General features: G+C 42.3%; 43 protein-coding genes (2 of these 43 running past the window's edge). 20 read left to right on the forward strand and 23 right to left on the reverse strand.

All coding sequences use genetic code 11. From position 1 onward, the window contains the following. The 4 genes from BM176_RS10325 to BM176_RS10340 all read left to right on the forward strand — a co-directional run. A protein-coding gene (locus tag BM176_RS10325; RefSeq protein WP_090103353.1) for a TIM-barrel domain-containing protein crosses the window boundary here: on the forward strand, nucleotides 1-452 show its 3' portion. 2389 nt of this gene lie to the left of the window's left edge; 452 of the gene's 2841 nt are visible here — the last part of the coding sequence; its start codon lies beyond the left edge, outside the window; it ends in the stop codon at nucleotides 450-452. 72 nt (nucleotides 453-524) lie between these two features. Beyond that, a complete protein-coding gene (locus tag BM176_RS10330; RefSeq protein WP_090102506.1) occupies nucleotides 525-3617 on the forward strand; it encodes a SusC/RagA family TonB-linked outer membrane protein in 3093 nt (1030 codons plus the stop codon). A gap of 17 nt (nucleotides 3618-3634) precedes the next feature. Continuing rightward, nucleotides 3635-5200, forward strand: a complete 1566-nt coding sequence (locus BM176_RS10335) for a RagB/SusD family nutrient uptake outer membrane protein (RefSeq protein WP_090102508.1) — start codon at nucleotides 3635-3637, stop codon at nucleotides 5198-5200. Between the two features lie 29 nt (nucleotides 5201-5229). Next, the gene (locus BM176_RS10340; protein ID WP_143097779.1) at nucleotides 5230-5997 is read left to right on the forward strand and encodes a hypothetical protein; all 768 of its coding nucleotides are present in this window, start codon (nucleotides 5230-5232) and stop codon (nucleotides 5995-5997) included. A 178-nt stretch (nucleotides 5998-6175) separates the two neighbouring features. Here the strand turns inward: BM176_RS10340 and BM176_RS10345 are convergent, their stop codons facing one another. The 12 genes from BM176_RS10345 to BM176_RS10400 form a co-directional block, all read right to left on the reverse strand. Beyond that, nucleotides 6176-6382, reverse strand: coding sequence for a hypothetical protein (locus BM176_RS10345; RefSeq protein ID WP_090102512.1), 207 nt, complete (start codon nucleotides 6380-6382; stop codon nucleotides 6176-6178). Nucleotides 6383-6408: 26 nt separating this feature from the next. Next, nucleotides 6409-6774: a DUF4890 domain-containing protein gene (locus BM176_RS10350; protein ID WP_090102514.1), complete on the reverse strand. Its 366-nt coding sequence runs from the start codon at nucleotides 6772-6774 to the stop codon at nucleotides 6409-6411. A gap of 166 nt (nucleotides 6775-6940) precedes the next feature. Beyond that, the gene (locus tag BM176_RS10355; RefSeq protein WP_177230361.1) at nucleotides 6941-7633 is read right to left on the reverse strand and encodes a hypothetical protein; all 693 of its coding nucleotides are present in this window, start codon (nucleotides 7631-7633) and stop codon (nucleotides 6941-6943) included. 11 nt (nucleotides 7634-7644) lie between these two features. Beyond that, the gene (locus BM176_RS10360) at nucleotides 7645-7830 is read right to left on the reverse strand and encodes a hypothetical protein (protein ID WP_090102516.1); all 186 of its coding nucleotides are present in this window, start codon (nucleotides 7828-7830) and stop codon (nucleotides 7645-7647) included. A gap of 40 nt (nucleotides 7831-7870) precedes the next feature. Further along, on the reverse strand, nucleotides 7871-8056 hold the full coding sequence (locus tag BM176_RS10365) for a hypothetical protein (protein WP_090102518.1): 186 nt from the start codon (nucleotides 8054-8056) through the stop codon (nucleotides 7871-7873). Nucleotides 8057-8097: 41 nt separating this feature from the next. Continuing rightward, the gene (locus BM176_RS10370) at nucleotides 8098-8283 is read right to left on the reverse strand and encodes a hypothetical protein (RefSeq protein ID WP_090102520.1); all 186 of its coding nucleotides are present in this window, start codon (nucleotides 8281-8283) and stop codon (nucleotides 8098-8100) included. 292 nt (nucleotides 8284-8575) lie between these two features. Beyond that, nucleotides 8576-8956 (reverse strand): chorismate mutase, encoded by a 381-nt coding sequence (locus tag BM176_RS10375; RefSeq protein WP_090102522.1) that lies wholly within the window; start codon nucleotides 8954-8956, stop codon nucleotides 8576-8578. A gap of 56 nt (nucleotides 8957-9012) precedes the next feature. Next, entirely contained in the window at nucleotides 9013-10500 is a 1488-nt protein-coding gene (locus BM176_RS10380) for a RagB/SusD family nutrient uptake outer membrane protein (protein ID WP_090102524.1), read from the reverse strand. An 11-nt stretch (nucleotides 10501-10511) separates the two neighbouring features. Continuing rightward, nucleotides 10512-13733 carry a SusC/RagA family TonB-linked outer membrane protein gene (locus tag BM176_RS10385; RefSeq protein ID WP_090102526.1) on the reverse strand — a complete coding sequence of 1074 codons (3222 nt, stop codon included), beginning with the start codon at nucleotides 13731-13733 and terminating at the stop codon, nucleotides 10512-10514. A gap of 338 nt (nucleotides 13734-14071) precedes the next feature. Next, a complete protein-coding gene (locus tag BM176_RS10390) occupies nucleotides 14072-15610 on the reverse strand; it encodes a sialate O-acetylesterase (RefSeq protein ID WP_090102528.1) in 1539 nt (512 codons plus the stop codon). Between the two features lie 6 nt (nucleotides 15611-15616). Continuing rightward, nucleotides 15617-18493 (reverse strand): exo-beta-1,4-galactosidase, encoded by a 2877-nt coding sequence (locus BM176_RS10395; RefSeq protein ID WP_090102529.1) that lies wholly within the window; start codon nucleotides 18491-18493, stop codon nucleotides 15617-15619. A gap of 1 nt (nucleotide 18494) precedes the next feature. Next, nucleotides 18495-20831, reverse strand: coding sequence for a glycoside hydrolase family 31 protein (locus BM176_RS10400; RefSeq protein ID WP_090102531.1), 2337 nt, complete (start codon nucleotides 20829-20831; stop codon nucleotides 18495-18497). 254 nt (nucleotides 20832-21085) lie between these two features. On the opposite strand from BM176_RS10400, the gene BM176_RS10405 reads away from it, so the two are divergent. From BM176_RS10405 to BM176_RS10430, 6 genes are all read left to right on the forward strand, one after another. Continuing rightward, nucleotides 21086-25267, forward strand: coding sequence for a hybrid sensor histidine kinase/response regulator transcription factor (locus BM176_RS10405; RefSeq protein WP_090102533.1), 4182 nt, complete (start codon nucleotides 21086-21088; stop codon nucleotides 25265-25267). Between the two features lie 121 nt (nucleotides 25268-25388). After that, on the forward strand, nucleotides 25389-27443 hold the full coding sequence (locus BM176_RS10410; RefSeq protein ID WP_090102535.1) for a PAS domain-containing protein: 2055 nt from the start codon (nucleotides 25389-25391) through the stop codon (nucleotides 27441-27443). Nucleotides 27444-27457: 14 nt separating this feature from the next. After that, nucleotides 27458-27850: a response regulator gene (locus BM176_RS10415; protein WP_090102537.1), complete on the forward strand. Its 393-nt coding sequence runs from the start codon at nucleotides 27458-27460 to the stop codon at nucleotides 27848-27850. Nucleotides 27851-28145: 295 nt separating this feature from the next. Beyond that, a complete protein-coding gene (locus BM176_RS10420; protein ID WP_090102540.1) occupies nucleotides 28146-28604 on the forward strand; it encodes a DUF6934 family protein in 459 nt (152 codons plus the stop codon). A 15-nt stretch (nucleotides 28605-28619) separates the two neighbouring features. Continuing rightward, nucleotides 28620-28805, forward strand: coding sequence for a hypothetical protein (locus BM176_RS10425; RefSeq protein ID WP_090102542.1), 186 nt, complete (start codon nucleotides 28620-28622; stop codon nucleotides 28803-28805). Between the two features lie 104 nt (nucleotides 28806-28909). Next, entirely contained in the window at nucleotides 28910-29107 is a 198-nt protein-coding gene (locus BM176_RS10430; protein WP_090102544.1) for a hypothetical protein, read from the forward strand. A gap of 17 nt (nucleotides 29108-29124) precedes the next feature. On the opposite strand, the gene BM176_RS10435 is transcribed toward BM176_RS10430, so the two are convergent. Both BM176_RS10435 and BM176_RS10440 read right to left on the reverse strand, forming a co-directional pair. Further along, nucleotides 29125-29493 (reverse strand): hypothetical protein, encoded by a 369-nt coding sequence (locus BM176_RS10435; protein WP_090102547.1) that lies wholly within the window; start codon nucleotides 29491-29493, stop codon nucleotides 29125-29127. A 116-nt stretch (nucleotides 29494-29609) separates the two neighbouring features. Then, entirely contained in the window at nucleotides 29610-31622 is a 2013-nt protein-coding gene (locus BM176_RS10440; protein ID WP_090102549.1) for a glycoside hydrolase family 19 protein, read from the reverse strand. Nucleotides 31623-32153: 531 nt separating this feature from the next. Between BM176_RS10440 and BM176_RS10445 the strand changes: the two genes are divergently transcribed. The 9 genes from BM176_RS10445 (at nucleotide 32154) to BM176_RS10485 (ending at nucleotide 42790) form a co-directional block, all read left to right on the forward strand. After that, nucleotides 32154-35336, forward strand: coding sequence for a SusC/RagA family TonB-linked outer membrane protein (locus BM176_RS10445; protein WP_090102552.1), 3183 nt, complete (start codon nucleotides 32154-32156; stop codon nucleotides 35334-35336). A 17-nt stretch (nucleotides 35337-35353) separates the two neighbouring features. Next, complete coding sequence (locus BM176_RS10450) at nucleotides 35354-36910, forward strand: SusD/RagB family nutrient-binding outer membrane lipoprotein (protein WP_090102554.1); 1557 nt, start codon at nucleotides 35354-35356, stop codon at nucleotides 36908-36910. A gap of 133 nt (nucleotides 36911-37043) precedes the next feature. Then, nucleotides 37044-37892 carry an alpha/beta hydrolase gene (locus BM176_RS10455; RefSeq protein ID WP_090102556.1) on the forward strand — a complete coding sequence of 283 codons (849 nt, stop codon included), beginning with the start codon at nucleotides 37044-37046 and terminating at the stop codon, nucleotides 37890-37892. 112 nt (nucleotides 37893-38004) lie between these two features. Next, a complete protein-coding gene (locus tag BM176_RS10460; RefSeq protein ID WP_090102558.1) occupies nucleotides 38005-39276 on the forward strand; it encodes a PAS domain-containing sensor histidine kinase in 1272 nt (423 codons plus the stop codon). 15 nt (nucleotides 39277-39291) lie between these two features. Continuing rightward, entirely contained in the window at nucleotides 39292-40350 is a 1059-nt protein-coding gene (locus BM176_RS10465) for a response regulator (protein ID WP_090102560.1), read from the forward strand. An 84-nt stretch (nucleotides 40351-40434) separates the two neighbouring features. Then, nucleotides 40435-40836 carry a hypothetical protein gene (locus BM176_RS10470; protein ID WP_090102562.1) on the forward strand — a complete coding sequence of 134 codons (402 nt, stop codon included), beginning with the start codon at nucleotides 40435-40437 and terminating at the stop codon, nucleotides 40834-40836. A gap of 65 nt (nucleotides 40837-40901) precedes the next feature. After that, nucleotides 40902-41309, forward strand: coding sequence for a MauE/DoxX family redox-associated membrane protein (locus BM176_RS10475; RefSeq protein WP_090102564.1), 408 nt, complete (start codon nucleotides 40902-40904; stop codon nucleotides 41307-41309). Nucleotides 41310-41408: 99 nt separating this feature from the next. Beyond that, nucleotides 41409-41627 carry a hypothetical protein gene (locus BM176_RS10480; RefSeq protein ID WP_090102566.1) on the forward strand — a complete coding sequence of 73 codons (219 nt, stop codon included), beginning with the start codon at nucleotides 41409-41411 and terminating at the stop codon, nucleotides 41625-41627. 95 nt (nucleotides 41628-41722) lie between these two features. Then, nucleotides 41723-42790, forward strand: coding sequence for a hypothetical protein (locus BM176_RS10485; RefSeq protein ID WP_090102568.1), 1068 nt, complete (start codon nucleotides 41723-41725; stop codon nucleotides 42788-42790). Here BM176_RS10485 and BM176_RS10490 read toward each other — a convergent pair. From BM176_RS10490 to BM176_RS10520, 7 genes are all read right to left on the reverse strand, one after another. Beyond that, nucleotides 42762-44090, reverse strand: coding sequence for a RagB/SusD family nutrient uptake outer membrane protein (locus tag BM176_RS10490; protein ID WP_177230362.1), 1329 nt, complete (start codon nucleotides 44088-44090; stop codon nucleotides 42762-42764). The two genes, BM176_RS10485 and BM176_RS10490, sit on opposite strands and share 29 nt — an antisense overlap. A 30-nt stretch (nucleotides 44091-44120) precedes the next feature. Next, nucleotides 44121-47351 carry a SusC/RagA family TonB-linked outer membrane protein gene (locus BM176_RS10495; RefSeq protein WP_090102572.1) on the reverse strand — a complete coding sequence of 1077 codons (3231 nt, stop codon included), beginning with the start codon at nucleotides 47349-47351 and terminating at the stop codon, nucleotides 44121-44123. Between the two features lie 142 nt (nucleotides 47352-47493). After that, entirely contained in the window at nucleotides 47494-48693 is a 1200-nt protein-coding gene (locus BM176_RS10500) for a FecR family protein (protein WP_090102574.1), read from the reverse strand. 54 nt (nucleotides 48694-48747) lie between these two features. Then, nucleotides 48748-49227 carry an RNA polymerase sigma factor gene (locus BM176_RS10505; protein WP_177230363.1) on the reverse strand — a complete coding sequence of 160 codons (480 nt, stop codon included), beginning with the start codon at nucleotides 49225-49227 and terminating at the stop codon, nucleotides 48748-48750. Between the two features lie 112 nt (nucleotides 49228-49339). Further along, nucleotides 49340-49723 carry a response regulator gene (locus BM176_RS10510; RefSeq protein ID WP_090102577.1) on the reverse strand — a complete coding sequence of 128 codons (384 nt, stop codon included), beginning with the start codon at nucleotides 49721-49723 and terminating at the stop codon, nucleotides 49340-49342. Nucleotides 49724-49735: 12 nt separating this feature from the next. Beyond that, nucleotides 49736-53341, reverse strand: coding sequence for a response regulator (locus BM176_RS10515; RefSeq protein ID WP_090102579.1), 3606 nt, complete (start codon nucleotides 53339-53341; stop codon nucleotides 49736-49738). A gap of 169 nt (nucleotides 53342-53510) precedes the next feature. Next, nucleotides 53511-55712, reverse strand: coding sequence for a transferrin receptor-like dimerization domain-containing protein (locus BM176_RS10520; RefSeq protein ID WP_090102581.1), 2202 nt, complete (start codon nucleotides 55710-55712; stop codon nucleotides 53511-53513). A 614-nt stretch (nucleotides 55713-56326) separates the two neighbouring features. On the opposite strand from BM176_RS10520, the gene BM176_RS10525 reads away from it, so the two are divergent. Continuing rightward, complete coding sequence (locus tag BM176_RS10525) at nucleotides 56327-56923, forward strand: porin family protein (protein WP_090102583.1); 597 nt, start codon at nucleotides 56327-56329, stop codon at nucleotides 56921-56923. Here the strand turns inward: BM176_RS10525 and BM176_RS10530 are convergent, their stop codons facing one another. Next, complete coding sequence (locus BM176_RS10530; RefSeq protein ID WP_090102585.1) at nucleotides 56924-57142, reverse strand: hypothetical protein; 219 nt, start codon at nucleotides 57140-57142, stop codon at nucleotides 56924-56926. 125 nt (nucleotides 57143-57267) lie between these two features. Beyond that, on the reverse strand, nucleotides 57268-57671 hold the final stretch of the coding sequence (locus tag BM176_RS10535; protein WP_090102588.1) for a DUF885 family protein. The gene runs 1282 nt beyond the window's last position; only the last 404 of its 1686 coding nucleotides appear in the window; its start codon lies off the right edge, out of view — the gene reads right to left on this strand; its stop codon occupies nucleotides 57268-57270.

Consider the following 57671-nt stretch of genomic DNA (forward strand, 5'->3'; position numbering starts at 1 on the left):
TTCCGGCAAATACCGGCTGGTACAATATTTATAACGGACAATACACTGAAGGAGGCAAATACATCACTGCTGATGCACCACTCGACAGAATGCCGCTTTATGTAAAAGCAGGTAGTATTATCCCTATTGGCCCGGCGCTGCAATATACTTCACAGCTGCCTGCCGATACCATTACCTTATTCGTATATACCGGTAGCAATGGAAAATTCAGTCTTTATGAAGACGAAGGGGTGAACTATAATTATGAAAAGGGCCAATTCAGTACTATTTCCTTTAATTATAACGAAGCCAGCAAAACGCTTACAATAGGCAAAAGGGAAGGCAGCTTCCCCGGCATGTTGAAGCAGCGGAGCTTCCGTGTGGTAAAAGCAAATGGAGCAGGACTAAATTTCGATACTAAAAACGGAAAATTAATCAGCTATACCGGAGAAGAACAAAATATTCCACTTTAAGGGTACATCTAACATTACAAAACACACTATTGAACATTGGAAATTCCATCGTCTAACAAACACGCTAACATTATGAAAACTGCTTACAAAATCAGAGATTTTGTGACTGCCGGCATGATGCCAGGATTGCTGATCACATTGTTGCTTTCAGGCAACATGGTATCTGCACAATCTGCCAAACATGCGCTGACAGGCAAGATAACAGAAGCTGGTACAAACACTCCTTTACCCGGTGCCAGCGTACGTGTAAAAGGGACTAACACCGGAGCTGCCACAGATGCTGCCGGAGCTTTTAAACTCGAAGTGAGCGATACAGATTCACTGGAAATAACATTGGTAGGATTTACAAAACAGGTAATATCTGTAAAAGGTAAAACCACCCTTTCCGTTTCAATGTCTGAAGGATCTACCGGTTTGAATGAATTGATCGTAGTAGGTTATGGTGCGGAAAAGAAGAAACTGGTTACGGGCGCAATAGACCACGTAAATACAAAACAACTTGAACAGAATCATACACTGCAGGTAGATCAGGCATTACAGGGACAAACACCTGGTGTACAGATCACCTCCAATTCCGCACAACCAGGCGAAGCTATGAAAGTGAGGATTCGTGGTGCTGGTACGGTTGCGAATGCAAATCCTCTTTACATTGTAGATGGCGTGCCGGTAAATGATGTTGGCTACCTCAACGCTACAGATATTGCTTCCATTGATGTACTGAAGGATGCAGCTTCTGCTGCTATCTACGGTTCCAGAGCCGGCAATGGTGCTATATTAATTACTACCAAAAGAGGCCATCCAGGTACCACCCAGTTATCTTATGATGCTTATTATGGCATACAAAATCCTGCACATAAAGTATCCCTCTTGAATGCGCATGATTACGGTGTAATCATGAATGAAATGGCTATCAACTCAGGAACCCCTACTTATTTTTCTGTGGATTCAATAAACAAGCTGGGTAAGGGTACCGACTGGCAGGAAGAAATGTATAACAAAAGAGCGCCAATACAGAATCATACACTGAGCATGTCTGGTGGCAATGATATATCCATCTACTCTGCGTCTATAGCATATACCAAACAGGAAGGTATTCTTGGATTCAAGAACCAGTCGATGTATGACCGTATTTCCTTCCGTATGAACTCCGAGCATAAAATGTATAAGGATATCATCACGTTTGGAGAAAACCTGACCTTTGCACAGTCTAATAAAAGAGGTGTAGCAGTTGGTAATATTTACAGTAACGCATTCCACTCTGCATTCATCGTAAGTCCACTCTTCCCTGCATATAATGCGGATGGCACCTATGGCAAATCGTCTTTCAATCCGGAAGAAGCCAACCCGGTAGCTGCTATGTACTACCAGAATCAGAATAAAGTGAAAACAAACCGGCTGGTGAGTGATGCTTATTTACAGGCAGAACCCATTAAAGGATTAAAACTGCGCAGTGATTTTGGTGTGGACCTTAGTTATACAGACGACCGGAGTTACCTTCCGCTGTACGACCTTGCGCTGGCTGTATATAATAAACATTCCCAGGCGAACCAGGGTATCTACCAGTCATTTACATGGAACTGGGATAATACTATCAGCTACCAGCGCTCTTTTGGCAAACATAATTTTACTGCGCTGGCAGGTATGAACTCAAACAAACAAAAAGCCAGTTTCCTGCGTGGTTACAAACAGGATCTTACTAAAGAAGGGCTGGATAATGCTGTTATTAACAATGGTACTACCGACTCTACCCAACGGATCTATGGTTCTGACAGTACTGCTACATTGGTTTCTTACTTTGGACGTATCAGTTACAACTATGCAGAAAAGTATTTATTCACTGCTATTATCCGGTCTGATGCATCTTCCAGATTCGGTCCAAATAACCGGACAGGATATTTCCCATCTTTTTCACTTGGATGGGTACCTACCAATGAGAAATTTTTCCATGTTTCCTGGTTGCCTTATCTGAAGGTACGTGCCGGTTGGGGACAAAACGGTAATCTGCCAATACCTTACAGCCAATACCTTTCCACTATCTCCACACAATTCCTCGGTTATTACTTCGGAGCTGGAGAAAATGCAACCGTGGGAGCAGCACCTATACGTATATCAAATCCTGATCTGAAATGGGAAACATCAGAACAGGCAAACGTTGGTATTGATGCCCAATTATTTAGGGATTTCAGTTTAACCGTGGACATATATCGTAAAACAACCAAAGACTGGCTGGTGGCAGTAAATACGCCTGCTATCTCCGGTTCCAGTTCTACACTGATCAATGGTGGAGATGTACGTAACCAGGGTGTGGAAGTTGCATTAGGATATGATCATAATTTTAATGGTCTCACAGTAGGTGTGAACGCGAATATGGGAATGAACCGTAATGAGATAACAGATATTCCAAATCCTGAAAAGATCATTAACGGAGATGGAGGAGTAACATTCGCAAGTATGCCGGAGTTTTACCGCGCACAGAAAGGTTACCCTATGGGATACTTTTATGGATATAAAACAGCTGGCATTTTCCAGAATGACAATGAAATAGCTACCTATGTTGGTAAAGACGGATCTAAGATCCAGCCGAATGCCCAACCGGGAGATGTACGTTTCAAAGATCTGAATGGCGACGGCGTAATTGACAGTAAAGATGAAACACAGATCGGTAATCCTTATCCTAAATTCACTTATGGATTAAGCGTAAATCTGGGTTATAAAGGATTTGACTTCTCTATGGCACTGTATGGTAACTATGGCAACCAGGTATGGGATGGTACACATGATTTTTCCAGACCTCTCAGCAATTACACAACGGAAATACTGGGCCGCTGGACAGGAGAAGGAACTTCTAACCGTATTCCCCGTGTAACTGATGGTGCTGAACTGAATCAAAACTGGATCCGTTCATCCGATCTATATGTACACAATGCTTCTTTCTTACGTGTAAAGAGTCTTAACCTGGGTTACGATTTCAAAAAAGTATTTCACAATTTACCATTACAGCAGTTGAGGTTATATGTTTCCGGCACCAATCTGTTCACATTTACAAAGTATAAAGGAATAGATCCGGAAGTGGGTTATGGTCCATCCGGCTGGGCTTCAGGGATAGACCTGGGTTCTTATCCGCAACCTAAAACAGTGCTGGTAGGCGTGAACGTTAAACTCTAACACGGTAAATCATCCACATGAAAAAGATCATCATTTCAGCTATAGTCATAACATTTTTTGCTGCCTGCAGCAAAAGCTTCCTTGATCAATCTCCGGTAGATCAACAAACAGAGGCTTCTTTTTACAAAACACCTGCCCAGGCATTACAGGCACTGGTAGCAGTATATAATCAACTGGAAATAGGAGATTACGATAATATTCAACTGGTTTCAGAACTGGCCAGTGATGATTGTTTTGGCGGCGGAGGAACATCCGATCTCGTTTGGAAACAATGGGACCGTTTCCAGGAAGCAGCCAATATGAACAGAGGGATCTGGCAAAAATATTACTCTGGTATTTACAGAGCCAATGTACTATTATCAAAATTAGATGGTGTGAACTGGGGTACTGATACTACACTTAAAACCCAGTATGCGGCTGAAGCCCATTTCCTGAGAGCATATTTCTATTTTGACCTGGTGCGCATGTTTGGCAATATCCCACTAGCCACCTCTCCCCTCACTCCTGCGGAATACAATACACCACAGGCAGCCCCTGCTGATGTTTATAAACTGATAGCGGAAGATCTGCAATTTGCAGCAGCCAAACTACCCGCTACTGCTTATGGAGGCATTTCAAGCGCCGATTACGGCAGGGTAAACAAATGGGCGGCAGAATCATTGATTGGCAGGGTATTCCTTTATTATACGGGTTATTACAACCAGCCAGACCTGGCAGGAGTGGTCTCCAAAACAGATGCTATCAGCTACCTGGAGAATGTAATCACCGCAGGTGGTTATGGCCTGGTAGACAGCTTCCCGCGCCTCTGGCAATCATCACTCTCCCGCTTTGTTGGAGAAGACAACAAAGAGACTGTATGGTCTATCAAGTTTACATATAAAGGGCTGGGCAACTGGGATCAGCATAATGGTAACCGCATGCAGGTAGATATTGGAATCCGTGGTCAGATCCTGACTCCTTATTACCAGGGCTGGGGAGCCGGTACTGTAACCAGTAACCTGTACGATGCATACGATGGTGCAGATACCCGTAAATCAAGTACAATCGTCTCTATTGCAGATGAAAACCTGACAGCATATTCGTTAGGTGATCAGTCACAGTATACCGGTTACTTCTGGAAAAAATATACACCAATGAAAGATGGTAATGCGGTAGATAAAGGAGGAAATTTACAGATAGACAACTATTATGATAATGTGGTGATCCGCTATGCAGATGTACTTCTGATGGCAGCTGAACTGAACCTGGATGTAAACCTTACCAAAGCACAGGATTATTATAACCTGGTACGCGACAGGGCATTTTTAGGTACAACTCACCGTAAAACATTAACAGGAGATGCAACCGGTAAAAGCCTGATCATGGAAGAACGCCGGCTGGAACTGGCACTGGAAGGACAACGCTACTGGGATCTGTTACGCCAGGGCCTAAATGTTGCAAAAACAGCGATAGATAACAGCAATGGAAACAGTCAGTTTGATGTTAATTTCCGTACAGAAACACAAGGACTTTTCAAGATACCGGAACAGGAAATCAGCCTGTCCAATGGCGCTTACAAACAAAATCCAGGCTGGACTAATTAATGTTGAATCATTCCACAAAAAACAGCAACATGAAAAATTATATCATCTTATCCCTGCTTGTATTAGCGAGTGCGCTGGTATCCTGCACCAAAGAAGATGCTGAAAGTCTTCCGGGATCATCAATAGCAAAATCAAATCTGAAGTTTTCTGTTACCCAGGAACAGGGACACGATAATATTGTAATGGTTAGCAGTCTTACACAAGGTAGTTACACTCCTTACTGGCAGGTTGCTGGTATATCTACAAAAAAACAGATCGATACCCTCACTGTGCCATTTGGAGGCACTTATATGCTTAACTATTCCATCTATACCAGTGGCGGCCCACTGGCAGATTCTATGCAGATCACTGTATCAGAAAATGATCCATTTTATTTCAGCAATAAATCATGGAATTTACTGACAAACGGACAGCAAGGTAAAACATGGGTGTGGGCAGTAGACCGCCCTACAGGTATCTGTTATGGAAATGGTTCCGGCGCAGCAGTAGCCCCCGAATGGTGGCAGAACGGAATAGCATATCTTACAACTGAGGGTGTGGCAGACGATGAAATGACCTTCAACCTGAATGGTGCTAAAAACTTCACTTTCACACATGCAGGTGCAACCAAAGCCGCTTCATTCGATCTGGATACACTGAAACAAACAGTGAAGATCACAGGTAGTGATATCAGCCTGGGTAACAAGGTAACTTATGTGATCGTGAAACTGACAGAAGATGAACTCACCCTTGCACAACAAGGCGATGGCTGGAGGAATTTATGGTTATTCAAACGTAAAGGATATACCTATCCGTGATAAAAGGATTCTAGAGTATATAAAGGGCTTGAGGATCGCTTCTCTCTATCAAGGGATCCAAATTAGAAAGAGGGTGAATTCATATTTTTGATCACCCTCTTATTAAGAAGTTAGACGGATGGTTTTAGTGTTAAAAGGCTGTTTCTACGGAAGCAGCCTTTCTTGTTTTTTCCCGGTTCTACCGCAACACAACTACACGGCGTGGATGGATTACCCGTCTTGGCGCGACCACTACTACAGGAGCAGGTCTTACTACCGCAATTGGCCGTGGTGCAACTATTACCCTGGCAGGAGCTACTACCCTGGCCCTGTGTACAACAACAACATGTTGTGCCATACTTTGTGCAGATATAAATAACAAACCTGCAATCATTATCTTTTTCATAAAAATCAATTTTAAAATGAAGGAGATTATTGTTTCTTTTCTTTATACCGGGCTTTCATTTCTTCCCGTGTTTCCTGTTTGTGTATTTTGAAATCTTTGAACTGCTGTTCTGTGAGTACGCTCTTCAAGGCTGCATCACGATCTTTATCCAGCGATTTCAACTTTTTGAATTTTGCCATCTTGCCACCGGTATCTTCTTTTACAGAACCCATCTTTGTTACAAAATCCAGGTTGATATTATAGACTTGCCCGAACTGATCGTCATTTAAGGTCAATTGCGTTTTCATTCTTTCCGTCAGTGCTTTTGCCTTTTGTTCAGGAGTACCATCCTGAGCAAATGCAGCTCCGGAAATGAACAGAAATAGTGTTAATAGAAGTGTGCTTGTTTTCATGCCCGCTATTTTATACAATAAATGATGTTTACTGTATATAAGACGTTGCAGGGGGAAGAATGTTGTAGGGGAATCGATGAAACGGTCAAATGGAAGGGTTAAACTGATAAACTGAGGGGTAATTTATAATGTTAACGACAGGGGTTATAAAAGGGAGGAAAAATTATCAGGCAACTTGTGTAACTGATGCTGATCCGGTTTTAGTACTAAAATTCTCTAAATACCATTGCATATAATCCACTTTTTGGCGTGGGCGGAAAAACCCTTTTATGCAATTGGGATTACGGATACAGATCTGGATATGGTTCTTTTCGAAAATTCCAGATCCTTCAAATGCTGGCCCGCCTTCCATAAATACACCACGAACAGAATCAAAAGGCTGTTCCGTAGCATATCCTTTTGAATCAATATCGGCTTGTACATTATGATAGATTCCACGATGCATAAATTCAATTACGGAACAGTCCAGTTCTCTTAATACTTTATCTTTATATAAGTCATGAGATGAATCTTTATTCCGTGGCAAAGCTGTACCTGAATTTTTATTAAGGTTTACCATACTGGAATAATGTGGCTCCAATATCCGGATATGTTTGGAATCCAGAAAATCACAACAATAACCAAGATTTATTACGGCACCAATTACGGCCGGTTTATCAATCTGACTACGTTTCTTTTTGTCATTAGCCCAGCTTAATGCCCGTTCATAATTGTTTTCCCAAAAATACATACCATTTCCAAGCCAGTCATATGGCTGCTTACTTATTTTGACTTTATCCGGATCATTTAACAAAGCATTACTTACAGTCTCATCACAGCCATGGAAACCTATGATAAGGTTAGGACGAACATCATACATAATATATAGATTTATTGATAACGATTTGGATACTTTTCCATTGCCCAAAAAACATTTTCTCCATGAGGAGTCATTTCGCCATTTTCATCTAGTAGTCCCAAATCCTGAAAAGTACTTATTGCTTCCTCTTTAGTAAACCCTTGGGCCCGTCTTGCTTCGACCCGGTCTATCATTCTTTGTATTTCTTCTTCGCTCATAATAATTAATTTTAATAATAAAAGTAATAAAAGATACTATTTATGAATAACGATTTGGATACTTTTCCATTGCCCAAAAAACATTCTCTCCATGAGGAGTCATTTCTCCATTTCCATCTAGTAAACCCAGTCGTTGAAAAGTACTTATTGCTTCTTCTTTAGTAACGCCTTTGGCCCGCCTTGCTTCGGCCCGGTCTACCATTCTTTGTATTTCTTCTTCGCTCATAATAATTGATTTTATATAATGAAAGTAATAAATGACACTATTTATGAATAACGATTTGGATACTTTCTCAATGCCCCAATAACATTTTCCCCATGAGGAGTCATTTCGCCATTTTCATCCAGCAAACCTATTTCCTGAAAAGAACGTATAGCTTCTTCTTTAGTAACACCCCTGGCAATTTTTGCTTCAGTCCGGTCTACAAGTCTTTGTATTTCTTCTTCGCTCATAAATAATTGATTTTGTATAATGAAGTTAAGAAAAAATACTATTTACAAAACTCTTTATTCAATAAATAAAAAATGTAAACATTTAGTTATCAGTAAGATACAACTGTAATCATTTTCATTAACAGTATTCTTCCTACAACAATTTCAGACCACTAAAAAGGAGGTTGTAAAAAATAATTTAAGAGCTTGAGAGTCTTTTAAATGCAGTATCTGCCAAATCAATGACCTAAATAAAAAAAGGTCATCCCAATATATTGAGATGACCTCCTGACAATATTGTCTTATTATTAAATTACTGCTTCTTCGCAATATCTTCCTGTTCAATCCGCAGGCTTTCTTTATGAATAGCGTTCATAATCTCCTCAATACATGTAGCTGATAAGCCTTCTTTTTTACCTGCTTCAATACTTCTTTCAAGTACTTGTTTGAAACGGTCTTTTTGCAAAGCAGGAATATGATTCTCTGCTTTGTAGATACCAATCTCTTTAACCACCTTTTCCCGCTGTCCAAGGGTACTTATTAATAAGGCATCCAGGGAATCTATCTTTGTACGGTAAGAACCCAGCTGTTGCTTTATTTCTGCTTCCGATGCCGCGGGCTTTGTCTGACTATAAGAAAGAGTGCCATAGGATAGCAATATAACCAGAAGCGCAGAAAACTGTGTTTTTTTCATGGAAATGGTTTTAATTTAAGATCCCGCAAAGATAAGGAGGAATGCCGGATACTATATTAAAAATACCCCGGATTCTGAGAATATAACCCAGGCTTAATTTGCATTTCAGATTGCGGTATCGGATAGATAAAATTATTCTCATCCATCGAGACTCCGTAATTCTGCTGTAACCAGGGTTTCATCACATCCAGGCATCGCCCTGTCCGCACCAGATCTCCCCAGTATACACCTTCCCATGCCAGTTCATGTCTCCTCTCCTTTTCTATTGCAAGGCGAAAATCAATTTGCGAAAGACCATCAAGGATACCTAACCCGGCTCTTGCCCTGATACGGTTCACAATAGCTACTGCTTCGGCCGTAGGACCAGCAGTTTCATTGACAGCTTCTGCATACATCAGCATTACATCTTCAGGACGAAGCAAAGGGAAATTGATCCCCCAGTCGGAACTACTCAGGATGGCAGAAGCTGCTGTTGAGTCCAGGTACTTCTTAAAATAATTGCGTTTAGTCTTCACGCCTGACTTATTCCTGTAAACAGTGTCCAGGATAACAAACTCTCTCTTATCTCCTGCTTCGAAACTGGCAATCAGATCGTCCGAAGGAAAGCCCTGCATATAGTATGATCCATAAGGCGTGATCTTTGTATCCATATCCAGCGGGATCACTTCACCGGGTATCGGGTTTCCTAATCCTTTGCCACCAGAGAGATACTGTACCTCAAACAGGTGATATTTATTATCGCTGGCGGTTTTGAAGATCTCTGCATAAGTGGGTGCAAACTTCCAGCCATCCGCCAGGTTCTCTGCATTCAGTACCTGCTTCAATACCGTTTGTGCATTATTGTAATTCTCTGTTTTATGCAGCGGATAACCTGCTGTAAACAAATACGCTTTTCCTAACAACCCTAATGCTGCTAATTTGGTAGCACGGCCTTTATCAACACCGGTATAACCATTAGGCAACATTGTAGCTGCTTCGATCAGTTCCTTTATAATAAAAGTATAAATGGTATCTACTGATACACGGGGATAGTTCAGCGATTCCGTGGAAGAAACATTATGATCAATTAATGGTACTGCTCCAAAAACTTTCACCAATTCAAAGTAAGAAAGTGCCCGCAGGAATTTACACTCTCCCTTCAACCGGCTTCTTTTTGTGGTATCAGTGAACGGGATATTATCGATACGGTCCAGTACCTGGTTCGCACGTTCTATCAGTTCATAATCGTTTGTCCATGCCGTTTGTAAAGTGCCTAATGCAGGAGTAATTTCAAATGCGGAGATGCTGAAATAATCTCTTGCTGCATCCTGTCTGTCTACATAATAATTACTGGATCTGCACTCTGACAAATAGATATTATTGATATCCGGAAAAGTAAGGAGCTTATTGTAAACACCACTTACGGCCTGAACGATATCATTCTCAGTTTTATAGAAACCACTTTCAGACTGATTAGAGATAGGAACAGTATCCAGGAAGTCCTTATTACAGGCAGCAAATATTGTAACAATTAAAATGGCGGCAAATATATTGATCGTTTTCATTGTTGTACTTTTTATAAACCGATGTTAATACCAATACTATAAGTGCGGGCAGTAGGGTAACTGGACCAGTCACTCAGGTAATCATACTGAAATGCTTCCGGGGAATATCCACCAGTATATTTATCACTCATCCATAAATTATCCACGCTGAAATAAATACGCGCCTGGTTAATTCCTTTTACCAGATTGGGTTTTATTGTATAACCAAGAGTGAGGTTTTTGATCTTATAAAAAGCCCCGTTATACAACCAGCGTGTATCATATACACTGGCGGTAGTGGCATCTATACGGGGTGTTTTACCATCACCGGGTTCTGCGAGTGAACGGAAGCGGTTCACCCATACTTTTTTGGCATTGTAGTTACCCAATCCTGTAGTAGGACGGTCTATATTACGACCAAACATACTGAAGATCTGGTTGCCCCATTGTCCCTGGAACAGCAATGAGAGATCGAATCTTTTATAACTGAAGCGGTTTGTCATTCCCCAGGTATAATTAGGATCAGGATGCCCTACTTCTGTCATGTCGTTTGCATCAATTACACCATCCTTTTTTACGTCGCGGTAAATGGGATCTCCCACAATTGAGTTGGCTCTTTTAGGGGTATTTTTCAGTTGCTCTTCAGAGGTATATACACCTATTGCATCGTACAGTACATAGGTATATAACGGCCTGCCAACAGCTATCTTCACGGTACTTTCCCAACCGGTATAGATAGGGGTATTATCATTATTCAGTTTAACAACTTTGTTCTTGTTATAAGATACATTGAGGGAAGTTTCCCAGGAAAAGTTCTTACTGCTGATGTTGCGGGAGTTAAGGTTCACTTCATATCCCCAGTTTTTCACAGAACCAATATTTGCATTTTGTTTTGTAAAACCGGTAGCACGGGCTACGGGCACACTTAACAGCAGATCATTTGTCAGCTTGTTATAGTAATCAAAAGAGAGTAAAAAACGTTCCTTAAGGATTACTGCATCAAAACCGATATCGTTTGATGTTGTCTTTTCCCAATGCAGATTATTATTGGTAATATTTGTGACTGAGAAGCCGGTTGACTGTGCCTGTGATTCTCCAAATACATAGTTGGTAGTAGATACCAACCCGATAGAGGGGTAATCCCCTCCTATCCTGTCATTACCAGCTATACCCCAGCTATATCTTATTTTGAAATCATTGATTACATGCTTAATTGGTTGCATGAACACCTCATCACTGATTCTCCATCCCACTGAGGCAGCAGGGAAATATCCCCATTTCGAATCTGCACCAAAGCGGGAGGATCCATCACCCCGGAAGCTGACAGACAACAAATACCGGCTGTTATAATTATAATTTACACGACCAAAAAAAGAAACCAAAGTACGTTTTGATTCTGTTACACTACTTGCCGTTGGTGTAGAAGAACCCAGATCAAACGTATATAGGTTATCGTTAGCAAACTGTTTATTTGTTTGTGTACTATTAACTATATTATTGGATTCGGTGGAAGCGCCAAGCACCGTATTCAGTTCATGTTTTTTTATCACCCGGTCATAGTTCAGCAGGGACTGGAACAGGTAATACTGTGAACGGGCGGTTTTCCTGGTAGCTGTACTCTGCGATCCTTCCACAGCAGTACGGCGGGCAGAAGTAACTGATGTGGGCTGATAATATTTATTATCGCTGCTACTGCTGTTCCATGCACCTGTCACATTTAAGCGTAGTCCTTTTGCCAGTTCCCCATTTAAATAGATCTGTGATAACAGTTTTACCAGTTCGGTATTATTCAATGTATTTTCCATGACGGTAACAGGGCTGATCTGATCGGCCACCCAGCGGTAAGCAGGCGTGCCTAAAGACCCTGAATGTGTACCCACTCCTTTTTCCTGAATAGGTGCGGTACCTGCTACTGAAGGACCAATTCCATTTCTGCCATCAATACCGGCTCCCTTGGTCCACGAAATAGAAGGTGATAGTTGCAATCCTACTTTCACCTTATCACTCAATTTCACTTCCATATTTGAACGGAAAGTATACCGCTTATAACCGGTATTTACAGCCAGCCCATCCTGGTTAAGGTATTCGCCGGCCAACAGGTAACTGACATTTTCATTACCGCCGGAAGCTGCCAGATTATATTTCTGCATGTAGGCAGGTTTGAAGAATTCCTGTTGCCAGTTAATATAGTCCAGGCTGTCCGTTCCGTGTTCCCAGTAAGGATCGTACATATAGGTTGTATTAGCCAGCGCATGTGTATTTGCAGTGGTACCGCCCAGCTCTGTTGCACGGAAGTTCATATTATCAGATGCCTGATAGTTTTTACCCAGCGTGCGGCCCCTTGCAACCCAGGATGAATCAATCAGATCCTTTTTAAAACGGATCCATTCATCAGCATTCATCATTGGTACAAAACGTTCAGCCTCCTGCCTGGCGAAAGTAGCAGAGAAACTGATACGGGCTTTACCAGTCTTTCCTCTTTTGGTAGTGATCAGTACCACTCCGTTTGAACCCCTGGCACCATAAATGGCAGCAGCTGAAGCATCCTTCAATACATCTACCGACTGGATAGTAGCGGGATCAATATCTCCCAGATCTTCTACGGGAACACCATCTACAATATATAAAGGATCATTGCTACCTGAAACTGATGCAGCTCCCCGCACCCTGATCTGTAAAGCAGCACCCGGAGAACCGGTAACTGACTGTACCTGTACTCCCGGCATCTGCGCAGCCAGTGCCTGATCTATCCGCGTAATAGGCCGGTCCCTGATCTGGCTTTCTCCTATGGAAGATACAGCTCCCACCAGGTTCTTTTTCTGAGTACTGCCGTAACCGATAACTACTACTTCATTTAATCCTTTATTACTTTTGGTTAGTTTTATCAATAATGGTGCTGATCCGGCTTTTAATTCCCTGGTGTCGTACCCCATGTACGTCACTATCAATATAGCATTCTCAGGAGCAGACAGACTGAACTTTCCGTCCTGATCTGTTATTACGCCCTTTTTACCATCAGCCAGGCGAATGCTTACACCTATCAATGGCGTATTATCCTGGTCATCGAATACCTGTCCCTGTACTTGAATGATATCTTTTTTACCATCGTTTGATTGTAGTTGCTGATCCTGATAACCGGACAGTTGTCCGCTTACCTGGGTCTTTGAAAGTAATGGGACAGTTCCTGTGGCAAAGGTTGCCTGTTGCAGCAGCACAAAAATGCTGCAACTCAGAATCGTTAAAGATTTTTTCATAACGCTGGGTATTTATATAGAATTAGTTCAGTAAAAACAAATAAGTCAATAATGCACAAATAAAAATCACAAGGATGACTAATAGTTTTTCTATTTTTTTAAGCCTTGTAATACGTTGGTGGTGGTCATAATGCTGCGCCATTGCTATTGTCCCTGTTTTATAACAGCTAAGTTAATTTTGTAAGGATCTTCAGACAATGGAGGATCATACTATTGCATGGAAAAATGTACAATAAAAGATTATCCGTTAGGGTTGGCTCTATAAAATAGAAACAGCTTGCTACAATCCAGAGAACCCTGGTGATGTTGCAAGCTGTTTGTAATTAAAAAAGGAATCTTTATTTATCTGTTCTGAATGGAGATGCGGGTAAATCTGCCTTATTATACAAGTTAGCAGGAGGATTAGATGCCCAGGCATAACGTACCGCCACCGGATGAGGCACCTGTTCGCTCGACAACAATACCGTATTGCCTTCTATCGTTGCATTTGCCCATACAAATTGCTTATCTGCACCTGCAATAGCGAATCCTTTTAAGACATTATCCCTGCATTTTAAACCTCCATCTGTATGCTCAAAATACAGTCTTACTTTATTGCCTTCTACCTGCATCCGCTGATACATCGGCCCACTATAAGAGATCTTTTCTCCATATACGGTTGCACGTGCCAGCAGAGAGAAACGCTGTCCGATAGCCTGTTTATTTTTAGGATGAATATCCTCCGGTTTATCGGGATTAGCATTATCAATGGCAACCACCATACCGGTATGTGGGATACTTAAATTCTCTAACTGCGCTTCCCTGATCAGCACTGTACCTTTTTCATTTACAGGTAATGAATCCAGCTTACCATAGTTAGCCAGCTGTACATATAGAAAAGGGAAAGCACCTTGTTGCCAGTCTTTGCGCCAATTAGCTATGAGGGCTTCCATGAGTGCACGATAGAGTGCTGGTTTGCTGGTATTGGATTCTCCCTGGTACCAGAGAGCGCCTTTAATAGTATAAGGGATTAGTGGTGCAACCATGCCATTGTATAATACTGCCGGACTATGCTGATCTTTCTCCGGGTTAGGATTCTTCGGTTCACGCGGCAGATCTTTTCCCTCAGCTTTAGCTGCTATCACAGCTACACTCCACTTATTGAGGTCTGCCTCATATTTCTTTTGTGCGGTGATACTGGTATCGTATGCCGCTTTACGCCGGGCATAATCTTCCAGTAACTCCGGAAATGATTTTAATTCCTGGCGACTGATCCACGCTTCGGCAGTACTGGCACCATAAGCGGTAGTGATCAATCCCACAGGCACTTTTAATTGCTGTTGCAGATCGCGGGCAAAGAAATAGGCCGCTGCAGAAAAGTGTTTCACTGTAGTGGGAGTACATATTTCCCATTGCCCGCTCACATCTTTCTTCACCGTATCTGTAGGAGTAAATGCCGCATCAAATACGCGGATCTGCGGATAGTTTGCTGTAGCTACTTCCTCCGCTTCATTGTATACACCACACCAGTAACGGTCTTCTCTGGCCACAGTCATATCCATGTTGGACTGACCGGAACAAAGCCATACTTCACCCAACCATACATCCGCAATGTGAATACTGTTCTTACCCTGTAATATTATTTCATAAGGACCGCCAGCTTTAATAGTTGATAACGTTGAGGACCAGCGGCCATCTTTACCCGTGATGATAGTAAGCGGTTGTTTCAACCATCCGGTTTTTATACTAACACGTTCGCCTGCATCCGCCCATCCCCAGATCTTTACTTTTGTGTTTTGTTGTAATACCATATGATCACCAATCACTGAAGGCAACTTAATGTTGGCCGAAGCAATAACAGCATTTAACAGTAAGAAAAGTAAAATGAAATTTTTCATACTTCTTTATTTTTTAGGCTTTAATTCATCCGGACTATCTTTTGTATACATATTAATTTGCTTTACAGGCTGCGCTGTAAACAATGCCTGTATAGTCGCCAATGATACTACTCCCGAAGGTTTGAATGCATCGGACTGCATGTAATGCAACAAACTATACCGTAACTGTTTTGCCACGAAACGATGTTCCGGATCGCGGCTCAGATCTAAACTGGTGATCATCAATCGCCCCTTACCTACCCGTGCTTCAATGAGCATAGCCAGTCTGCGATTCAGGAACCAGGTATCGATATTTTGCAATAACGGTTTGAATGATGATGAAAAAGCTGTGAGGTCCATTACCTGCGCATTATTTACCAGCTCCCACCACTGGTAATTACTATGATATTCCGTAGGGAAAGCATTGAAAACAGGATGTGAAGGATCACATAAAAATCCCAGTGTATGCGGAGGACGCATTTTAAACCAGGAAGTATTCCAGAATACAGGAGTAAAGGACTGGATCACCTCTTTTCCCTGTTGTACTTTTCCTGCTGCAAGTAATAACACCTTTCCTCCTGCCTGTAATTTTTGCTGAGCCAGTGCGTCCAATGTATCACACACATAAATACCTGTAGTATCGGCAGCAGGTAACGTTGAAGGGTATACCCATAGTGGCCAGCTATTGATGATGTCACTTTTATCCAGGCTTACTTCCAGTTGTAAAGCCGTTGCTTTACTGACAGCTGATAAAGGGAAGCGGATATTACCCAGTTCAATATTATCTCCCAGTGGGATATCTTTCACAGGTAATTCACCCTCTGCTATAATTACACCGTGGTTATCTTTAATACGCCATACCGGCTTTGCGTGTTGTAAAGGAGCATTTCCAAAATGAGTAACTACTAATGGCACGTTTAATATCTCACTATTCTGGTATACCATTCTGTCCAATTTTGCCAGCAATACTGTAGGGCTGCAAAAACGTCTGAATTCCGGGGCCGTTACATATCCCTTTTCCTCCCAGAAGGGATTGAGAATACCTACCAGCGCTGTACCTTGACCAGGATAGTCGTTCAATGATAACAATTGAAAACCTGCCAGTCCTGGTGTACGTAAAGTCGCTTCTATTTCCGCTTTGTAACAGAGCACCTGCAGTTTACCGGAAGCCATCAGAAAATCATTTGCCTGGTCACCCATATGATGATCTGTAAGATTCTCTTTAAACAGTTCAAAGTTGCGTGCGCGGAAAACGCCTGTGTATTCCTTTATCTCTTTAAAATCAGGGAATACACAATATTGCCCCATTTCATGCGTGATATACGGTACTTTCTGTTCCCTGATCTTATCATAATAATCAAAAGCAGTGCCTGGTAACTGCGACCAGCGTAAGCCACGTGGGCCCGACTTTACAATGAATTCACTTTCCGGCACCCAGGGCCAGCTCATGCCCACAGAAGCACCGGTGTACAAACGACGGGAATCTTTCGCTTTCCAGTAGTTCACGAATTTACCCAGGTATGCAGCCTGTTTACCGCCACGTGGTTCATTCCCGTAGGCCAGCATACAAAAGGATGCATGATTACCATAGGATGTTGTCATCCGGTTTGTTTCATCATAGATATATTGATCTACCGGTAATCCATCGCCCAGTGAAGTACCATGATTTGCCCAGCTGGGACCTTCCGGCTGTAAGTAAAAGCCTGCTTTATCAGCAGCACTGAAAGCCGCTTCCGGCGGGCACCAGGAATGGAAACGCATGTGGTTCAGTCCGAACGACTTTGCAATCCTGAAAATCCGCAGCCACTCCTTTTCATCCATAGGAGGATAACCTGTTAAAGGGAATACACAATTTTCAACTGTACCTCTCAAAAAAACAGGACGACCATTGATCGTAAATCGTTTACCATCTGCTTTGAATTCGCGCATCCCGAATTGCACCTGTATTTCATCCTTCATTCCCTCATCCGGTACTACCGTTACAGTTAGTTGATAAAGGGCCGGATCGAATTCATCCCACAACTGTATATGCGGCCCCATCGGGTAGCTGATTTCAATGCGGCTGCTATCATCCAGACCGGATATTTTAAACGTGGTTTGCAAAGGAACTACCTCTTGTGTAATTGCACTATTAAAGCTATGCGCCTTCAATATAATCTTACCGGAAAGCATTTGTTGAGAAGGTTTCCTGACCCTGATACTTACCCGCGCCAGCTGATGTGCCACATCAGGATATACCTGTACATCTTCCAGCCACACCGGTGCACCTGCAGTAAGTTGTAGCCGGCCGGTCATTCCATTCCAGTTACCCTGTGTATGATCTGTAATACTATGAGAATCCTGCCCTACATTGATCTTTTTGATCCGGTTATCTATTCTCACGGAGATAGTATGTTTTCCTGGCGTTAACAATGCTGACAGGTCATATACATGTGCAGTAGAAAGACTGTTCTGCAAGCCCGCAGGTTTATCATCTATCCATACAGTTGTTTCCCAGTGCGGTCTTTCCAGGGTAAGGGAAATATGACGTTTCTGCCAGGAGGCCGGAATCGTTACATCCTGCTGATACCATGCCGCCCCCACGTAATATTTTAAAGGCGTTAACCAGAAAGGGAATTTCAGATTTCCCGGCTGACGATATTTTGCCATCTCCGGATTAAAATACCATGAGCTGTCATAAATACTACCGGTCCAATGCATATTCAGTGTCACGTCCTCTCCTTTCCCGTTTTCCGTCATAGAACCTGGTAACCTGATGCTACCTGTTAATTTCTGTACATACCATTTTTCAGTGATTCCAACATCTGCGGGATCTTCTTTAAAACGCCAGATACCCTTTAAGGATAAAGTATCACCAGCATAACATTTTACAGATAAAAGTATTAAGAGCAGGATCTTTTTCATCTTAATTTATTTCAATAGTGTTTTCTTTATCAGCACTGAGATCATCAATATAAATACATTTAGTATTATCCTCATAACGCCATTTAGCAACATTTACTCTGACTGGTTTTGCTGTTACATGGATCTTTAATGTGTATGTTTTCAGTGATGAATGATAACTCCCTACCGGCCCGGTTATATGTACTTTTACATGGTTACTGTCTGCCTCATTAGTAATCTGAGTAAGTGTATATTCTCCCTCCTGATAACGCAGGCTCTTACCATCATCATTATAAAGCGTAGCACTACTATTGCCAAAAGGATAGATCTCCAGTGTAATATTTTCGATTGTATGCTCACCAACATATTGCTGTACCGCTTGGGTTGGAATAATACTACCCGCTTTTATAAACAGGGGAAGTTTGTCCAACGGCGCGAGTGCATTGATATAACGATGTCCATCATATACATTGCCTGTCCAGTAATCGATCCACTTGCCTTCAGGCAGGTATACCACTCTTGTCTGCGCCCCTTTCTGAGTAACCGGGCATACCATGATGCTATTGCCCAGCAGGTACTGATCTGTGATGTTGTATACATTTTCATCGTCCTGGTATTCCAGTACCAGCGCCCGCATCAAAGGTTTGCCAGTCTTATACATTTCATAGGCATTTGAATACATGTATGGCAACAGGCTATACCGCAGTTCATCGTATTGTTTAAAATTCGTTTGTGCGTCCTTCCCATATTGCCAGGGCTCTTTATATCCCGGATGATCCATTCCGAACACCAGAGCAATGGGACTTAACATCCCAAACTGGCACCAGCGGATATAGAGTTCAGGATCGGCCGGGTGTTCAAATCCACCCATACAATGTGCCCAGTAGCCCACGCCAGACAAACCTATGTTCAATCCAGCCTTGATGACCGGTTCAAAGTACTGCCATTCACTGGGCCAGTCGCCCGCAAAGATGAAAGGAAACCGTTGAATGCCCGCATACCCTTCGCGTGTCTGGTTCATTCCCCGAAGGTGATTGAATGCAGCAAATTTCCCGTAAGCAGCGCTTGCATATGCCAGTGGAAAGATATTATGCAGGCGTTGTGCCTCCGGACCTGAAGGGCCTGTTTTATTGCTTTCATTTGCCAGCGCACCAAAGGCACTTCCTTCATCTGTTTTAAAGAAGCGTGCGCCGATACTTGCTACTTTAGTGGCAGCATGTTCCCACCACCAGTTTACAGCAGTGGTGTCAAAGAAATTGACAAATTCTCCCGGTTTATTTCCTTCCGGGTAGGTGTAACCAAGAGCAGCTGCACTATCAAGTAAGTGAAAGCGGTTGCCATTATCCAGCCGGGGGCGGATATGCAAACCGACCATATTATAATGCAAAGCATACAGGCTGTCGAACATATTTTCGGGCAGATGAAAGGTTTCCCTCCATTCGAAGGAGGTAGCTCCTTTTCCACCGTTTTTGCCAAACAACCTCCAGGTAGAATCCAGAAACAGGATATCTATGGGAATGCCCTGTTCGCGGAAGCGGCGGGCCAGGGCTATAACATACGCAGCAGATGTCTGTTCTTCATATCCCCAGGTCCCGCCGCTGTAAGTCCCAGCATGCAGTCCTAGTGCATACTGTGGTAACAATGGAGAGCGGCCGGTCAGTAACGTATATTGTTCCAGGATTCCACCAAAGCGGGGACCATAGATAAAGTAATAATCCAGGGGACCTTTTGCTGCACTGAAGCTATAATTATCTGCCTTCGAATTGCCCATATCCCAATCTGAAGCATAGGAAGTATGCAGGAAGATCCCGTATCCTTTTGTACTCATGAAAAAAGGAACCGGGCTGTAATTCGCTTCGAGAACATTATAGGCACCCGTCAAATGAGGCATGCCCTTTCCGCGTCCAACATTCAGTGCTACTTTTTTGCCTCGCTGGTCCAGGAAATCCATGCGTTCCCCAAACCCAAAGAAATGTTCATCAGGTTGCAGGAGTTTATGGCAACTAATGCTGTCGCTGGCAATTTCAGCAGATAACAGGCGACCATCAGCAGCGTATACATCTATATTAAAAGCAGGCTTGCGGATCACCACCCGTAAAGCGCTTGTTTGCAGGGTAATCTGACCGGAGGTGGTTGTAACCCGGATATTCACTGTATCCCAGTTATAACGGTTCACCATCCATGGTTCATTAGCAACATTTCCTTTGCTTACACGGAACATAAAGGGTGTACAAAATTCCAGGCGGATAGAGGACTTCGCCAATTGAAAGGTATTTCCCATACGGGTGAATTCCTGTGCATTGGCAGTGAAGGTGAGGATTAAACATAAAAACAGTAACGTGGACGTAGACCTGATCATAAACGCGGTTATCAGTTAAGATCCCAAAAGTATCATTCCAACAGAGTTATTACAATGGAGGATTGTAAAAATGCCTGTAAAAATGTAACGGAAAGATGGAAAAATTGACAAACCACTGGAAAAATGTGCGGGCTGGTGTACATAAGACACCATAGGAAAGACATTTCATCCTAATGATTTATATTGAGGATAGATAAGAATGAATACTTTATAAATTCCATCCGGTATACCACAGGCCGGCAAAGAGAAACGTTATGCGACTGCAACAATGGATCCTTCTTTTCCTGCTGTTAATAGCAGGGCATTCCTATGCACAGGCTATTTCTGATCCTGATAGCAATATCCGTCTGGAACAACTAACCACTCGCGACGGGCTTTCCCAAAATACTATCCGCTGTCTTTTACAGGATAAAAAAGGGTTTATATGGATAGGCACCCTTAATGGACTAAACCGTTATGATGGTCGCAAATTCATTGTATACAGGCCGGAATATGGTAATCCCAACTCTATCAGTGATAACAGGATAAGAGAACTACATGAAGATAAACAAGGGTTGATATGGGTAAAAACAATAGAAGGCCGGTTTCACTGCTTTGACCCCAGGAAGGAAAGTTTCGTTGAATACCTTCCTGATTCTGTTGTAAAAAGCTATGATCATTTCTTTGAAGCGTCCAACGGGGAGATCTGGTTATATGGCAAAGCAAATGGCAGTCTGCGGATCAGAAAACAAAAAAAACACTTCATCACCCAATGTTACAATAAACAACAGCCGGTTAATTTTGTATCTGAAGATTCCCGGCAGGGCATCTGGATAGGTACTACCGGAGGGTTATTCCGTTTGAAAAATGATGAACAGGAAATTGTGTTCAGGGGTAATTTCATACAGGCGATCACGGACCAGCAGCAGGTATATTTCATTACCCGGCAAAGCGGCATCTTTACACTGGCAGGACAGCAATTTAATATCCCGGAAGGAATCCAGCTGACCAATGCAGCCTTATTGGCAGGGTCACGTTTATTACTGGGCACACAGCAATCAGGTGTATTTGTAGCAGATCTTCTATCCGGACAAATAACGCCCGGCAACCAGCTATTGGGAGAATCCATCACCGGGCATATAGATGTTATTACAGACCCGCAACACAGGATCTGGATCAATAATCATTCAGGCATCGTATGGTATTATGATATCATCAAACAGAAAACCACAAGGATGGAACTGATTCCTCCGGCAGTGATGCGTTTAATTGATGACTGTCGTTATTCCTTCTTTTCTGACAATAAACACCATACCTGGATCACCACTTATGGAGGTGGTTTGTATTGTTATAACCATGTAACAGATAAGTTGCAACACTTCTCTTCCACTCCTGACAATCCAAACGGGCTAAGCTCAAATTACCTGCTGAGCATACTGGAAGACCGTGCGGGCCTCATATGGGTAGGCGCAGAACATACCGGGCTTAATAAACTTGTACCTCAATCGCTGAACGTAGCACATATTTTCCCGGAAGAAACCTCTTCAGGACGTTATACCGCCAATAGTATTAAAACTATATATGAAGATAGTCATGACCGTTTATGGGTAAGCACCCGGAACGGAGCCTTGTATCTTTACAATAGCAAGCTGGAAAAAATCCGCTCACTGGAGCACCTGTTACCCGGGCAATGCGCCAATATCTATTGTATCACAGAAGATACCAGAGGTTATCTATGGATAGGCACAAAAGGGAATGGTCTGTATATTGTTCACCGGGATTCACTGCAACAACGTGCCAGGCACTTTGAACTACCCGCAGGTGATACCAGCAGCAATGCCTACAAACTGGTATACACAATTATGCAGGATCAGCAACAACGAATGTGGATAGGAACTTTTGGCAGCGGCTTACATCTTGCTGTTTATAAAGGAGGAAACAATATTTCATTCCGGCAGTTCTTTAAGAATAACGAAGCCCCGGTATACATACGTTGCCTGTTACAGGATAAGCACAATCGCATATGGGCAGGCACTAATAATGGGTTGCTGGTATTTGATCCGGAAGCACTAATGCATGATGAAAAGGCTTTCACTACTTACCAGTCGAACCTCAAAAGTAAAAATGGTCTGGCCAGCAATGAAATTAAAACAATCTGCGAAGATCATAAGGGACGCATCTGGATAGGGACTACCGGAGGAGGCTTTAGCCAGTTTATGCCCCGCAAGAGAAATTTTATCACATACACAACCCGACAGGGACTCTCCCACGATATTGTGAATGGAATGCTGGAAGATTTGCAGGGCAATCTGTGGATCAGCACAGAAAATGGTGTGACCCGTTTCAATCCGGAGAAACGCACTTTTGAAATCTTTTACTTCGCCAATAACACATTAGGGAATCTCTTTTCTGAAGCAGCCTGTTCCCGTACACATAAGGGACAGTTGCTGCTGGGCAGTTTAAATGGGTTTTACAGTTTTTATCCCGAGCAACTGAAAACTATCAGTGCAGATGCTGCGGTGATTCTTACAGGCTTAAATATAGCAGGTAATCAGCGCGTAAATGTTACAAAAGAGATTACCCTTGAACCCGGACAGAAAATCATCAGTATAGAATTTGCCTCACTGGCATTTAAAAATCCGCTACAAAACAAATACACTTACATCCTTGATAAATATGAAGACGAATGGAATACACCTTCCAGCTATAATATTGCCACCTACCGTAACCTTCCACCGGGGAAATACAAATTTCGCGTAAGAGGCACCAATGACGACGGCACCTGGAGCAAACAGGAAGCTACCATACAAATTAATGTACTTCCTCCACTCTGGCGTTCTAATCCCGCCATTGTGCTATATCTCTTTATCCTGCTGGCACTCATCCTGGGCATTCGTTATGTGACAAAACGTATTTCCCGTTTGCAACATGCAGTGGAACTGGAAAAACAGCTAACAGAATACAAACTCAATTTCTTTACCAATATCTCCCATGAATTCCGTACTCCCCTTTCGCTGATCATGAGCGCGATGGAAAGTATGTCGCCGGGCAAACATCTGCATATGATGCAGAAACATGTTACTTATCTTATGCGGCTTGCAGATCAACTGCTCGACTTCCGGAAGATCCAGCATAAAAAGATGCAGTTGCAGGTACAGCAAACAGATGTGATTTCTTTTCTCCGGGACATTTGTGATGGGTTCAACGACCAGGCAGCACAGAAGCAGATCTCCCTGGACTTCCATAGTAACGTCTCCACTTACAGCATGTGGATAGATACCAACAAGCTGGATAAAATGTTATACAATCTGCTCTCCAATGCGTTTAAGTTTACGCCTGCCGGTGGTCATGTTGTAGTGCAGGTGAGGGTAGCCGACAAATTACATATCCTGGTATCTGATTCAGGCATTTCTATTCCTGCAGCTAACCAACATCTGGTATTCCAGAAATTTACCCAACTGAATTTCTCACCTACTGGTACGGGCATAGGGTTATCCCTGACCAAGGAACTGGCAGAACTGCATAAAGGCAATATCTCGTTCCATAACAACCCGGATGCCGGTGTTACATTCACCATTACACTGCCATTGGGGAATATTTATTCGCCGGAAGAAACCGTTCCTCCGGAAATGACGAAGGCGATGATGCCTGCTGCCAGTATAGCCGAAACTGAAGATATACCTATCCCAAGTTCCAGGTATAAAGTGCTCATTATAGAAGACAATCCTGATATCTGCGAATATCTTACCACTTCTCTTGGCCGTTACTTCCATATCCATACAGCCAATAATGGCCGTGAAGGTCTCGCACAAGCTATTGCGCAGGCACCGGACCTGGTAGTATGTGATGTGATGCTACCTGAAATGAATGGCCTGGAAATTGTGCAGCGCATCCGTAATGAATTCCAGACCTGTCATATTCCTGTAATATTGCTCACTGCATTATCTTCCGGGGAGCACCAGTTAAAGGGTATCGATGCCGGTGCTGATGCCTATATTACCAAACCATTCAGTATCCGTTTCCTACTCACCAATATCATCCGCATCATTGAGCAACGCGAGAAGATTCGTAAACGTTTTGCAAACGATCCCGGATTTTTTGCGGTACACATCTCAGAGAATGAAGCTGATCAGCAATTCCTCGACAAACTGAACAGCATCATTGACAAGAATATTGACAATCCACAGTTTTCAGTAGATGAATTTGCGACGGCAATGAAACTGGGGCGTACGTTATTTTATAAAAAGATCAAGGGGCTGACAGGATATTCCCCCAATGAATATATCCGGCTGGTAAGGGTTAAAAAAGCGTCTGAGTTGCTGAATACAGGAGAATATACCATTGCGGAAGTAGCATACAAGATAGGGATGAATGATCCCTTCTATTTCAGCAAGTGTTTCAAAGCGCAGTTCGGAGTACCCCCAAGTGTACATTTGAAGAAGTTGAAAACAGGATAAAATTAAACAGATATGTTTTTATTTAAATAAAAGAATTAAACCAGTATTTACTGGAGTGAACCCTTTTTAAATCAAAGTGTTATAACTGTTAAAGTGATGCAATCACTGCTTTGACAGACACATGCATATACTAAACAGTCTTTTACAGGAACAGATCAATAAATACCAGGGCGAAACACCCATTCCCGAATATCTCTCCAACTTTCTCAGCATTGTAAGTGAAACTTATGAGCACTATGAGAAGGATCAGAAGTTGTTGGGAGATGTCCTTAATTCAGAAGGAAACGGCAAGGAAGAGGCCGTAGCGCACCAGGAACATCTTGAAATATCGCAACAGATTGCTCATATAGGTAGTTGGGAACTTGATATTGAAAATCTGGAAGATACCAGTAGAAACCGGCTTGCCTGGTCGGACGAAACCTATCGCATACTCGGATTTGAGCCGGGATCAGTTACCCCTTCTACAGAAGTATTCTTTAGCCGCGTTCATCCTGAAGAGGTAGAATTAATGCGTAATATTGTAAAAGATGCTGTTACCAATGGTCAGCCTTCTAATATAGAATACCGTCTTCTTCTGCCAGATGGCATGGAAAAATTTATTCTCGCCCGTTCGGAGACACTGGTTGATCCAAAAACAAAAGCTCCTCTTAAATTGAGCGGGACTATACAGGATATTACTGACAGAAAGAAGGCCGAAGAAGAACTACGAATAGCGAATAATGAATTAAGAACACTTTTCGAAAACATGCAGGAGGTTTTCTTCTCTGTAGATATGGAAACGTTTCAACAACTCCAGATGTCCCCGGCTTGCGAACAGGTTTACGGATATCCACGGGAAGCCTTTATAGAGAATCCTAATTTGTGGTATGAAATGATTCTTGAAGAGGACAGACATATAATCTCTGCTAATGACCCTATCCTTTTTGCAGGCCAGTCCGTAATAAATACGTTCCGTACACGCAACAAAGATGGAAAGATAAAATGGCTGGAAGTTAAAATTACACCCACATTAAATAAGGAAGGAAAACTGATCCGGATAGATGGCATTGCAGCCGATGTAACGAAACGAAAGGAAGTAGAAAATGCCCTCAGAGACAGTGAATACAAATTCAGATCCCTTATTGAGAATAATTCAGATGCAATAATGATAATAAATGAAAACGCGGAGATTGTTTTCTCAAGCAATTCACTATTCCGCATTACAGGATATCATCCGGAAGACGTTATCGGGATTCCGAACATTACCTTTATTCATCCGGATGATATAATCAGTATACAAAAAAGCAGGGAGGACCTGTTAAGTAATCCAGGTAAGACGAATACAATACAATACCGGAGGCGCAGGAAAGATGGAAGTTATATCTGGTGCGAGAGCATTGCTACAAATATGATGGAAGATCCAATTATGCATGGGATCATCATTAACTTCCGTGACATTACCGAACGTAAAGAATATATAGAAGCACTTAAAGCATCCAATGAAGATCTGAAAAAAATAAAGATGGAAATGGATCGCTTTGTATACAGTATTTCACATGACTTACGAGCTCCACTTACCTCTATGTTGGGGGTTCTTCAACTCATTCAATCTGAAGTTACAGATACACTTGTACTTAGCGATCTCCAGCTTATTGAAGGGAGTATTAAAAAGCTGGATGGATTCATCCTGGATATCCTGGATTACTCAAGAAATTCAAGACTGGAAATAAAACTGCAAGCCGTATGTTTCAACGATATTACTAATGAAGTGATGAATCATCTTAAATACATGGGAAAAGGGAAAACGACTATTGATATAAGAGTCGATATAAATGAAGATCTATACTTTTATTCCGATAAAGGTCGATTAACTATCATTCTTAATAATCTTATTTCGAATGCTATGAGATATTGTAACCCTGAGGTAGCCCATCCTTTTGTAGAAATTAATATTACATCAACCAGCAGGGAAGTGAACATCAGGGTTAAAGATAATGGTATAGGTATCAGTGAGGAAAACCAACAAAAAATATTTGATATTTTTTACCGGGTATCCAGCAATTCAATTGGTTCCGGTTTAGGATTGTATATAGTGAAAGAAGTAGTCGCCAAACTTTCTGGTTCTATTCAATTGCAGTCGTCCCCTGGTAAGGGAAGCGAGTTCAGTATTCATCTGCCCAACCTTGTTAACGTTTAATTAAAGCGAACTGTATGCATAAAAAAGTAATGGTTATAGATGACAATCCGGTAGATAGGTATATTGCAGAAAGGATTTTCACGAAATATGAATTTGCTGAAGAAATTGTTTGTATAGACTCTGCAAAAAAAGCACTCGAATACCTTATATCATTCAAAGATATTCCTGATAAATTACCTCATCTGATATTTCTTGATATTATGATGCCGGAAATGAATGGTTTCCAGTTCCTGGATGAATATAAAAACCTACCCGAAACCATCAAACAAAACTGCATCATACTAATGCTGACAACATCAATACATTCAGAGGATCATGACAAAGCAAATGATAATCCCTATGTGAACAGATTTCTTAATAAACCTTTGAATGTGGGTGTACTGAAAGGGTTGGAGGATTTGGAGTAGGAGCTATCCTTCTGGCAAGGTATTTACTTTTGCAGGCCGTTCTATCGGTACGCGTATGATTATAATATTAGAGTTCATACAGGCTAAATTTGTTCCTCACCACATTTAACTATTATTGTCTCACTTGTTAATCATATCTACACTTTTTTGGAATTTCCAGATTATATTTTTACATTTAACAAGCTGTAATAATTCCCGTACAGTTTAATGTTTGTTAAAATGAACTTCAGGGAATTAAACTTCTTTTTATATCCCCTCTAAATATTTTGTTAACCAGTAATTCAATTTTAAGCAAATGAATGTAGAACGTTATGAGTATGCCGTAAATCCAACGGTAGATTGTATACAATATGAATTTTATAGTCAGGGGCCCAATGGAATGATAAAAAAAATTATCCGTTTTGATGAATTCAGTGATAATTCTTATAATTTATCATTTGGCGATAGTACGCCAAAAACTGAAACTTTTTCAGACTTAACAACTTCAAACAATGAAGACACGGAAATGGTATTAGGTACTGTTGCGAATACTATAATGGAGTTTACCAATAAACATCCTGAAGCTACGATTTACGCCGAAGGAAGTAGTCCTGCAAGAACGAGACTTTATAGAATTTGCATAAATAAACATAGGAAAATAATTCGTAAGAATTTTTATATCAATGGCCTGCTTATGAATGGAGTGTGGGAGAAATTCAGAAAAAACGGGAAGTATATTGCTTTTGCAGGAACACGAAAAAATTTGTACATTTAATTAAATTGAAGTTTTATGCACAAAAATCTTTTTCAAGAATCCTATCCCGGTTCAGGTGTGACTAAATCAGGAACAGTTATAGACCGGAATATAATTATCAAAGATTATAGTAATGACCCTTCATTTATAGAGATGATGGCAAGAGCAAGAGAAAATATTAAGACCATCCCAAAACATCTGCTACGTCCAACAAAAAAATAAAAGCCGTCCTAATGTGACGGCTTCTTCTTTTATTTGATAATTACTGTATCAATTATATATTCATTCATTTCAGAAAGAAAATTCTGGTAACAAATCTCAATTTTATGAAAAAAGATCTTTTAGAAGAATCCTATCCTGGTTCTGGTGTAACTGAAGCAGGGACAATTATAGACCGGAATATAATTATCAAAGATTATAGCAACGATCCTTCATTTATAGCAATGATGGCAAGAGCAAGAGAAAATATTAAGACTATTCCAAAACATCTGCTACATCCAAATAAAAAGAAGAAGCCGTCCTGATGCGACGGCTTCTTCTCTTATTTGATAATTACTGTGTCAATTACATATTCATTTTCTGCAGAAAGAAACTTCAGGTAATAAGTACCGGCTGCTTTTTCCTTGAAAGTATAAGTTTCCGTTCTTATCGGCATATCCATCGTACACATACATCCTTTGTAAACCGCCTGCACTTTAATTATACGAATATTCCCTTTTGCCTGTTCTACAAACTTGTTAAATTGTCCACAACCACTGTTTACCTGGAAGGAAACACTAGCCGTATTTGCTGTGCTGTTTTGAACATCGGTAACATACGCATCTGCGTATTTAGTACAATTCTGATCTACAGTTGTTTTTTTGCTACATCCGGCTACTACAGCCAAAAGAATAAGTCCCTTAAATTTCATAATAGCGTAATTAATTTATAATTACCCCTGCCTCTAAACAAGCAGGGAATTGTAACTAAACGCAGAATGAGTGCATTTAGTTACAATTCCCTACAAATTATAAATATTTATTCCGCTTACTGTATCCTCACCACTTTCGTTGTACCAATCTGCTCAGCACGTTCAGTACTCACTTTCAGTATCCATACACCATTCGGTACATGGCTGATATCCAGCTGAATTTTTTGCGCGCTTTTGCTTCCAGGTGTATACACCTTCTGCAATACAGGCTGCCCTGTTTTAACATCCAACAGGGAGATCAGCAGTTTTTCCTGCGTATTGGCATTGACTGTCAATTGCAGGGTACTACCCGCTACAGGGTTTGGATAAACAATTACTTTTTCGGTAGCATTACCGGCAATAGCTGTATTCACTCCAATTCTCGCTGCGCTGGAAGGACAATTGCTGATAAACTGCCATACCTGTCCATCTGCAGAATTCAGATCTGGCCGTTCCCCCTGTGTCCACCATCTGGCTTTGTAGATCTTACCGTTATAAGCTGCCTGGTTACCAGATACATAAATGCTGCCGATAGCCCAACCCGCAACTGTGCCGCAAGACTCCCCATTGCCACCGCCGTTTCCACCGTTTCCTGTACAAGTACCGACTACTGCCCAGGTAGTGTTGCTACCCGGAATATCGGCGGCCCCTGCCCACCATTGGTTACGGTATACTACGCTGTTGTACAACACGATAGTTCCGGCTGTTTCATATATTTTAGATGCATCCCATACTGGCAGATAAGAACAACCTTCCATAGTAGCGGTGTTATAAACCGCAAACGTAATGGTGCTCACTACAGAGTCCTTACCAGTACGTGCGCCTGCTGCTCTTGCCGTATAGGACTTGTAAGCAGTAGGTGTAAATTGTGCAGAAGTACCGGCCGTCGTTTGTCCGTTTATGGTGATATATACCTGTGAGATCTCATTGCGTGGATCATTCTTTGCCACAGTGAGGGTAACGGGCGATAAGCTGGTTACATTCAGAATTCCATTTGCAGGAGATGAGAACCTAAGAGAAGTCACCTTGCTGCATTCTGCAGCATCAATAGAGAACCGTCCCATATTAGCACAACCGCAATTAGCGGAATTATTGCCACCATCCAGCTCAAGACTTACTTGTTTAAGGGTAGTATAACGCTGATAATGACCTATCCGGCTGAGCACCTTCGTGTTCTCTGTAGTTCCACCACATTCTACTCCACCATTGATAACGTTGACAGTTGCACCAAAACCGGGTTTCAGCCCGATAGCCAGTTGCTCTGCAGTAGGCGTGAATTTTCCGGGGATCATTACATCATGACAGGAAGGCTTCGGATATTGCTGCGCCATCCAGAACCAGATGCCTGTTTCAAAAGCAATTACACCATCTTGAATTACCTTTTCAGGATTTGCCAGTAACACGTTTTTATCACCAAAAATGAATTCGCTGGCCTGACCGTAGTTATAATTGTAACTCAACTGGATAGGACCACGGCCATGGTATGATTTACCAGGTGCCGGCGGATAAGTGGTGTTAGTTTCATCGCGGTACCCGATGTTTGTAGTCCCTTCATATCCTACTTCCTCACGGAAGTACAATCCCCAGGCATACTGACCACCAGGTGCTGTAGGCCAGCCGCCGGTAGTTTCCTGTGAAATGTTGGCAAGGAAGGCCATCAGTTCACGTTTACGGACAGTCAGATCACCGTCACCTGCAAAAGTGGCATAATCAATCGTTTCTGTAATGATCATGTTCGTAGAGATATTAAAATCTGCATCCGTACGGATCACGATAGAAGCACCGGTAGTTTTGTCCACGCGGGTAAGGCGGTAGGCATTGGTACCACAACGGCGTTCGGAGATGATCTTAATGTTGGCCATCCGGCTTACAGCCGTCGCAAAATTACTGTAAGAATAAAAATCCTTCGCCGCTGTTGTGGGCAATGTACCGGCACCGGTACGGTCGTCCGGGTTAAAGCGGTGCGGGAAAAATACATTCCAGTCTGCGCTGGCCATTACATCTGAAAAGGTTTGGGCATTTACTGTTGCAACGCAACATAAAAAAAGCAATGCAAGCATGCTTCGCCGTAAAAAGGCACGGGTTTTCATAGATATCTATTTTAGGTTTCAAGAAAAAAAACATCATAACGCATTCATCTGCAGATGATACGGACAGTTATGCATTATTAAAAACAAGGGTGGAAAAACCGGTGCTTAATACGGCCGTAATAAGCTCAATGTTTAAATAATGGAAATTTTGAGACTACAAAGATAATGATAATTACTACGAGCCCCCCTCATAAGAACAGATAAAAAATTCAGGAACTATTTTGATATCTGGTATAATTGTATATTTTTGTTGGAGTTCACAAACCAAAATCGAGGACACTTGAGTTATCATATTCGTATTAAATCATTAACGTAATAATCAATAAATAAGATCCAACGAGTGTATTTTATGCCTTCTCATAGATAAGTTCCACATCATTGTTACAGGTCATGTATATCAACGCACGTGCGTTTTATACTTATAGTATTCATGTGTTATTTGCTGCTGCATTATAGTCTAGGTTGATGTTGTGCCTGTTTCAACCACAGGACGCTAGATCGCTTTTTGTCACCTAGAAACCAAAAATCAACATGATGTTGTCAACTCAGATGTTTAATCTGTTGCGAAGTGGTGCGTTGCCACTTTCCATTGCCTTTGCCATGGGCATAAGCGTACAGGCTTCTGGCGCTGTACACGGGAAATCTGTAGCACCCGGCCGGAATAATGCTTACAGACTGCCTCAGGATACTACAGGGCCACGTATCACGGTAAAAGGTATTGTAACAGATGGAAAAACTCCCTTACCTGGCGTTACTGTCAGGGAAAAGGGTACTAACAATGGTACTGTTACCAGCGGAGACGGTAGCTATACTATTACAGTAAAAAAGAATGCCCTGTTAGACTTTTCGCAGGTAGGACTTGCTACACTGCAGGAACAGGTGAATGGCAGACAGGAAATAAACATCTCACTGGGTACTGAAACGAAAGGGCTGAACGAAATAGTAGTCACCGCACTGGGTATCAAACGTGAATCCAAAACGCTGACCTTCGCTGCTCAAAAGCTGGATGGTGCAAAACTGAATGAAACAAGAGATGCAAACTTTGTGAACAGCCTCTCCGGTAAAGTAGCAGGGATCTCAATAACACAATCGGCATCGGGTCCGGGTGGTGCATCCCGCGTGATTCTGCGCGGTAACCGCTCTATTTCCGGGAATAACAATGCCCTGTTTGTAGTGGATGGTGTAGCCATAGATAACTCTACGCCGGATCAGATAGGGAGTGACTTTGGTGGTTATAACGGAAGTGATGGTGCTGCCAATATCAACCCGGATGATATAGAATCTGTAAATATCATGAAAGGTGCTGCTGCTGCTGCTCTTTATGGGAGCAGGGCTTCGAATGGAGCTATTATCATTACCACTAAAAAAGGTAAATCAGGAAAGGTATCACTTGATTACAACGGAGGAGTAGCCATTGAAAATCCATTATCACTTCCTAAATTCCAGAATACTTACGGACAGGGTAACGGAGGAGTATCTTCTACCAATGCCAGCGGTAGCTGGGGTGCTGCCACTACCACCTATAAGGATAATGTGAAGGACTTTTTCAGGAATGCAGTAACGCTGAATAATTCAGTAGCGGTAACCGGTGGCGGAGAAAAAACACAGGGATACTTGTCGTATACAAATAATAAGGTGCAGGGTATTGTACCTAACAATGACCTCACCCGTCATACAGTGAATCTGCGTTTAAATACACAAGTTACTAAACGCCTCTCTACAGATGCAAAGCTGACCTACGTAAACCAGAATATTGAGAACAAACCAAGAGGTGGTGAAGAGAATGGCCTGATCATAGATCTGTATAAAGTTCCACGCAGTGTGAGTTCCGAACAACTGAAGAACTATGAAACGATCAATCCGGATAACGGTCAGCCAATGCCGCTATACTGGCTTCCTTCCTCTTCTATTTATATGAATCCTTACTGGATGGCCAACAGGACTTCCTACAATGAGATGCGTAACCGTGTCACGCTGCTGGGTACTGCAAAGTATGAGATCACTCCATGGTTAAGTATTCAGGGACGTTATACACTGGACAGGTACAATGATAAGTCTGAAAACAGGTACTATAATGGTACGTTGTTATTTGCCAGCCAGGGAGGTACCATGACTACCGGTTTCAGAAACGTAACAGAGAGAAACGCAGATGTGTTGTTATCAGGAACCAACAATCTTGGAAAAGATCTGAAGATCACATATAATGTTGGTGCCAGTGATCTTGTAAGGAAAAGCGATTACACCGCAACAACCGCAAACGGACTGAACATCCCCAACAAGTTTGACCTTTCCTATGCAACTGCAAGGAGTGTGCTTACTTCAGTGGTAGACCGTGACCTGCAATCAGTGTATGCCAGTGCTAACATTGGCTTCCGTGATTACCTGTTCCTCGATATCAGCGGACGTAATGATTGGTCCTCTACTTTACCAAAACCATATTCTTTCTTCTATCCGTCTGTAGGTCTTTCTACAGTGATCTCTGATATGGTTCACCTTCCATCTTTTATCTCTTTTGCCAAAGCACGTGTATCGTATGCCCGTGTAGGTAATGACGCGGATCCTTACTACCTGTTACAGGCTTATTCTTACCAGGAAGGCGGTACCAACGGTTATATCCGCAGAGATGGAACTAAAGCCATCAGCAACCTGAAACCGGAACAGACCACTTCCTGGGAAGGTGGTTTGGAATGGCGCTTCCTGAATAACCGCGCAGGTTTTGATCTCACTGCCTATAAGACAAACTCAGTGAACCAGCTGTTGCTACTTGCTTTAGCACCTGGTACAGGGTTTGACAACCAGTATATTAATGCCGGCAACATCCAGAATACAGGGATAGAACTTACCCTGAATGGGACACCTGTAAAACAGAAACACTTCCAGTGGGATATCACTATTAACTATGCTGTTAACAGGAATAAAGTAGTCCGTCTGAGTCCTGAAGTTAAACAAGGTGTATTGAGTGGTACAAGCAATCCGGGCAGCCCGGTAAGTAATGGCTTTGGAAGAACAGCTACGCCTATCGTAAATGAAGGTAGTGCTTATGGTGATCTTTATGCCACACGCTGGGCAAGAGATGCCCAAACGGGCCAATATCTTGTAGATGATAAAGGTAGGCCGGTAGGTTCTACTGTAACAGAGAAGATTGGTAATTTCAATCCAAAATACACCTTCGGTTTTACAAATACTTTCACTTATCACAACTGGTCATTAAGTTTCCTGATAGATGGTAAAGTAGGTGGTGTGATGACTTCCGGTTCAGAGGCTACCATGGCCTTTGATGGTACCGCTGAATATACTGAGAAATACCGTAATGGAGGATGGGTACTGCCAGCATTGAACCAGACCACGAAAGAAGTGAATAAAGAGGCCATTGATGCTGAAACGTTCTGGACTACCGTATCTGGTGGCCGTTACAGCTGGGGAGAATTCTTCACATACGATGCTACAAATATCAGGGTACGTGAACTGTCTGCAGGATATACTTTTAAATTGAATCCTCAATCCATTTTTAAGTCTGCTAAGATTTCATTTGTTGCACGAAACCTGTTCTTCTTATACAGAGGATCCTCTATCATGGATATACCAGGCATAGGTAAACGCAAAATGCGCTTTGATCCGGACGTGAATCTTGGTGCCGGTAACTTCCAGGGTATTGAATTTGGTAACATGCCAACTACACGCAGTCTTGGACTAAATGTTAAGTTATCCTTTTAAAAGCTAAAAAATAATTGATGAAACATATATCAAACCTGGTATTGATCGGCACTGTGCTCAGCATGAGTGCATGTACCAAAGACTTTGACAGTAAAAATACGAATCCCGGCAAAGTGGTAAATATCACCAACCAGGAAATTCCTTTCATGTTCTCTAAAGCAGAAGCTGCAGCTTCTTATACCGGAGGTGATTACCAGGTAGCACAGAATCTGTTTGCCGATCTGTATGCACAATACTTTGCAACCACAGCTACCTACTTTCCTTCTGACAGGTATGTGATGCGGTTCGACTGGGTAAAAACACACTGGAGCAACCATTACACACAAGTACTACCTCAACTGCAAACAATCTTTGCATTTAAGGAAAAAAATACAGCAGAATACGCACTGGCAAAATTGATCTGGGTATTCTCCTTTCATCGTCTTACCGACTATTACGGTCCTGTTCCTTATTTTCATGCAGGAGAAGCTGCAACATCTGTTCCTTATGATAGTCAGGAAAGTATTTATGACGATCTGTTCAAGCAACTGGACAGCGCTATAACTACATTGAATGCTAATCCGGATGCAAAACCTTATGGCAATTTCGATCTGATCTATAGCGGAAATGTGGCTAAATGGACAAAGTTTGCCAACACCCTGCGTCTGCGACTGGCACTGCGTATTTCAAAAGCAGATCCTGCCCGTGCAAAAACAGAAGCAGAGAAAGCAGTAGCTGCGGGTGTAATGACAGCCGTTGCAGATGATGCTATGATGATAAAATCAGCAACAGTATCGTCTGATGGAAATGGACTAAGTGTAATATCCGGTTGGAATGAATTCCGTATGAGTGCTTCCATGGAATCAATGTTGAGAGGATATAACGATCCCCGCCTGCCCGTATATTTCCAACCCGCTGTTAAAACCGGCGAATATCATGGTGTACGCAATGGTTTAACAGCTACACAGCTGAATATAGAGCAGAATACCAACGATTACAATTCAAATGTTGGTTCCCGCTGGATCAGCTGGAGCACTGCTGATAAAAAATGGGTATACAGTTATGGTACCCCTCAGGATATTATGCATTGTGCAGAAGCTTATTTCCTGCGTGCGGAAGGAGCTTTGAATGGATGGAATATGGGAGATAATGCGCAAACGTTGTATGAAACAGGTATTCAAATGTCTCTTAATCAGTGGGGCATTACAGATGCGGCGGTGATCACTGCATACAAAACCAACGCAGCTACTCCTATTGCTCCGGGTGATCAGCAGGGTTCTGCTCCGGTGAATAGCAGTCCTGTAAAATGGGCTGCCACGGAAGCACAACAACGTGAACAGATAGGTACACAGAAATGGCTGGCATTATATCCTGATGGCTTTGAAGGCTGGGCGGAAGTAAGGCGCAGTGGATTCCCTATACTGTATCCTGTGGTGAACAATGACAACGCAGACATTCCTGCGGGTCAGGCTATACGCCGTATTCCTTTTATAGAACTGGAAAAGCAAACGAATGGTGCGGCAGTTACCAAAGCAGTAACCCTGCTGAATGGTGCAGATAATGCTTTTACCCCTTTATGGTGGGATAGAAATTAGTACTTGATCCAATTAAAAAAATATCCGGATTAATAACGGCCTTCAGCCATTATTGATCTGGATATTTTTTTAGTTAAAGAGTCGTTTCTCTTTCACTTTATTTGTATTTTACTACCTGTAAACCCTCCACATTATGAAACATCTTTTTTGTTCTATCGTATTTCTTATAACAGGTATGCAGGTATTTTCACAGGAAAAAGATCTTATTCATCTATGGCCAGGCACCGTTCCGGGCGAAACTGCGGCTAAACAGACAGCTGTTCCTACTTCAGATACCAGCCGCGGTGTTATCCGCCTTACCAATGTTACCGACCCTACTTTACAGGTATTTAAACCTGAAGGGAAAGGCAATGGCGCAGCCGTAGTGATCTGCCCCGGAGGTGGCTATCAGATCCTTGCCATTAACCTGGAAGGATATGAAATAGCCAAATGGCTAAGCCATCTGGGTTTCACTGCTTTTGTGCTGCAATACCGTGTGCCGAAAAAACAGGAAGGTGCTTTACAGGATGTACAACGGGCTATGCGTCTTGTACGCAGCCAGGCCAAACAATGGCAACTGAATCCTGAAAAGATTGGTGTAATGGGCTTCTCTGCCGGCGGCAGTTTGAGTGCCAGGATCAGCACATTATATGATAAAGACAGTTATACGAGGATTGACGAGGCAGACAATCTATCTTCCAAACCAGCTTTTACCTTACTCATATACCCAGCTTATCTGGATCAGGGAAATAACCGCAGCCTTACACCGGAACTGACAGTAAATGTACAAACCCCTCCTATGTTCCTGTTTGCCACGGCAGACGATCCTTATGCGAACAGTGCCCTGGTAATGGCTGGTGCCCTGCGGGATGCCAAAGTACCCGTTGAACTGCATTTTTACGCGAATGGCGGACATGGCTATGGCCTCAGACCGGGCAACAGTGCAGCAGAGGTATGGCCGGCACTCGCTCAACAATGGCTCCAAAAAAATGTTTTACGCTAAATACTGACCATTATCATGCGATTGGCTGATGATAATCATCAGACTTAATACATCCAAAAAGGAAATTTGTGTGCTATAAGGTATATTTACCATTATTCTTTAATGGTGATATATGAATAGCACATCTAAGTGGCTGAAAAAGCCTTTACGTTTCCTGAATACGATGCTGAACAGAAACAACCTTTATAAGAAAGAATATAATAAAGAGCTACAACGGTTTGAAGCACTGTTTAACTATGCAAGCATAGGAATTCTGGTGACTAACCAGCAGGGAGAAATTGTATTGATCAATGATTTTGCCCTTCAGCAGTTTGGATTTACAAGAGAAGAACTAATTGGGGAAAAGATTGAAATCCTGATGCCCCAACGGGTACATGGCAGTCATGTACGCCACCGTGAAGGTTATAATCATCATCCGCAGAGCAGGCCTATGGGAATTGGCATGGACTTGTTTGCCAAAAGAAAAGATGGTACCGAATTTCCTGTAGAGATCAGTCTGAGCCAGTATAAACATGAAGAAGGCGCTTTTGTGATTGCATATATCAATAATATTACCGAACGCAAAAAATCAGAAGAGAAAATAGAGAAACTGAATAATGAGCTGGAACAAAAGATTACTGAACGTACACAACAGCTAACCAATGCATTAGAGCAACTGGAACATTCCAAAGAGGAAGTGATAACAGCCCTTAACAAGGAAAAGGAACTAAGCGAACTGAAATCACGATTTGTTTCCATGGCCTCTCATGAATTCCGGACTCCACTTAGCACCATTCTCTCCTCTGCATATCTGGTAAACCAGTATACTTCAGCAGATGAACAAAACCGGCGTACTAAACATATTCAACGGATTATCTCTTCAGTTACCCTGCTTACAGAAGTCCTGAACGACTTCCTTTCTGTCGGGAAGATAGAGGAAGGTGGTGTACATCTTCGTATCAGTATTTTTGATATTTACCTGCATATCAATGATGTTATGCAGGAAATGCAGGATATTGTACGGGAAGGACAACAAATCATTTATGAACATGAGGGCCATACACAGGTGCAACTGGACCCTTCCCTTCTGAAACATATCCTGCTAAACCTGTTGGGCAATGCGATCAAATTTTCCCCCAAGAATGCAGTAATCAGAGTTAATACCAAACATACTGGCAAAGAGCTGATTTTAACCGTTCAGGATAAAGGAATGGGTATTTCTGCTGAAGATCAGCAACATCTGTTCGAGCGTTTCTTCAGGGGTGGCAATGTAAGTAATATACAGGGAACCGGATTAGGACTCCATATAGTTAGTAAATATGCAGAACTGATGAACGGACAGATTACCTGTAACAGTGAAATAAATGAAGGCACTATCTTTACTATAATATTCCAGCAAGCATAATTAAAAGACATTACGATGAAAACAATCCTGCTCATAGAAGATAATGATGAGATCCGTGAAAATACGGCGGAAATACTGGAACTTGCAAACTATAAGGTTATTACAGCAGAGAATGGTAAAACCGGTGTGGAACTGGCATTATTACATAATCCTCAACTGGTTGTATGTGATATCATGATGCCTGTACTGGATGGATATGGCGTGTTACACCTGTTACAGAAACATCCGGAAGTAGAAGATATCCCTTTCATTTTCCTGACAGCTAAAAGCGAACGCAGTGATTTTCGTAAAGGCATGGAAATGGGTGCTGATGATTACATTACCAAACCATTTAGTGGTACAGATCTGCTGAATGCCGTAGAAAGAAGACTCAAAAAAGCCGAACTAAAACAACAACAATTACCAGCAGATATGGAAGGCCTTCAGCAATTACTGCTAACCGCAACAGGAAGCAATCCTTTAAAAAAACTCATGGAGGAGGGCAATATAGATCGTTTTAAAAAGAAACAACTTATCTACCAGGAAGGAAACCGGCCTGCAAGCCTCTACTATATACAAAAAGGCAAGGTAAAAACCTATAAGGTGAATAATGATGGGAAAGAGCTGGCAGTGAATCTTTATAACAGCGGAGACTTTCTGGGATATGTAGCACTTCTGGAAGGCAGCAATTATCATGAGAATGCTGAAGCATTGGAAGCATGTGAGTTAACAGCCATTCCCCGGGAAGACTTTGAAACACTGATCAATAATAACCGGGATGTTGCCCAGCAGTTTATCCGTTTGCTTGCAAAGAACATCTCGGAGAAAGAACAGCAGTTGTTACACCTGGCATATAGCTCCCTGCGTAAAAAAGTAGCGGAGGCCCTCTTGTTCCTGAAAAAGAAATACCATCAGGCTGCAGACGAACCTTTCTCCATTGATATGTCCCGTGAAAACCTGGCAACGATAGCAGGCACTGCTACTGAATCCATGATTCGTACACTGGGGGATTTCCGCGATGAGAAACTGCTGGAAATAAAACAAGGGGTGATTACAATACTGAATGAACAGAAACTTGCAAACCTTGTAAACTGACAAAAATCATTTTTCCTGCTGACGCAAGTTCTGTGTAGCGGCTCCGGAGCTGTTTATCTTTACAACTGATAAGATAGATTAGCAATGGAAGATCTGCACAATGTTTTAAATATTTGTATAAAACAGCTGGCAATACTGGAGAACCAGAATATTGCACTAAAAACGCAGCTGGCCCACATCCTTAAATACCATTTTGACCGCTCATTGCTGGAAACGCTGGAATACTTCCACACTGCTTTCCTCCAGCAGGATACCCGTTTTGAAGCATTACGCAGTGAAATCTCTTTACAGCAGACCTGGCTTGGCCAACCTTATACTGATACTGTTAACAAGGACAATATATACAGGCACCAGCAACACATCTATGAAAAGCTGGGCCAAATGGAAAAGGACGTACAACGCTTAATGTCCGTTTTCAATGATTATTTGCAGGTTCACTTCTCCAATATCGCACTCAATATTCCCTCCACTATCAATAAGCTTTGATAATCTATTTGAAAAGGATGTCGACAAATTAAAAATATATACTATATTGCCATCACCTTAATCCTATGCCAAGAAAAACGTTCATCGACATTATTTGTGCCTTGCTGATATTCCTATTCATATATACAGGTATCAGTAAATTATTAGATTATAATACTTTCAGACGGCAGTTGGGGCAGTCTCCCTTCATTACTTTTTATGCACCCCTGTTAGCCTGGATGTTACCGCTAGGCGAAATTATTATTGCCGGCATGCTGTCGTTTAACCGTACCCGTTTATCCGGTTTATATCTTTCCTTTTTCCTGTTATGTCTTTTCACGTTTTACCTGGGGGCTATGTTACAACTGAGCTACTATATCCCTTGTTCCTGCGGAGGAGTATTACAATCCCTATCATGGCAGGCACATATTATTTTAAACATTGCCTTTATTCTGCTGGCTGCTGTAGGGACATTATTACAGCCAAAAAAATAATTACGTACTTCCATTTTACCTATAGGCACTAACAATAACAGGAGTAGCCGAAAACCTGCAGAATAGAGTAGGCATATCACTATACTTTAAATTATAACCATGAAAAAGATGTTATCCATCACATTTCTGGCAGCAGTGATTGCTGCCGGTACCGCCTTTGCAGGTAAATTAGATTCTACTACTCAGTGGATGTTAAATAATGACGCCATCGTTGTTGGTTTACAGAGCGAAATCAAAACTGTATATTGCCCCGGAGCAAACAATGCACAATGTGCGATCATGGTCGAAGCGCCATATACGCTGATCAGAAAACCGTAATTATCTTTTATTACTTAAGGGGGAACTAAAGGCTCTGTCAGAGAGCTCCTGACAGGGCCGGGTTCTTTATTCCAGGGACACACTTGTAATTTATCATGAGACGTATTTATTATTTAGCAGCATTACTGTTGACTGCATTCTTTATCATCGCAATACTTGTTTATACCGCAGATTTCCCCAATAAACATAAGAACGGGTTTAACAGGCATTACCTGCAGCATGCGGTAGCTCCATTAGCAAATATCCCTACTGAAGGAATCATACAAGGTATTTCCGGTGCAACTGTTACCCAATTCTTTTTCTCCACCGGCGACCCTGAAAAAATAATTACTACCAATCACCAGCTACAGGAGAAAAAACTTATTACCCTTCATATAGATGCAAAAGATGTGATCCACACTTCCTTTTTTACAGAAGTAGATTCGCCATTCATATACGTGTATGCATATAATCTGCCAGCTATTTTCACGGGGGATATACATACCGGTACTACCACTAAAAAACTATTGCCTCCAGGTGCTTTTTCCAATGCGCATTCACTTGGTAAGGGTACATTTATATTACGCAAACTAAGTACTAAAATACCTGATCAGTTTTTTATAAAAGCCAGCACGAATTCAGATAGCATTACTACAGAAGATCATTTGTCTGCATTACATTATGATGGAGGAATGAGTACAGACGGATTATTGCATTATGATACAAGTACACATATTTTTACCTTCCTGTATTATTACAACAACTCCTATATCTCTTTTGACAGTATACTACGGCCTGCAGGTAGTGGACATACTATTGATACCTTCAGTCATTTCAGATTTGAGTTGTCCGGTAAAACAGCTACAACAAAACACGTGTATACCGCCGAGGGACCTGATCATATGATAAATGCCGCCAGTTGTGTTTATAAAGGTAATTTATATGTACGGTCAACACTGAAAGCAGATAATGATAGTGATACTGCTTATGAAAAGAATATAGTGATTGATATGTACAATTTACAAACCCATGAATACCTCGGTAGTTTTTATCTACCGGGAGATCCCAGAGAAAAAATCAATAAGCTGGCTATTTTTGATGATGTGCTCCTGGTACATTGTAAAAACCAGATACGTGCCTGGATGCTGCATGTTACTAATATCCGGCATTTTGAGTCAGATTAGGATTTCTGTCCCGTTCCTGTTTGGGAACGGGATATAAGGTATCTGTAAGTGTCCAGTAAGGTTTTATTACTTTCAATACCGTATCAATACGGCCGTTACGTTGCAGGGTTAACCAACGGTCGCCCCATTCGGTAAACAACTCAACTTTTCGTTCTTTTTCAACGGCCAGCAGACAGTTTTCCTTAGTAAGATCAGAAGGGAGATCTGTCAGCCCGGCGTAATGCCTTATAATATTAAGATCCGCCACTGCTCCCGAAATATCATCCTGATGACACCGGGCTTCTGCCCTTATCAGATATAATTCTGCAATGCGTAATACCATTACATACTCAGCATCATCACTTGTGGAGATCGTATTCTTCTTGTATTTATAAGGATAATAATACAGGCCGCCTGCGTAAGTAAAAGAACTCGTCCATTTTGTTTTGCGGAGGTCTCCTGGCTCAAAGGCATTCATAAAATCAGTAGTAAACGGATAATTAGAATACCCGTCACTGACTGGTATAAATGTTTGTCCGGCGTAAGTATAACCATCTTTCATCCAGAATTGCAGAATAGCTGATTGGCTATTCTTAAAGAAAACGCTGTCCGGCTGTGTATTTGGAAACATACCGGAGTTAATGACAAGGGCTGCATTTTTTTCTGCTTCTGCCCAGTTTCTCCATTGGAGATACACTCTTGCAAGCATAGCTATTGCCGCCCATTTATTGGCACGTACCTTTTCATTACTGCGGTAAGTAGCAGATAACAGCAGAGACGCTATCTCCAGATCGGACATCATCTGTTTATAAATATCTGCTACTGGTGCACGTGCAGCCAATTCCGTCTGGTTTATATCTGTAGAAGTAATTAATGGCACATCTCCCCAATTGCTGACCAGGTAATAATAGCAGAAGGCCCGCAGGAATCTCGTTTCACCAATTAGCTGCATTTTTTTTTCCGCAGAAATGTTTGATGATACTAATCCTTCAAGAATCGCATTTGCTCTGTAAATAGCTTTATAAAAATCACGCCAGGTGTATAATATTAATATATCATCGACCGGAATCGCATTATTTACGAAGCGCATGTGTGAAGTGTTGAGCGTGGTCAATTCATCTGCAGTCATTCCGTTGATAAAGAAAAGCGCACTACTGGTATATCGTCCGCTCAATACATAATAGATATCGGCTACAGCAGCATCTGCCAGTTCATCATTTCCCAATACCAGATCTGCCGGCAGTTCACTTGCAGGTGTATCTACTGTAATTAACTTTTTACAGGCAACTGGTATCAGCAGCAGGCAATATATTATGTACAAAAAATACTTGTGACTATTCATAAGGCAAACTCAGAGCGTTAATTGTATACCGGTAGTAATGATTTTTAATGGCGGCAGAGCAAGCTGTGTTTCAGGATCGGCTCCCTGATAAGCTGTAACAGTAACCAGGTTCTGCGTTTGTACATATACCCTGCACAACTGTAACTGCAGGCGTTTCAGCCAGCTACCCGGCAGATTGTATGAGAGAGACAGGTTCCTCAGCCGCATATAAGAAGCATCTCCATAACCTGCGTCAGATGTTCTCATATTCTCATTCATTTCGTAAATAGGATCTCCTGGTGTGGCGGTTGCCCGTGGTACAACAGTTACATCTCCGGGCATACGCCAGCGCGATAGTGCCCCGCTGGTTTCATTCTTCATCTGGCCAGGTGTGTTCACCGTTATTTGTCCCTGTTGTTTTACAAACTGCCAGAAGAAACTCAGGCTGAAACCATTGTAAGAAAAATCATTGTTAATACCTCCATAATACTCCGGATCTCTTTTTGAGATCGTTATATAATCGTCGCCACTGGATAAATTGCCATCTTTATTGATATCTGTAAACACCGCTGCACCAGTCTCACTATTCACACCAGCAAAATGGTATCCCCTTACAATATTGAGTGGTTGCCCAATCACATAAGAGCTGGCATAGGAAGAAGCGGCCAGTTTATCAAATGCGCGGAGTTTATTGCTAAAGAATGAAAGGTTCCAACCGCTGGACCAGCTAAAACGATGCTGGCTGATATTACTGGTGGTTAGTTCAAACTCCCATCCGGTATTTTCCACTATCGCAGACCGGTTAGCCTGATAACTGGTAAAGCCGGTGATACTAGCCAATTGATATCCCACCAGTTGATTAGTGCTGCTATTTTTATACTTTGCTACAGAAAAGAAGATACGGTCCTTTAAAAAACCCAGTTCTATAGCGGCTTCTATTTTACGATTCTCTTCCCAGCTATATTTATTATTAGCGATGCGTAATGGCATGTAGGTACTGTTCCCCTGGTAAATGCCATTCACACCATAGTTACTCATATACTGATAGTCGGGAATCTGATCATTACCGGTAATCCCCATACTCATCCTCAGCTTACCAAAACTTAGCAGTGATTGTTCCTTCATAAAGGATTCTCCTGTAAAAATCCAGGCCAGGCCGAGGGCACCAAAATCACCGAATTGTCTGCCAGGACCAAAGCGCGAAGATCCATCCCTCCGATAACTTGCATTCAGAATATATTTGCCTTGCCAGTCGTATGTTAAACGGGTAAAGAAAGAAATGTACCTGTACAGGATGTGGCCATCAGGCCTCCTTATTATAGTATCAGCATCGAAAAGATTCCCCAGCATATTTTCATTTGCATAGCCCTGTCCTTCTGCATATGCACTTCTGTTATTACTCTGCTGCCAGGTACCTCCTACCAGCGCATGCAGGCTTCCACGTGCGATCCGCAGTGTATAGTCGGCCTGTGGTTCTACGATATATAATTTACGTTCGTTTTCTGCAAAACGTGTAAAGCTGAAGATGGCACTCTGCGGATGCTGTGTAGACTTTGGAAAGGTGAATACCTGTTGCATCATGATATCAGCAAAGCCCATACTTGTTTTCAAATTTAATCCTGGTAGCAGGCGGTAACGCAGTACCACATTACTCAGCAGGTTGTTGGTTTTGCTGTTGGCCTGCTGACGCATGTAAGCCTCCGGATTATCCTGTGATGCTCCCCAGAACAGGCCACCTGCCGAATCATATAGCGGGTAATCAGGCGGCTGGTTATAAAAAGGAAATACATCATTGGCAATACTCTTATTTTTATCGCCGGTAAAACTTCCGGAAAATGATGCTTCAAACTGCTGATCTTTAGAATGATGCAGGATACTCAGATGCCCGCCACCCCGGCGATACGCCAGAGGAGCAGAGAGTACGGTTCCTTCCTTGTAAAAATTACCACCGGCAAAAAAGGTAGTATTACTATTACCACCGGAGAATGAAATCTGTGCATTGGTGATGTGCGCAATGCCACCCGTTAGTTGCTTCTGCCAATTTACATTCCTCATTGTATCCCATACCAGCAGATCAGGCGCTTCTGTCACAGTTGGTATTCTGCCATCATTAGCAAATGCTTCCCTGCGCATGGTCAGATATTGCTTTGTATCCAGCATAGGTATGTGGTTGCTCGTTTGTCCTGCACCTGAATAAATATTAATGTCTAATTTATTCTCGCCACACCTTCCTTTTTTTGTGGTAATCAACACTACTCCATTAGCCCCTCTCGAGCCATAGATAGCCGTAGCATCTGCATCTTTTAAAATGTCGATACTTTCTATATCAGAAGGATTAATGCTGTTAAACGGGCTGATTTGCTTAATTGCACCTGATAGTTCATCCAGGTTATTTAATGGGGTTATATCAAAAGGAACACCATCTATAATGAATAACGGATCATTACCGGCAGCAATCGAATTGCGTCCGCGTATATATAATTTCACCTGTGCTCCCGGCAAACCATTGGTGTTCGTAACCAGTACACCTGCTATCTGCCCTTGTAAGGCCCCCAATGGATTCGCAACGGGTTGCTGACTGATCTGCTTTGCAATAATCCTGCTGACCGATCCTGTAAGCAACCGGCGACTGCTCGCACCATAACCGATTACAACGGCAGCATCCAGACTGTTTACTGCTTCCAGTAACCGGATTTTATGTAAACCAGTACCAGCTAATACAGTATCTCTGGAAATGAACCCCATTGATGAGATATGTAATAATGCAGCATTAGCTTGCTCCAGGGAAAACTGTCCTTCATTACCGGAAGTAACACCCCGGGATGTACCCTTTATAATGATAGTAGCACCAGGCAAAGGCGTGCCAGCAGATGTGAGGATTATACCACTGATAGTTGCAGTCACTGAATCTTTCTGCGGTGGTACAGGTGAGATATTTTTCCTTTGCAGGAAAATTCGTCTGTCCTGCTGATGCCAGGTAATATTTTTATCCTTTAAAATATAGGCTAGTACATCTTTCCACGGTACATGTTTAAAGTGTATCCCTACTTTTGCAGATACATCCAGGATATCATTATCAAATACAAAGTAATAGCCTGTTTGTATTTCTATTGTTTTTAAAATACCTGATAAGGGTATGTGATTGCTGTTGATTGTAATGCGGATATTATTCTTACCTGTCTGGGCATCAACGGCTACCGGAAACAAGGATAAGAATAAAATGAAAAGGGATCCATAAGCGTTACAAACATGCTTGACCATCTGCAAATTTTATGGTACTTATATAGTTGGCTGAACAGCAAAACGCCGGAACTAAAAGTAAGGCATTTAATGCAAAATGCATAATACGTCAACACTCACAATAGTTGTGATGAAGATAACCCGGTCAATATTAAACCGTTATTTATTTCGTGGAGAGGTAGATCTTATCTTCATTGATATGATAGGTGAGTCCGGATGTTTTATCAAGACCATCGAGGAAGTCGGTTACTGGTTTATCTCTTTCTATGATACCTGTTAATTTCTTGTCGGCCAGTGAGGCATTTTCAAATAGTAGCTGTTTGCCATACCAGTGAAGGATCACAGCCTTCAGGTCACCAAGAGGCTTATTGTAGTAGTTATATTCCCCATTACGCCAGGCCAGGGTGATACTTTCATCAAAAGGATGTACTATATTGGGATATCCCTCCTGGTAAATGGCTTCCATACCAGGTTCCAGTTGCACTTCCGGTTGATTGCCATCTCTTGTAATTACGCGGCCCTGCACAAGGGAGGTTACCACCAGGCTATTTGTATAAGCATTGATATTAAAGGCAGTACCCAGCACTTTTACTGCTGTTTGGCCGGAATGCACAATAAACGATTGCTGAGCATTGGGAGCAATTGTAAAAAATGCTTCTCCCGACAGAACTACTTCTCTTGTTTTACCGGTAAAGTTAAAGGGGAAACGTAGACTGGAAAATGCATTCAGATGCACTACAGAGCCATCTGACAATGAGATTTTATAATCTTTGCCAGTTGGGACCAACAATGTACCCCATGCACCTTCTGCCATGCGTGGGCTGACCTGTGCCATTGAGATCACTTCGCCCTCATTATCCGGTAGCTGCACGGTATCACCGTTATCAAGTAACAACTGGATATTTCCCTTTAATGGAATTGCTATGTTATTATTATATGCGAGTGTATTTATGGTCGCAGATTTATTGGTACGTCCCGGCAGGAAAAAAAGCAATGATGAGATAGCGGTTATTGTTACAGCAGCTATCCACCATGTTTGTGAAGTAAAAGGCTTCTTTACAGGAACTGTTTCAACAGGTATTTCAGGTGTTTTCTCTTCCGGAGTGGAGGCTGTGATAATATGGTTGGCAGGATGCTCGTTATCAAGCAGTGATAATACATTGCTCCAGGCAATTTCATTATACACATCATCCATGAATTCAGGACCAGCCACCTGGGATGCTTCTTCCATTTCCTCCAGGCAACGCCTTATCTTGTCATCCTCCCGTGCAGCCTGCTCAAGGTATAACCTGTTTTCGTCGCTTATTTCGCCACTCAACTTCTCCAGTATCAACTGAAATATATGTTCATCATTATAAGCCATTAGGGAAAGACAAAGAATTACAAATACGTTGGACAATAGGTTTTTCCTGGACTACTATAGTTTGATATGGGTCCATAAAGCTTTCAGGGCTACATTTAGAACACACCTCAAGGCATTTACACTTCTTTCCAGGATGTTAAACACTTCAGGATAATTCTCTTTATAGGATAATGTTGCGATATTTATACCAGGTTCTGTTTCCATTACCTGCTTATCGGGTAGCATTCCCTGCATCAGTAAAAAACCATGATCGGTAGAAAAGTGGTTATCTGAATTACTTTTCCGTACCAGGTTCACACAACTGTTATGCACTTTCCTGTAAAAATATCCTCCTACTGAATGTTCAATCTCGTGGTACAAGCGTTCTTCCCATACCTCTACAAAGATCTGCTGCACCAGCTGTTCTGCTTCCTGCATACTATTCAGCATCATACGCGCTTTCAGACACAAAGGTTTATAGTACTTCATGAAAAAATACTGATAAGCTTTGATATCTCCGCCTTTAAGCGCAGTGAGCATTGCTGAATCATCCATATGCTGCATACAGTGTTTTTAGGAAAATATCTATGTTAACAGTTGTTAACGTAAATATCCGCTTTCCGGCATCCTTAAAACGTTAATTACATGTTAACAGTATATCTTACCCTTATTTTTCACCAGATATCTGTTCATTCAACAGCTCCAGTAACACGTCTATATCGATTGGCTTTGATACATAAGCAGAAGCGCCTGCCGCCAGGCATTTCTCCCTGTCGCCTATCATTGCCTGGGCAGTGACTGCTATAATACAAAGATCTTCCAACCCAGGCGTATTACGGATGATTTCCATTGCTTCGTAGCCATCCACTCCGGGCATCATCATGTCCATCAATACAACACTTACATCATTTTCCTCCTCCAGCAATTTCAGTCCTAATGTAGCATTTGATACGTCCAGACATTCAATTCCTCTGGTTCTCAACACCAGGCGTAATGCATAAATATTACGACTATCATCATCAATGATTAACACCTTTTTTCCAGATTCCATTTGTCATTTTTTTTAATTTCTGGCATTATCGTATAACCATACTCTCAGTAACGAAACCAGTTGATCTATATCCACCGGTTTCGAAATGTAATCGGAAGCACCTGCTTTAATACATTTTTCCCTGTCGCCCAGCATTGTTTTGGCCGTAACTGCCAAAATAGGCAGATTACGGTATGTGGGCAGTTGCCGGATCTGTTTAATGCTTTCATAACCATCCATTTCCGGCATCATCATATCCATCAGCACAATATCCACTTTTGCATTATTTTCCAGTTGCTGCATAGCCTCTTTACCATCCAGCGCAGAAATGATAGTCATTTTATGCTGTTCGAGTGCTTTAGTGAGTGAGAAGATGTTACGCACATCGTCATCAGCAATCAGTACTATTTTATTCTGCAATACTTCTTTCAGTGGTCCCTGTTGTTTCCTTGGAGGTTTCTGCCCCCCTTTTTCTTCTACCAGGTGCAGGAATAAAGCTACTTCATCCAGCATACGCTGATAGGAATGTGCTGTTTTGATCACGATAGAATCTGCATACTGCCTGATGCGGTTTTCTTCTGAACGTGATAGATTCTTACCGGTGAAGATGATGATAGGCAGATTCTCCAACCCAGGATTTTTTTTCACTGTTTCCAATGTTTCAAAGGCCTGCTCATCTGGCACCCCCATATCCAGGATCACACAATTCACATCCTCCTTTTTCAGGGCAGTTACACTACTGCTGATATTTTCTGTAATCTCTGTATTTACGTTAAAGTTTTCCAGGAAGTAAGCCAGCGCCTGTGCATGTTTGGCATTTTCTTCCACAATGAGCACCTTCTTAGGATTACGTGTCAGCGCATCTTCCAACCGTTGAAATACTAATGGCATCTGTTCCAGCGCCAGCGGTTTATTGATAAAGTCGACCGCGCCTTTCTGCAGGCTTTCTTTCCTGGCTTCCAGTGAGGAAATGATGTGCACCGGTATGTGCCGGGTAGTTGCATTGGCTTTAAGCGCATCCATCACCTGCCAGCCATTCCGTACAGGTAATACGATATCCAGCAGTATGGCTGCCGGTTTATATTGCAAAGCCATTTCCACACCATGATCGCCCCTTACTGCTACAATTCCTTTATATCCTCTTTTACGTGTAAAGTTCAGCAGAATGGATGCATAACTGGTATCATCTTCCACTATCAGGATCACTTTATCGTTTTCCGTTATAGCGTCTCTGTCATCAGGAATTTCTTCCGGTATTTCCTTTGCGGTAAAACGCAGGTTATCATTCTTAGCCTGACGGGCTAGCTGCCATATATTTTCATCTTGTTGTGGCGTTACAACAGGAGCTAATGTACTTTTTTCTGCATGCGGATGTACCGGAACTATCACTATAAACTCGCTACCATGTGCAGGTTCACTTTCCAGCCGGATCTCTCCCCTCAGAAGTTTAGCCAGTTCGCGGCTGATGGACAGTCCTAATCCTGTACCACCATATTTACGCCTGGTAGATCCATCTGCCTGCTGGAATGCCTCAAATACCACCTGTTGTTTATCCGCAGCGATACCGATGCCAGTATCCTTCACGGAAAAACGGATACATGACTGTCCGTTCTGCTCGAATGCTCCAACCTTTAAGGTTACACTACCCTTTGCCGTAAACTTAAGGGCGTTGGACAACAGATTTTTCAGGATCTGTTCCAGTCTCATCTTATCTGTTTCTATCAGGGCAGGCGCATCTGGCTGGATATTCACCTTAAGATCCAGATTCTTTTCATGTGCTATAGGTCCAAAAAGTGCCTCCATATCAGCACAGATCTCATGTACAGGTACATTTGTAAATTCGAGTTCCATCTTTCCGGATTCTATTTTGGACAGATCAAGGATCTCATCTATCAGGTCTAGCAGGCCTTTACCAGAACTCCGGATTACCTGGGCCGACTCTATCTGATCGGGTACCAGGTTCTTTTCATTATTTTCAGACAGTAACCGGCTTAATAATAAAATAGAATTCAGTGGCGTACGCAACTCGTGCGACATATTAGCCAGAAACTCGGATTTATATTTGGTACTGATTTCCAGTTCGTCTGCCTTTTTCTGTATTTCAAGATTACGTTCTACAATCACCTGGTTCCTGTCTTCCAGCAAACGGGATCTTTCTTCCAGTTCCCGATTAGCCTGTTGCAGTTCTTCCTGCTGTACACGCAACTCTTCTTCAGAAGCCTGTAGCCTTGATGCCTGCGCTTCCAGTTCTGTATTAATATTTTCTAACTCTCCATGTTGTACCTGTAGTTCTTCGGATTGTACCTGGGTTTCTTCCAGTAACTCCTGCACACGACGACGGTTTTCCGAAGTATTTATTGCAATACCCACGTTATGGGTAACTGATTCGAGGAAAGACAGGTGAGCAGGTGTATAATCTTTAAGCGATGCCAACTCTATCACTCCTTTTACATGTCCTTCATATATTACAGGCACTGCTATAATAGTCACTGGTTTTATTTCTCCGGTTGCATAACTGATAGTAATATTTTCAGGAGCAATATCTTTTAGCAGGATCGTTTTTCCACTTACAGCACATTGTCCGGCCAGGCCTTGCCCCAAAGGAATTTCAAGACGGTTATCCGCATATGCGAATGCAAAGCTACCTGTAAGTTTTAATGTTGTGTTTCTTTCATTCAGATACAAAGCACCTACCTGGCTATGAGTATATTCTGCCAGGAATTCTATGATATGTACGGCCAGTGTTTCTAAAGACTTCTCTCCTACCATTCTGTTATTCAAACCGGCAATACCTGTTTGTAACCATTCTTTTTCAGAGAGCAGGTTAAACGAATTATTCAGAGACTCCGCCATTCTATTGAGTGATAATGACAGGTTGCCCAGGTCATCACTTTCTCCCCCATTCACCCTGATTGAATAATCACCCGCGGAAATCTTTTCTGCAAGGCTTCTGATGATATTGATACGGCGGGTAATTTCGCGGTCTTTCTCTGCCAGTGCGTTTTGTAGTTTATTCCGTTCTTCAAAATCACGGTTTACGCGGATGTAGAATACAGAAGTGATCAAGAGTGCGAGGAGAGCTGCAATAACGATCAGTATGGGGGTATAACCAGAGATTTTTTGCAGGCTCGCCGTTCTTATTGCCAGCAGTCTCTTCTCACGGTCTTCCATTTCCCTTACCAACTTACGGGCACTATCCATCATTAACCTGCCACTTTGCAGATTCTCGAACCTGATGGCCTGTCCTTCACGGCGGGCATCTATGGAGCGTTGTAAAATAGTCTGCCGAAGATTTATAATCACCCGAAGCTGCCTTACAGAAGTTTGTTGTGCAGGATTATCTATTGTTAATACTTCAATTCTATTGAGGGATGCGAGAGCACTGTCAAAGGCTCCCTTATAAGGTTCGAGATATTGTTCATCGTCTGTAAGCAGGTAGCCACGCTGACCTGTTTCAGAGTCTTTCATCAGAGAAATTGTATTTTCCAGTTCGGAGATCACCTTGTTTGTATGATCTACCTGGAGGCCACTTTCCAACAGATTCTTAATACTGAAAAAGGAGGCTACAGAGCTCACCACCAGCAATAATAAAGACAAACCAAATCCAATCAGCAGATTTCTCTTAAATGTAGTTTTCATCCTTAAATTATTTAGCCGGGGTGATGGGTGTGTTTATGCGGGTAAGTAATCGCGAACATATCAGGTTTTACAATAGCATATTTGACAACACTAGTGTAAATATAAACCCCCTGCTTCATATTGCCAAGTTCAATATGAAGCAGGGGATTAAAATCAGAACGCTATGTTCTTATCTTATTGCAGCAAGGTAAACAGCAAGACGGTTAATAGCAGCAGCAGCAGCTCCAATCTGAACCTGTGCTTCTTTCCAGTTACGCTGTTCTATAGCTTCTCTTACACCGGGTATTGTTTTCACACCATAGCCGGTATAAAAACCTGGAGCATAAATGGTATGTTTATACCAGGAACGCCGTGGTAAACCATCTGCAGCCAGGAGTTGCTGTTCTGCCTGGTAAAGTGCTTCGTTAATAGCAGGTGAAGAGTTTTTTATACCTGCCAGTTGCTGGGCAGCATTGTCTAATGCCAGGAGGGCATTCTGCAACGGAGAAAAATCAATGTAAGGCACTTCGTCTTCCACCACAGGCAGTTTCAGGTTTTCCTCTTTGTTTGCAGCCAGCGAATACTGCCGGGTATTGATTAACAAATTATTTGCTTTGGTGGTTTCCCTCATATCGGTAGTGAGGGCTTGCAATTCATCCACATAAGTGCTGATCGTTTTATGCAGGCTACGGAAATCAAAAGGCAGGACAGATGCGTCTGCCAGTCGTAATACAGCCCTACCCGCCGTTTGTGCAAGCGCGGTACCATAAACGAACCCGGGATCTTTAAACCTGCTGAAATCATCATAAGAATCATAAATAGAATGATATTCTCCCCCATCATCTTCTCCTCCAAAACCCAGATTCAGGGAAGGAATACCCAGGTGTTGCAGGAAAGAAGAATAGTCAGATCCTGAGCCTAATGCTTCCAGTTTAAGATCCTGCTTCTGCAATGCTTCCTTTTTAGCTTTTACCCCATTTGCATTGACTGCATCAAAGGCCCTTTTCCGTTCAAAGATGCTCACATGTGTTTGCGGATCGACAACATCTTTAGCGATCTCTCCCATCATAGGTTCAAGGGCATGAGAGCCGCCAGCAAACAGAAAACCACGTCCGTTATTATCAGTATTAATATAGGCAACTGTTTTTTTCTGCAGCTCTTCTGCATGATCTTCCACCCACTCTGTAGAACCAATCAAACCTGGTTCTTCAGCATCCCACGCACAGTATACCAGCGTACGGGCTGGTTTGTAACCGCCTTTTACCAGTTCGCCGATGGCCTTAGCCTCTTCCAGTTCTGCAGCCAGTCCGCTCACAGGATCTGCAGCACCATTCACCCATGCATCGTGATGATTCCCCCTGATGATCCATTGATCCGGGAACTGTGCCCCTTTAATTTCAGCGATCACGTCATAGGCAGAACGAAGCTGCCAATCGAACGACACTTCCAGGTGTACCTTTTCTTTGCCTGGTCCCGCATGATATGTTATTGGCAGACCACCCCTCCAAGCCGCTGGCACTACAGGCCCGGTCAGGGCCGCCAGCAGAGGTTGAGCATCATGATAGCTAATTGGTAATACGGGTATTTTCAAAAGGTTCGGGGCTTGTAACCTATCCAGCCGTTTTGCATTTTGTGTAGCACCAATGCCGGGGGTAAGTGGATCTCCGGGATAGATTACCATATCCATTATGGAGCCTCGTTGTACCCCATATTCATTTTTATAAGCCCCCTTTGGATACACGTCACCCTGTACATACCCATCCTGGGCAGGATCTGAGTAGATAATACAACCAATGGCACCATGTTCCTGGGCCACTTTGGGTTTGGTACCTCTCCAGGAATGTCCATAGCGGGCAATCACTATTTTTCCTTTTACGTCTATCCCTGCACGTTCCAGCCATTCATAATCTTCCGGCAGGCCAAAGTTCACATATACGAGTGCTGCTGTTACATTTCCATCTGCACTCCAGGCATTATAAGTGGGCAGTTGTCCTTCCTGTCCGGAGGTAGCATCCTCTTTCAGGGCAGGTTCTTTAAGCAATGCTTTATAGGGAGTAGCACCTGTTAATTCCAGCATCCTTGTTTTAGGTGTTGGAAACAACACCTGGTAAGTTACGAGATGTGCATCCCAACCATAACTTTTAAATTTAGCCAGTATTGATTCCGCGACAGCCTTTCCGTTAGCAGACCCCACATGATGAGGTTTGGCCGAGAGTTCGCGAATGGTTTCTCCAATGTTGGCGCTGCTAATCAGCTGATCAAAGCGGGCTTCCAGTTGTTGCTGTGTGGTAATAGCATCACCTTTGAATCCACTGATGGATTTTTGTTGAGCGGCCACCGTTGTGCAACTGAGAATTACTGATACTACACTGATAATACTACGGATTTGCATGCGGATATATCTTTAATGATTGATAAATTGAAAACGAATCTAATAAATACTCTACTAATAACATAGACTAATCCTGTCTCCTATTTTACCACCCGGATCACTGACAGGCATAAGCTGCCCATAGTCCTTTTCAGATCTTGAGTAATATGGACCATTTGAGGGAATTTGTTTGTGAAAACAGTATTAAATACAACTACAATATAATAATTACCTCATTAGTGAGTTAACCTTCTGCACAGCTATATTACCAATGATAATTTCATATGGGACCGGCCCAAAGGGTACCCCCTTCCAGGTAGATGACAGAGAAGAAATGGTTTTTAACTGGTCTTATATTCAGGAAAGTAGAAAATTTTTTACAGGAGGATGATATATATAAATAACGATATAATTCGGCTGTTCAGCGATGATTATCGCCATTTCATCCCATTAAAGATACCCTTATTAAACTCCCGAAGGTAAAGTATATCTAATGGAACAATCAAACTTTAATCGCATATTAAGTATGATCTATTGTGAATTACGTATGTTTGCCCGCGAAATATTTTTAGCCTGAGTTACACGGGTTCATTCCTAATTTTCAATTGATCATTGTAATATTTCAAATTGTATCTATGAAAAAAAGATTGTTACTGGCCGGCGTTTTATTTGTGTTCCTGGGAACTGCTGCAAGTGCGCAGGGTTTTCATTATGGACTGAAAGCGAGCTTGTTATTTTCTACAATCCAGGGTAAAGGCCTGAAATCTTCTTATCCTCCTGGTTTCCAGGGAGGTGCCTTTGCAGAATGGGACTTGTCGAAGAAATGGGGAATACAGCCGGAGTTATTGTTTACCCAGGCTACTGGAAGAAAAGGTGATGACTTTACCACCTATTATGTTTCAGCCAGCAATACAAGCTCAAGTAATAAACTGAAGCTGAGTTATGTGACTGTTCCATTGCTGGTACGTTACAGTCCTATTAAGGAGTTAACCTTCAACGTAGGTGCACAGTACAGTTACCTGTTCTTTGCGAATGAAGACTTACTGAAGTATAACAGAGATGCAATGAAAAGCAGTGACATTGGCGCCGTTGCCGGTGTTCAGGTCAACGTTGCCAATGTCAGGTTCTATGGTCGCTATGTATTAGGCTTAACAAATGTGAACGATATTGACAACCGCTACACGTGGAAGTCTCAACAGATAGCGTTTGGAGTGGGAGTTGCTTTTAAATAATTACTCCTTCATCATTCTTATTGCACCGAATACGGGGCCTGCACTGTTGTGTGGGCCTCCTTTCATTACAATAGTCACCTGTTGTTTTCCCTTGGTCTGTTCTGCAGGAATATGATATACAATTTCATAAAACCGGCTCTCTTTATATTTATCCAGATCTTCCGTAGCTACTTTCACTCCATCTACCAGGATATCAAACTTACGATACCGGTTATCCATTCCCCCAGTAAGTACAGAGATACATCTCCATTGGTCCTGCCGGGGCCGTAAGATTAAGCGAATACGTATGCATGTACAGCCAGGATGGCTGAGAACAGGAATATCCTTTTCATGTAATGAACGTTTTACAGCTTATAAAAACGCCAGCTGGTTTTGAAATCTTTAGCGATGGGTTTATCTGTAAGTATGGACCGGAGCAGTTCTACCGGAAGCATATTTTCTTTCAGGATCGCATCATGATATTGTTGATAAGTCATTTTACCACTATCTACCAGTTCCCTTTTCAGCGCCATAAACTGCAGACCACCGATCATGTAAGCCACCTGGTAAAGCGGGCTGTAACCTCCTACAAAAGAGCGGCGAACTTCCCCGACAGCATTTGCCCGTTCATGCCCTACCCTGTCTACCAGGAAATCTATACATTGCTGGGGGCTCCATTTTCCGAGGTGATAGTTCAGTGAAAAGATGATACGCGCACAACGATGCTTGCGCCAGAATAACATACCAACACGGTCTTCGGGCGATTGTG

The organism is Chitinophaga sp. CF118 (genome assembly GCF_900112615.1).
Taxonomy (GTDB): Bacteria; Bacteroidota; Bacteroidia; order Chitinophagales; family Chitinophagaceae; genus Chitinophaga.

What these genes read in the sequence shown, in the direction of transcription:
- BM176_RS10520 (WP_090102581.1), bottom strand. Translation starts at nt 55,712, where the DNA reads ATGCAAATCCGTAGTATTATCAGTGTAGTATCAGTAATTCTCAGTTGC.
- BM176_RS10495 (WP_090102572.1), bottom strand. Translation starts at nt 47,351, where the DNA reads ATGGTCAAGCATGTTTGTAACGCTTATGGATCCCTTTTCATTTTATTC.
- BM176_RS10385 (WP_090102526.1), bottom strand. Translation starts at nt 13,733, where the DNA reads ATGAAAAAATCTTTAACGATTCTGAGTTGCAGCATTTTTGTGCTGCTG.
- BM176_RS10425 (WP_090102542.1), top strand. Translation starts at nt 28,620, where the DNA reads ATGCACAAAAATCTTTTTCAAGAATCCTATCCCGGTTCAGGTGTGACT.
- BM176_RS10355 (WP_177230361.1), bottom strand. Translation starts at nt 7,633, where the DNA reads ATGTATGATGTTCGTCCTAACCTTATCATAGGTTTCCATGGCTGTGAT.
- BM176_RS10390 (WP_090102528.1), bottom strand. Translation starts at nt 15,610, where the DNA reads ATGAAAAATTTCATTTTACTTTTCTTACTGTTAAATGCTGTTATTGCT.
- BM176_RS10485 (WP_090102568.1), top strand. Translation starts at nt 41,723, where the DNA reads ATGAGACGTATTTATTATTTAGCAGCATTACTGTTGACTGCATTCTTT.
- BM176_RS10365 (WP_090102518.1), bottom strand. Translation starts at nt 8,056, where the DNA reads ATGAGCGAAGAAGAAATACAAAGAATGGTAGACCGGGCCGAAGCAAGG.
- BM176_RS10510 (WP_090102577.1), bottom strand. Translation starts at nt 49,723, where the DNA reads ATGGAATCTGGAAAAAAGGTGTTAATCATTGATGATGATAGTCGTAAT.
- BM176_RS10470 (WP_090102562.1), top strand. Translation starts at nt 40,435, where the DNA reads ATGGAAGATCTGCACAATGTTTTAAATATTTGTATAAAACAGCTGGCA.
- BM176_RS10350 (WP_090102514.1), bottom strand. Translation starts at nt 6,774, where the DNA reads ATGAAAACAAGCACACTTCTATTAACACTATTTCTGTTCATTTCCGGA.
- BM176_RS10420 (WP_090102540.1), top strand. Translation starts at nt 28,146, where the DNA reads ATGAATGTAGAACGTTATGAGTATGCCGTAAATCCAACGGTAGATTGT.
- BM176_RS10430 (WP_090102544.1), top strand. Translation starts at nt 28,910, where the DNA reads ATGAAAAAAGATCTTTTAGAAGAATCCTATCCTGGTTCTGGTGTAACT.
- BM176_RS10500 (WP_090102574.1), bottom strand. Translation starts at nt 48,693, where the DNA reads ATGGCTTATAATGATGAACATATATTTCAGTTGATACTGGAGAAGTTG.
- BM176_RS10405 (WP_090102533.1), top strand. Translation starts at nt 21,086, where the DNA reads ATGCGACTGCAACAATGGATCCTTCTTTTCCTGCTGTTAATAGCAGGG.
- BM176_RS10450 (WP_090102554.1), top strand. Translation starts at nt 35,354, where the DNA reads ATGAAACATATATCAAACCTGGTATTGATCGGCACTGTGCTCAGCATG.
- BM176_RS10370 (WP_090102520.1), bottom strand. Translation starts at nt 8,283, where the DNA reads ATGAGCGAAGAAGAAATACAAAGACTTGTAGACCGGACTGAAGCAAAA.
- BM176_RS10400 (WP_090102531.1), bottom strand. Translation starts at nt 20,831, where the DNA reads ATGATCAGGTCTACGTCCACGTTACTGTTTTTATGTTTAATCCTCACC.
- BM176_RS10395 (WP_090102529.1), bottom strand. Translation starts at nt 18,493, where the DNA reads ATGAAAAAGATCCTGCTCTTAATACTTTTATCTGTAAAATGTTATGCT.
- BM176_RS10345 (WP_090102512.1), bottom strand. Translation starts at nt 6,382, where the DNA reads ATGAAAAAGATAATGATTGCAGGTTTGTTATTTATATCTGCACAAAGT.
- BM176_RS10480 (WP_090102566.1), top strand. Translation starts at nt 41,409, where the DNA reads ATGAAAAAGATGTTATCCATCACATTTCTGGCAGCAGTGATTGCTGCC.
- BM176_RS10515 (WP_090102579.1), bottom strand. Translation starts at nt 53,341, where the DNA reads ATGAAAACTACATTTAAGAGAAATCTGCTGATTGGATTTGGTTTGTCT.
- BM176_RS10525 (WP_090102583.1), top strand. Translation starts at nt 56,327, where the DNA reads ATGAAAAAAAGATTGTTACTGGCCGGCGTTTTATTTGTGTTCCTGGGA.
- BM176_RS10460 (WP_090102558.1), top strand. Translation starts at nt 38,005, where the DNA reads ATGAATAGCACATCTAAGTGGCTGAAAAAGCCTTTACGTTTCCTGAAT.
- BM176_RS10455 (WP_090102556.1), top strand. Translation starts at nt 37,044, where the DNA reads ATGAAACATCTTTTTTGTTCTATCGTATTTCTTATAACAGGTATGCAG.
- BM176_RS10415 (WP_090102537.1), top strand. Translation starts at nt 27,458, where the DNA reads ATGCATAAAAAAGTAATGGTTATAGATGACAATCCGGTAGATAGGTAT.
- BM176_RS10410 (WP_090102535.1), top strand. Translation starts at nt 25,389, where the DNA reads ATGCATATACTAAACAGTCTTTTACAGGAACAGATCAATAAATACCAG.
- BM176_RS10435 (WP_090102547.1), bottom strand. Translation starts at nt 29,493, where the DNA reads ATGAAATTTAAGGGACTTATTCTTTTGGCTGTAGTAGCCGGATGTAGC.
- BM176_RS10335 (WP_090102508.1), top strand. Translation starts at nt 3,635, where the DNA reads ATGAAAAAGATCATCATTTCAGCTATAGTCATAACATTTTTTGCTGCC.
- BM176_RS10330 (WP_090102506.1), top strand. Translation starts at nt 525, where the DNA reads ATGAAAACTGCTTACAAAATCAGAGATTTTGTGACTGCCGGCATGATG.
- BM176_RS10445 (WP_090102552.1), top strand. Translation starts at nt 32,154, where the DNA reads ATGATGTTGTCAACTCAGATGTTTAATCTGTTGCGAAGTGGTGCGTTG.
- BM176_RS10530 (WP_090102585.1), bottom strand. Translation starts at nt 57,142, where the DNA reads ATGGATAACCGGTATCGTAAGTTTGATATCCTGGTAGATGGAGTGAAA.
- BM176_RS10475 (WP_090102564.1), top strand. Translation starts at nt 40,902, where the DNA reads ATGCCAAGAAAAACGTTCATCGACATTATTTGTGCCTTGCTGATATTC.
- BM176_RS10375 (WP_090102522.1), bottom strand. Translation starts at nt 8,956, where the DNA reads ATGAAAAAAACACAGTTTTCTGCGCTTCTGGTTATATTGCTATCCTAT.
- BM176_RS10340 (WP_143097779.1), top strand. Translation starts at nt 5,230, where the DNA reads ATGAAAAATTATATCATCTTATCCCTGCTTGTATTAGCGAGTGCGCTG.
- BM176_RS10440 (WP_090102549.1), bottom strand. Translation starts at nt 31,622, where the DNA reads ATGAAAACCCGTGCCTTTTTACGGCGAAGCATGCTTGCATTGCTTTTT.
- BM176_RS10505 (WP_177230363.1), bottom strand. Translation starts at nt 49,227, where the DNA reads ATGGATGATTCAGCAATGCTCACTGCGCTTAAAGGCGGAGATATCAAA.
- BM176_RS10380 (WP_090102524.1), bottom strand. Translation starts at nt 10,500, where the DNA reads ATGAAAACGATCAATATATTTGCCGCCATTTTAATTGTTACAATATTT.
- BM176_RS10465 (WP_090102560.1), top strand. Translation starts at nt 39,292, where the DNA reads ATGAAAACAATCCTGCTCATAGAAGATAATGATGAGATCCGTGAAAAT.
- BM176_RS10360 (WP_090102516.1), bottom strand. Translation starts at nt 7,830, where the DNA reads ATGAGCGAAGAAGAAATACAAAGAATGATAGACCGGGTCGAAGCAAGA.